This window comes from Membranihabitans marinus (assembly GCF_021729155.1).
Classification (GTDB): domain Bacteria; phylum Bacteroidota; class Bacteroidia; order Chitinophagales; family Saprospiraceae; genus Membranihabitans; species Membranihabitans marinus.
Window position 1 is genome coordinate 1 of sequence record NZ_JAJQYA010000033.1, and the last position, 57,671, is coordinate 57,671.

Genomic DNA, 57,671 nt, shown 5'->3' on the forward strand with positions numbered 1-57,671 from the left:
TTGATTTGGCGGACTTTTTGCCAAATGAGAATTAGTTGACCATACTATCTACTGACAATATCACCAACCTTTTTATAATATCTGATTGCAAAAAGTGTGACAAATCCAAGCTCATCTCTATTTATACAATCCATATCAGTCATAAATTCTAATAAAGGGTATGGATGTTTCTTTACTATAGGAAAGAATTCCTTCGTCCTTACAGGACGGGATCGTTCATTTAACTGAGTCTTTGTTTAAAAATAATATTATTCTATTTCCCACTTTTGGAAAGTAAGATTTGGTTCTAGAAGGAGGTCTTAGGCCGACACTAACTCTAACTATGGATCTGTCTTGATTTACTTTTATTCGTGAAATCTAAATTCCTAAAGAAGTCAGATAAAGATCAATCGTACCTGTTAAAGTTACAGTATCTTTCAAATCTTCGGTTACAATCGGCCCATTAAGGTTAGCCTGCATCCGGATTAGCGGATTATCTTTATATCTCTGGGGCAGACAATCCGGTGTTTCCTCAGTTATTATGACTTCGTTAACTTGTAGACCAGTCCTGTCTTGAAGAAAATGGTACTCCATCTTGTCTTTTTTATACTCCGGATCCCAGGAGTTAGAATATACTTTATCTTCATATGCTACTCGAGTGATTAATTTTACTTCCTGACTACCTTTGTTAATTTGATCTTGGAATAAAACTATTTTATCTAGTAAGGAAGTGTAATCAGGTCCTTGTTCATATGGATAATCCAAATTCTCTACATATATCTTCAGTACCATTGGAGAGAGGTCTCCCATCTTGCTAAAGATGGGAACTTTTATAAGGTTAGTTTCATGGTCTCCAATAAAAGTACTGGACGTTGGAAGAATGTCACACGGATTGTCATTTAGTGAATATCTATGGTTCCCATCCAATGAAAGAGATATTTCACTACTACCTTTAAATTCATTATTAGGGTCCGGATTTCGGGGTTTTTCACAACCAATAAAAACCATAACTAAACCCACAGAAATTGTCGATAAGAAGATATTAGCCTTTCTCATATTAGTTATTAAGCTTATAAGATTCCATCGATGTAAATAATTCAATGGTCTCCGTAGAATGTACGGTCCTACTTAAAACAGTTTACAGGCTTCTCGGAGAACAATTTAATGTTCTTTCAGAAATCGATTTATTTTCATCACTGATCTTATGCCCAAAAAACAGACAGTAGATTAAGATAAAAAAAACATCTTAAATTTACAATTATGACAAGAAGAAAATTTACATCAAAATTCAAGACTAAGGTAGGAATTCGTAGAATAGATTGTTGAGTCGATACATTTCATCTAAAGTGTTATCTAATACAAAATCGATGTTGGGAACGCGTTGAATATGTTTTTTTAATTCTAGTCCCAAATGCTTATTTTGCATAGTCTAACTTTATTTGTCTACCTCTAAATGGACTATATTTGAAATTAAGTCTTAAAACGGAGGATTAATTGGAGGTATTGTTCTTTTCAAATATCAAATATCTTAATATTTATTTAAGTTTGGGCATGGATTCTCATATAAATGGTAAGCTTCTGTTTCAGATTTTAGATATGGGAGGTCACATAGAAAAAGGATTTGAGTTATGGTAAGGGGGGGCGATATAATTGATTGTTGAGGATAATAGTTATTTTTGCCCCATATAAAAAAAAGTGTTGATTTGTTATTACCAAATACATTTTTAAAAAGAAAGATCGAGTATGTAAAGGGAATTGGTCCAGCCAAGGCCGTTTTATTACAGAAGGAAATAAACTGTTCTACCGTTGAGGATCTTTTACTCGATTTTCCTATTCGGTATCAAGATCGTACGGCCATCACTAATATTCGAGATATTAAGATGGATAAGGAATGGGTTCAACTTAGAGGGATTTTACAGGATTATAGAATTATTGGATCTGGTAGGGGGCAACGATTGGCGGCATTGCTGACCGATGATACTGGTCAGATAGAATTGGTGTGGTTTAAGAGTTTGGATTGGGTAAAGAAAAATTTTATCAAGGGCCAAGAATTTGTAGTTCACGGAAAGGTCAATCAATTTCGCAATAGTTTTAATATAGCTCATCCAGAAATGGAACTGGCCAAGACAAAAGACCTACAATCATTTAAGAGTTTTATTCCTATCTATAGCAGTACAGAAAAATTGACAAAGAGGGGATTGGATTCCAAAGGTAGAATGAAGATTATGAGGAGTTTGGTTAGTTCGTTGTCGCGAAACGATTTTTATGAATACCTGCCTTCTGAAATGATAGAGAAATTTAGATTTTTACCGATTTTCGAAACCATTCAAAACATACACTTTCCGTCCTCGGCCTTAGAATTAAAGAAAGCTGAGAATCGCATAATATTTGAAGAGTTTTTCTTTTTACAACTGAGATTAATCAAGCAGTATTTGGTGAAAAAGAAAAATCTAAAAGGTTTGGTATTTGATAAAGTGGGAGATTTGTTTTTAGATTTTTATCACAATCACCTTCCATTTCAATTGACCAATGCTCAAAAAAGAGTACTGCGAGAAATTAGACGCGACCTCGGTTCTGGAGTCCAAATGAATCGCTTGCTTCAGGGAGATGTGGGAAGTGGCAAAACCATAGTGGGCTTTATGACGGCTTTGTTGGCCAAAGATTGCGGGTATCAATCTTGTCTAATGGCTCCCACTGAGATCTTGGCTCAACAACATTTTCAATCGATCTCAAAACTGGCCAAAGAAATGAAATTTCAAGTGGGGATCTTGACCGGGACGGTGAAGGGCAAACAGCGCAAAGAGTTGTTGCGATTGCTCAAACTAGGAGGTATCGATTTACTCGTAGGGACTCATGCCCTTATCGAAGATCCAGTTATTTTTGACAATTTGGGGTTGGCTATTATCGATGAACAGCATCGATTTGGAGTGGCACAACGGGCTAAGTTGTGGGCAAAAGGCAAGACTCTGCCCCCTCATGTATTGATAATGACGGCTACTCCAATTCCTAGAACACTTCATATGACGACTTATGGTGACTTGGATGTCAGTGTAATCAATGAATTGCCACCAGGCCGAAAGGAGATAAAAACCATGCATAAGACGGAGTTTTATCGCCCAGACATTATAAAATTTATGAAGGTACAGATAGCGGAAGGCAGGCAGGTATATGTGGTCTATCCCCTGATAGAAGAGTCTGAAAATATGGATTTGGAGGATTTAAATAATGGGTATGAAAAACTATTGAATTATTTGCCTCGTCCCAAATATCAGATAGGAGTGGTACACGGTAGAATGAAGCCCGAGGAGAAGGATGCTGAAATGCAGCGATTTGCTGCTGGTACAACCCATGTTCTGGTGTCGACTACGGTGATAGAGGTTGGTGTCAATGTTCCCAATGCTTCGGTGATGGTCATAGAAAATGCCAATAGATTCGGATTGGCTCAATTGCATCAGCTCAGAGGACGGGTAGGTCGTGGAGCGGCTCAGAGTTATTGCATTTTAATGACGGGGAATAAATTAAGTGAGGAGGCCAAGTTGAGATTGGATACCATGGTCCGCACCAACGACGGATTTGAAATCGCAGAGGTTGACTTGGCGCTGAGAGGTCCAGGAAATATTCAGGGTAAGGAGCAAAGTGGAAAATTGGTCTTTAAAAAGGCGGACTTGATAGAGCATAAAAATATTTTGAAAGCATCGAGAGAAGTCGCTCAGGAGATTTTGGAACAAGACCCCGAATTGTTGGCACCTGAAAATAAAGGTCTTAGAAAATACTTGGAGGAGCGCCACGGCAATGCTGCTTTGTGGGCACGTATAAGCTAGGTTTTTGGCTTTTTTGGACAATGTGAATGGAGGTTTTGTGATATTCAGCCAAGTAAATTTTGAAGTAATTGGATGATTATAAATGAAAACTGAGTTGAAATTCGTAATTTGTGAATTATTATCAAACTTGCAAATGAATGGCAAAACGATATAGAGCTACAGGATGTGCAAAATTATTTATTGTACTCCTTATCATCACACCCATCGCCTTTTTTGTAGCGTCCTACGTAAATGGCAAGGATCCTATAAAATTTATCAAAGGCATTTTTGAGAAGACGGAGACCACCGAAATAGTGACTGATTCGGCCAGTCCGCCTCTGAATGACAAAGATCAAAAAATCCAAAAATTGGAAAAGGATGTTGAATTCTACCGATTGGAAGCAGAAAATCTTCAGAAACAACTGGATGACTGCAAAAATGCTTCGAATTGATCTGTGAAAAATCTTTTATTTTAATAATTCTTATCTATAAATAGAAACTAAAATGATTAAAATTTTGGCTAACGATGGCATTGATGCCATAGGTGAAAAAATGCTTCGAGAAGCAGGTTTTGAACTACAACTCGAAAAGATTGCTCAAGAAGATTTGGCAGAACAGCTGAATCAATTTGATGTGATTACGGTGCGAAGTGCCACAAAAATTCGTAAGGAATTGATCGATCAAGCACCCAATCTCAAAGTGATTGCTAGAGGAGGTGTTGGATTGGACAATATCGATGTCGAATATGCGAAAAGCAAAGGAATTGCCGTAATCAATACCCCTGCTGCCAGTTCTTTATCGGTTGCAGAATTGGTTTTTGGGCATATTTTTTCAATTGCAAGATTTTTAAATAATTCCCATCTTGAAATGCCTTCGAAAGGGAATACAGAATTTAAAAAGTTGAAAAAAGACTTTGCAGGTGGTTTTGAACTAAGAGGAAAAACCCTAGGTGTCATAGGGTTGGGACGTATTGGTCAAGAAACGGCAAAAATTGGTTTGGCTTTGGGAATGAATGTAGTGGGAAGTGATCCTATGGTGGATTCAGTAACCTTAGATGTTGCATTACATCCTGCATTTGGAACCAGTGCTCAAGCGACGATTAAAACCATTTCTTTGGACGAATTGCTAGCTCAATCAGATGTTATTTCTTTACATGTACCAGGAGGTGTTATCATCAAAGCAGAAGAGATTGCTAAAGCGAAGGACGGAGTAGTCTTGGTCAATGCTTCTAGAGGTGGAGTGATTGATGAAGATGCTTTGTTGGCAGGTTTGGAATCGGGTAAAGTATTGGGTGCAGGTTTGGATGTTTTTGTAGGTGAGCCTACTCCCCGAACCGATTTGTTGACTCATCCACGAATCTCTACTTCTCCACATATTGGTGCGGCTACCAGTCAGGCACAAGCTAATATAGGTATTGAATTGGCCGAGAAAATCATTGAGATTTTAGGTTAATATTCAGACGGTTTTTATACCAAATAGGTTTATAATTGTCGGTCATATTTCAAATACTTTCAAAATCTAAACCGACATCATAAAACGAAATTGGTATTATAAGGGAAATGAGTAATCGTTTTTAGATTACGCGAGAATAATATTGCCGAGTAAAACTTTTGGGTTTTACTCGGCTTTTTCTTTCCATGTATAGGTGAAATTTTACCGATTTATATTATCAAAGATGTGGATATAGTATTAAATCTTCGCTGAGGTATCAAAGGATTACGGTGTGCGAAGAGAAGCCAACCAATGATCGCGGTATTCTTTTAAAGCTCCCTCTTTAAGCGAATATTTGGAAATGTATATCTCATCAAAGTTTCCTATGTCTAATATCCATTCAATTACTACAAAGGCATATACGGCTAAGTTCACCCTCTTTTGGGGGATAAATTCGTTTTTCATTCTCTCCTCATAGGTAGAAAATATCAATGGTCGAATAAAGCGGTACATATCTTCCAACTGAGCTATGGAACATTTGTCATCGGAATCGATATTAGAGCCCAATGCTTCGGCAATTAATTCGAAACTACCAGCAGCGCCTACCATTTTCTTGGGTTGGTGTTTTTTCAATTGTACAATCAGTCGATGACAGCTTTTGTTCAACCGACTCTTAATCTGTTGAATTTCCTGAAAATTAGCCGGATCTGAAAGTGGTATTTCATTGTTGAGGATTCCCAATCCGATGGCAATACTCTCTTGATATACCGTATTCCCTTCGCGAGTTAAGATAAATTCAATACTGCCACCGCCAATATCCATCATCAGGGCGTGTTCGCTTGCCTGAGGACAAGCCATTGCTATACCTTTTTGGATAAGACTCGCTTCGCGATCTCCATCGATGATCTCGATATCAAATTGAAATCGATTTTTTACTTCTCCAATAAAAGTTTGGGCATTGACCCCACTTCTCAAGGCGGCAGTCCCAATCGCTTTGACTTCATCTACACCGAATTCTGTAATTAAAGCTTTAAACTCGGCCAGTGCTTCCAACCCCCTATGGAGGGCTTCTTCGGCTATAGTATTGATGCCTGTTTGGGCCAAAAAGACGTACTTTCTTCGCTTGTGTAAGATAGTTGTTTGACTTTCATCTATTGTGGCAATTAATAGGTGAAAGGTATTGGACCCAAGATCGATTATGGCTATGTTTTTCTTCAAAATCTGTAATGATATTGTAGACTTAAAAAATAGGTTTTTAATGCAATGGATTCGTCTGGGACTTCTAAGAAATTCGTCATAGACCGAGTATAGGTTGCAAATATTCCATGGTTTCTATTCATCCACAATCCAAATCCTGTAAATAAACTTAAATCATTTTTTTTGACTTTTTCTACGTAGGGTAGAAAATTATTGTACTTAATTTTACTTTCAAGTATCCGACCGGGGACAATTCCAAAATCAAATTGAAATTTGGCTAAACCATTGTCCCACCAAGTAAGATAAGAAATAGATATAGGTATTTGTGCGATATTGTGTGAGATTGAGACTTGTTTTTTAAAAAAAATAGAATTTCTAGATCCAATATTGCGGTATAATAGGTTGATATTTAAGTCCCATCGACGGTGTATTCGATAACTTACTCCTAATCCACCTCCTAATCCTACTTTGTGATAACCAGCAAGTTGGTCTCCTTTAATCTGGGAAAAATTGGTTTCAATAATAATTTGACCAGAAAAAACGTTATTTTGACAAATGCTGCTATCGATAAAATAGAGTGATAGTATAGATATTAGCACATAAATTCTAAAGTAAATTTTTATTTTTACGGGAATATCACTTAGGGTTAAAGTTTTCGTTGGTTGCATTTGGCTAATTAATATGGACATAAAACTTAAATTAAAGATCGGTTATTTTCTTGTTATATTGTTTTTGTCTCCACTTTTTGTTGTAGGACAAGAGAGGATTCAATTGGACAATCCGTCTTTTGAAGATTATCCGAAAGCCAATACTCCTCCTCAGGGATGGACGGATTGCGGATTCGTAGGAGAGACCCCTCCAGATGTTCAACCCTCAGGAGCATTTGGTGTTTTCTGGCCTGCCATGGATGGCAATACCTATTTGGGCATGGTCGCTCGAGATAATGAAACCTACGAAACAGTGGCTCAAAAGCTGTCCCATAAACTGAGAGCGGGAAGCTGTTATCAAATCTCCATGTTTATCTGTAAAAGTTCTGTCTATTACAGCGCGGTCAGCGATAAATTGGAAGAAGGCACCAAAAATTTTATTTCACCGATTAAGATGCGTATTTGGGGGGGATATGATATGTGCAGTAAAAAGGAGTTAATAGGAGAAACAGAGTTGGTCAATAATATGGAATGGATGAAACAATACGTAAAACTCAGCCCCAAAGCTGGTGATTACTCAGTATTGTTCCTCGAAGCATATTACAAAACACCAGTCTTGTTTCCCTACAATGGGAATATCTTAGTCGATGACCTCTCCGATATCACCCTTTTGGATAAATGTAGCGATACTTTGGTTACAGAGGACAATGTAGAGCTGCCATTGGCTACCATCGTTGATCCCGCCGAGAAGATCGATGTCGAAAGAAGAGTTTATAGAATTAATGGAAAAGTAGAGAATGTTCATAATCGGCATAAGATCTACTTAGCTGTCAATGATTTATATATTAAGAATTATACCTTCAATGAGAAGACTGGTGGTTTTTCTGCCTTGGTAATTTTAAGTGAAGGAAAGAATGAAATAAAACTTATCGGGTCCAATGAAGCAGGAACCGATACGGATTCTACCGTTATCCATATCGGTGAACCCAAACGAGTAGTCACAAAAATCCAACCCAAGGAAGGATACGATCCGCCTCCAATGGCTTACAATAAAACCGAAGTAGTGGTAAGTAATTACGGCTTCTCGAGAAAAGAAGATAAAAAGGTTTTGAAGCCCGGAGATATTATCCAATTAGACCATTTACAGTTTAAAGCCAATAGCAGTTTCTTGAGTGATGAAGACTCAGCTGTATTGAGTAAATTGTTGAAGTTTTTGGAGGATTATCCTTCGCTTAAGGTAGAGATCGGTGGCCATACCAATGGTATTCCAGATTGGGATAGCTGTATTAAATTGAGTTCAGAACGCGCCATGGCAGTAGCCGAGTATCTGATTAAAAATGGGATTTCTCACCATAGGTTAAGAGCTGTGGGTTACGGAAAGAAATACCCCATTGCTTCTAATAAAACCCTCGATGGTCGAAAGAAAAACCAAAGAGTAGAAATTAAAATATTGGATTTAGGGGGATAATTTAGTATTGTTTCCAAGAATTGTTTTTACTTTATTTATTCTGAGATCAATACTGTATTTATTAAATCTATGAATTATATCTCCCAGAATATCACATGGTTCAAATATCTATTCATAGTCTACCTTTCTTGTCTCAGTACAATTATTGAATCTCGTCCTTTTATTCGTCCATCAGAGGCCGAACTTCAACCACATCTTATGGACTCCGTGCGACAGAACCTGCCATTTGAAGCAATGTACGACAGTGCTATGGCTTATTCAGTGGACGAATTGGGGAATTGCATCGATGAAGGATGGTTGAAAATTGTTTCTCCTGAGGGAGAAATTATATCCTTGGAAATCAAACATTTTCGGTTTGAATCCAAACTCCGGTTTAGTATGTCAGCACGCAGCGCCGATGACGGATCATCACTCTATCTCTCTGTAGTAGACGGTAGGTACAATGGTGGGGTCCAACTTCCTGAAGGTAATTTTGATATTCATTTTGTGAAAAAAGGATTGGTTGTTTTGACGCGATTGTATCGGGAATTGGGTTCTGTACCATTTCAAGATCGAATTGATAAAGATATCCCCATATTCAAACCCTCAGTTTTGTCAGAACCCGATAATGATTTACCTCAGAATCATTCCAATACGTCAATCTTGTTCTTGTATGGGTTTGAATTGGAATCCAAGAAGTCCAAATCTGAAATTAAAGCCAAGTCAATGCAAATTATCGATTATTTGCGAATGGCTCGAGATCTCAGTGGGATATCTGTCAATAGTATCGATTATACCATGGCAGGTACTGCTTATTTGCCATATAAAACCTTAGGTGTATTGCTCTGTCCAGATTATGGACCATCCGATCTGAGTTATTTGGAGGAAAACGATGAAGTCGGTCGATTGAAAGATCAATATAAAGCTGATTTACTGGTGTTTTTATCACCCAATTACGGTACGGAGTTTCCATTTTTTAGAGGAGTTGCATCTTATGAAAGTGGAATAGCCATAGTTTCATGGGACTATGCCACCAGTACAGGGATATTTACAGGTATTCACGAAATAGGGCATTTGTTCGGCGGAAAACATGAACACTGTATTGATTCTGGCAGTGAGGATTGTATATATGAAGAGGGCTTAGGACGTGGTTATGGATTTGAGTCTCGTAATAAGCAGTGGTATTCCGTAATGGCAACCAACAATAAAGAACGACAATTGGAATATTCCAATCCTAGAAAGACACATCGCAGTTTTGGAAAGGCTCAGGGAAGATTTGGCCTAGAGGATATGACTTTACAATTGACCGAAAATGCCGTGTCTGTGGCACATCGTTATGAAACAACTTCCAAGCGGGTTCAAGTGTCTAGAAGCATTGAGCTGACCCTGCCCAGGATATTTGTGAAGCCGACCTTAAATGATAATATTGTAAATTATCAGATCAGTCCCAATTATATGTCACATCACAGAATTGATAGGGTAGAGTGGACCTTCAGTAATAATGGTCAGGATTTTCAACTTTACGCCAATGATGTAGGTAATCTAATAATCGACAGCCATCATATGCCGCCTTGGTTTTTGCTTAGAGTACAGGTTTGGGATAACTTGGGGAATACGGTTTCCAATACAATAATTGTTTCCAATAACCACTGCAATAACCTTAGTTCCACAACTCGAAACTATATGAGTAAGAATGGTGCAGCTGCCTATGTCCAATCAATAGATGTCAATAAATTACTGATATTGGCGAATGATACTATTGAATATGTAGGTATCACCAATGCCAAAGGGCAAATCATTTATGAAAAAAATGAGGCCAGTGACCAAGTGATTTATGAAATGAATGAGGATTTCCCACCAATGTATTTTATTTATCTATATACCCATGGAGAATGGTTGACATTAAGAGTTCAGATCTAGTATTGTCCAGTGGAATAAAATACGAATTACATTTTATAATGACGGAAAAGATTTCGAGAGTATTTGAAGTTTGACGAGGCTAAAAACACAGGCATAGCCGTAGCTACGGCGAGTATTTTAAACAAAGTAAAACTTCTAATAAATCGAAAGATTACCGTTAATTATAAATGTAATTCGTATAAACTAACCTATGGTGATGGATAGTGATGCCAATGGCAAATATAATTGTCGGTTATTATGCATTTATTTAGGTATAGACACGACTGAATATAGTATGGATATATTATGAAATTGAGCCACTTCATTCAGTCATGCTCGGTCATATTAAGGACATTTGGAATTCTTAATAGAAAATAAAAAAGCCCTGAAAGGGCGTAGTCTAATAGCATAGAGTACATCCCTATGAATTGAATGGTTTCAAGAAAAGAAGTCCTAAAGGGACGACATAATAAATGAAGGTGGAATCCCTACATTTTACGGAACAATCAAGTCGGAGTAAAGGGATGACCGAATAAAGTTGTCCAAGAACAACTTTATTCGACCAATATAATCTTCATTTGCCATTATACGACAATAGCAATAGCGAAATAAAAATAATGGACACCAATGCATTGAATAGTAAGTGCAATCCTAGTCTACTGTGGCTATCTCAAATTCTAGTTTTTCAAAATCCTTCCAAAATTCAGGGTATGATTTTCTAACCACTAAAGGTTCTTCCACTTGGATGGGATGTAGTAAGGCTAATGGGGCAAATGCCATGGCCATACGGTGATCTTCATAGGTAGGGAAGGTAATTGTCTCAGGGAATTGAACCTGACCACTGACTAAGAAATATTCTTTGCCGGTTTGAGGGCTAAATTTTGGAGGCAGTTTGACAAAGGAAACATCCATTTTCCCCAATTCATTGCGCAGGGCGGTGATTCGGTCTGTCTCTTTGATACTCAATGTTTGCAACCCAGTAAACAATCCTTCAACACCCAAACCCGCACAGGTAACAGCAAGGGTTTGTGCAATATCGGGGCAGAGGATAAAGTCGTGTTCAAAGGTAGATTCTACTTCCGATTCTTTGGCAATCACTATGCCCGATTCGTTAAACGCCGTCTTTACTCCAAATGATTTATAAAGTTCAGATGCGATAGCATCACCTTGAAAACTATTTTCAAACAATCCCTTGAGTTCCAAATTTGCCGTTTTGGACAGTGCCACTAAAGAATAATAGTAAGATGCGGCGGACCAATCCGATTCAACCGTGAAGTCTTTGGCTATATAGGGCTGAGCAGGAACGGTGATTACCTGTCCCTCCCAAGTATATTGAATGCCAAATTGTTTCATTATATCCAAGGTCAATTCGATATAAGACCTTGAAACAATGTCCCCTTCCAACTCCAATATCAAACCTTCAGGAAGACTGGGAGCGATCAATAATAAGGCAGTGATAAATTGTGAACTGATCTGACTATTTACCTTCAATCGATTGGTCTTGTCGGTATTGGCCGGTTGAAACTTTAATGGTGGATAGCCTTCATTTTCCAGGTAGGTAATGTTGGCTCCCAATGCTCTCAATGGTTCCACTAATCCACCAATAGGACGTTTTTTCATTCGATCCGATCCGGTGAGAACACAAGTCTTATTTTGAATGGATAAAAATGCGGTTAAGAATCGAAATGTAGTTCCAGCAGCACCTACATCGTATACATCACCTTCTGATTGCAAAATATTGGATAAGGCTACAGTATCGTTGCTGGTCGAAAGGTGGTGGATATCAAATTTTTTTTCAGTCAATGCCTGAATAATCAATACTCGGTTGCTTATACTCTTGGATCCATCTAATGAGATGGTAGCTGAAATAGGACTATTATTCTTTCTTGAAATCTTAATCGTTCTGTTATCCATATTGTTTTTTCTTATTGGTCAATTGGTATTTAAAAGAAAGAGATATTACGGACTCTTTAATGTCGAGTAATATCTCTTTTCAATCAATGCCCAAAGGTAATTATTTTTTATTCTTCCTCCTTAACCTCCTTTGAATATCTAGAGTTAGGTTTGTCTTTAAATTTATTCGGTAAAAACTGTTCTTCTTCGATCCTAAAAGCCTTGATGATTTCTTTGACCAACCTGTGTCTGACCACATCTTGTTCATCGAGTTTAATAAAATCGATGCCACTGATAGGTTCTAGTATTTCAACGGCTTTAACCAAACCCGATTTTTGACTTCGAGGTAGGTCTACCTGAGACATATCACCGGTAATCATACATTTGGCAGATGGCCCTAGTCGAGTAAGAAACATCTTAATCTGAGGCAGGGTACAGTTTTGTGCTTCATCCAATATAATGAAGGCATTGTCGAGGGTTCGTCCTCTCATATAGGCTAGGGGAGCGATCTCTATGATTCTCGATTCCATGAGGAGGTTGAGTTTCTCGGCTGGTATCATATCGTCCAATGCATCGTATAGTGGACGCAGGTATGGATCTACTTTGTCTTTGAGATCGCCAGGGAGAAATCCTAGATTTTCTCCAGCTTCTACTGCCGGCCTTGTAAGAATTATTTTTTTAATGGTTTTGTGCTTCAATGCACGCACTGCGAGAGCCACTGCGGTATAGGTTTTTCCTGTTCCTGCTGGACCAATGGCAAAAACCACATCGTTTTCGTCAATGGATTCTACCATGCGTTTTTGGTTCCTTGTGCGGGCTTTGATCACCTTTCCACTCCGTCCGTGTACTATGACGGTTTTAGGATTGCCATTGGTATCGTTTTCGATAAAAACATTTTCGCCGTTTACAACATCTTTTACAGTGTGATTGTCCAATCTCTTATTGTTCTTTAAAAACCTCACCATGGTTTCTAGATTGGCCTTGGCACTTTGGCTGGATTTTTTGTCGCCATTGATTTTCAAATAATTTCCTCTCGAAACAATCTGTAGCTCCGGATAAGCATCCTTTACTATATTGAGGTGTATATTTCTTTCGCCATATAATTCGCGTAAATCAACACCATCTATAGTTAAAACGATTTCACTCAAATGATAAATTTTTGATGTTTAAATTATAATTGTATTACTTCTTCAATATACAATGAAATTGTGAAACTAATGTTTATCAAATAATTAAATACTAAATCAATAGCTTCTTTTCACTATGCAAATATAGGTAAATTGATGCTTATTTTATTGAGGAAGTTGATGAAGGTCATTACTTTGTAGGCTAATTTTAATGCCTTTCTTATTTTATTATTAATTTTTTTGTGACCAGAAGACCTCGTCAATATTTAAGTACAATAAGGAGAAAACTTGTTGGGGGATTATGAGAAAATCCTAAATAGGGGTATACATGGTGGTGAACAATACCTACATCGAGTCATAGTGTATATCATTGGAAGAGTTCATAAATTCAGTAAATTTTTCTCTTATTGTTGTTTGAGAAATTATAATATTTACTATTGACAAAATTCATATATCCCTATCGCTGATGGTGTGAAAATATAATGTATATGAATGTGGGGTCAATACTATTTTTTGATTCTGAAATTCATATAAAAATTTTATCTATATAATATATAATATGTCATGACAGAATAGCTGGAGAATGTATATGGATATATTCCAAAATTATCAAACAGAAAGTTGTCGGATAGTAAATAGAATATAGTAGTTTTGTTTGATGAGTATAGTTCGTGTCGTACATTTGTATTTCTCTGAAGACTACCTTGAAGAATTTGAGAAAGCATTTGAGAAATATAAACCCGAATTGTTACAACAGGACGGCTGTTTTGACGTTCATTTATATCGGGTACTTGGGTCAAATGGAGAAATGGCAACCCTGAGTGTATGGAGGGATGAAGCCAGTCTGGACAAGTATCGCAAGGGAACCGTATTTAGATCGATGTGGGAACGGATAAAACCCAATTTTATTAAAAAGCCGATAGCGAAAAGTTTAGAAGCTATCCACTAAAATTTTTAAAACAATAGTTGATGAAGCAGATTGCATTGCAGGATTACAGTGTTTCGATAGGAAACATGTGGGCTGGACTACAAAACGTAGTCGATTTCAATTCCGTGAGTAAATATTTTGTACTGGTAGACGCTATGACTAGAGAGTATTGTTTACCTGAATTTTTGGCCCTCAGTCGACTAGAACCCGACGCCATAATTGAGATTCAGGCTGGCGAACACTTTAAAACCATAGATACTTGTCAACATGTGTGGAACGAATTGTTTCATCATCAAGCAGATCGAAACTCATTGCTTATTAACTTGGGTGGAGGAGTAGTAGGAGATTTAGGTGGTTTTGTAGCCAGTACCTATAAGAGAGGAATTAAATTTATTCAGGTACCCACTACTTTGTTGAGTCAGTTGGATGCCAGTATTGGAGGCAAAGTAGGTATAGACTTTTTAGGATTGAAGAATGCCTTGGGTGTATTCAAAAATCCAAGTGCGGTATTTATTTATCCAGGTTTTTACAAGACATTGTCTGATAGACAGTTGAAGAGTGGATACGCTGAGGCCCTCAAGCACGCTTTGATAGCGGACAAACCGATGTGGGAGGAGATAAAAATCAACGGTGATATTCGATCTACGGATTGGATTTCTTTCTTGGAGAAGTCTTTATTGATCAAGAAAAGAATAGTGGAAATAGATCCTTTGGAAAAAGGTCCGCGAAAAGCCTTGAATTTTGGTCATACCATTGGACATGCTATTGAGAGTATCGCTTTGGATACCGATGCTACCTTGCTCCACGGAGAAGCGGTATTGTTGGGTATGATAGCCGAAAGTTATATTGCATTTACCAAAGGCTTGTTGAAAGAAGAAGAGTTGGCAGATATTACTACATCTTTGTCTACTTTTGTCGACTTTGAATTTGATATTGAAAATAGAGATTTAATATATAACCTTGTAAAAGGGGATAAGAAAAACGAAGGCAACAAGATTTTATGTACCTTGTTGAACAGTATAGGTCAATATGCGATTAATCAAGAAATAAGTCTTGAGGAAATCAATGCAGGACTGAATTATTTAGAAGAACAATTTGATTTAAAAAATGTCTGATAAGGAAAGTAATTTATCTTCAGAACCAACTGCTGAAAAAAAGTGGAAAAAGACCTTGGTTCGAGGGTTGTGGATGGCTATTTTCGGGGGCTTCTTGGCCGCCTTTTTCATCATATTTATATTTAGCCTACAAAAGCTGCCAACATTTGACGATTTAGAAAATCCTACCGATGATATTGCTACCGAAGTATACTTCAGTGACAATACCGAGATGGGACGTTTTTTTATCGAAAATCGGGTACCCATAACCTATGAAGAGATTTCTCCGAATGTCATCAATGCTTTGATATCGACTGAAGATGAACGATATTACGGTCATTCAGGTATCGATTTTATGGCCTTGGTCCGAGTGGCAGTGAAAAGTCTGATCTTGGGGCAGAAAAATTCTGGTGGGGGAAGTACTATTACCCAGCAATTGGCCAAACTCTTGTATACTGAGAAGCCCGCAGGCAGCATATTTCAAAGAGCACCACAAAAACTGAAAGAGTGGATAACCGCAGTGAAATTGGAGCGCAGCTATACCAAGGAAGAGATTATTACCATGTATTTGAATGAGTTTGATTTCTTGTACGATTCTCACGGTATTCGAGCAGCTTCGGAAACCTATTTCAATACATCTCCATCTTCGCTGACGCTCAATGAGGCTGCTACTTTGGTGGGTATGCTTAAAAATCCTACTCAATACAATCCCCGCATTTCGCCTGAAAAAGCCATTAGCAGACGAAATGTAGTCCTCGGCCAAATGGAAAAACATGACCATATAGATAAGGCTACCCTAGATTCTTTGAAGGGACTGCCCATCGATATGACAGAATTTAGTCGGACGGCCCACGATAAAGGACCAGCCCCTTATTTTAGAATGGAGCTCAAAAAACACGTCAATAAGATACTTTCTGAAAAAGCATATCTTAAACCCGATGGCAGTAAATGGCATTTGGAAAAAGATGGTTTGAAAATTTATACCACTTTGGATCGCAGAATGCAAATGCATGCTGAGAATGCTGTGGAATGGCATTTGAAAAACCTTCAACCCAAGTTGTTCAAGCACTGGGGTTATGGAGCGACCCCTTGGTCTTATGGGACGGATAAGGAATACGTAAAGTTGAAATACCGTCAATTGGACAATTTAAAAATGGAATCATCTCGATACAAAGCCATGAAGGCCGCAGAATTTGATCCATATATTAGCGAAATCGAATCGGTGTACGGCAATGTAGAATTTACTCCATATACTATGGTAGTGCTGACTAGTGCTGCAGAGGGAGACGAATATTTTCAGGCATTGATCGATGAGAAAGTCATCAGTGAGGATAGGGCAAAGTATTTGTTGAAGGTGGCCAAAAGTAAAGAATTTCAATTGGTAAAGGAGAAATGGGAAAGTTTCAATAAAAAGGCCGATAAGGTCTTTAATACTCCCATTGAAATGTCTGTTTTTGCCTATAACGAAGACCATCATGTAGATACTATAATGTCTCCTATGGACTCTATTCGGTATCATCGGATGATCCTCCAAGCTGGGGTTCTGGCTATTGAGCCGGGTACGGGATATGTAAAAGCTTGGGTTGGTGGTGCGAATTTTAAATATTTTCAGCAAGATCATATTTACACTCGTCGTCAAGTGGGATCGACTTTTAAACCTTTTATTTATTCTACCTCGATAGCCATTCAAGGGATATCGCCTTGTACCAAAGTCCAGGACATCCCCTATACCATTGTTCCAGGGGAAAGCAATTTTAACTTGATCAAAGAATGGACACCTAAAAATGCCAATGGGGAATATCTTTATGAACCCATAACCCTATATCAGGGACTGAGAGAATCCAAAAACTCTATCAGCGTATACCTCATCAAAGAATTGCGCGATGTGGCTCCTGTGATTAAACTGGTTTCCAATATGGGAATAGACCCTTCTTACTTGCCCAATGAACCATCGATATGCCTTGGGGTTCCGGATTTGTCATTGATGCAGATGACAGGTGCTTATACCACTTTTGCCAATAATGGAAATTATGTAACACCGACTTTTATCAGAATGATAACCGATGAAAACGGCAAGGTTATTTACAAATCAATTACCGAAGAACAACAAGCTCTTCAACCCGACGCCAATTACGTGATGGTGGATATGCTCAAAAATGTAGCGAGAGGAAGACCTGGAATCAACCAGTTGAAAACCGTGAACGGTGGTAAAACTGGTACAACCCAAAATCAAACCGATGGATGGTATATGGGAATTACTCCCAATCTAGTCACTGGAGTATGGGTAGGTGGAGAGGATCGATGGATAAGATTTAGATCGTTGGCCATGGGACAGGGCTCTGTTTTGGCTAGACCTATATTTTCTGAGTTTTTAAAGAACGTTGAAAATGATCCTGAATTAAATTTTGATACTCAAGCTCAATTCTTTAAACCACCCGGTGAATTGGATATAAATATTGATTGTGAACTCTACGAGCAGCAAGAGAAGAATCTAGATCATCCGGAAGACAGTCCTATTGAGGAAGAATTTTTTGAAGGCTAATATCGAAGGATAAAAATCCACCTGCGTAATGAATAGATTAATACACTTTTTTCTATTGTTCATCCTATTGAATGGATTGGTTAGTTGTGACCAAGAGGTTCAAACAGAGGAAAAAGTATTGATAACTGAGGTAAATATTGATCTCGACTCAGTAGTTTTTCAAAAATTATACAATTTTAAAGATCGTTGGCAAGTAGATTCCCTATTGATGTACTTGAAAAATGACGATCCTTCATTTCGGGCTTTGGCGGCTCAACTGTTGGCCGATTTGCCAGATGTACAATGGGTGGAACCTGTGGGCCAACTCGTAAACGACAATATAGTCGAAGTTCGTCGAGCTGCCTTGTATGCACTCGGACAGCTGCGCGATGGAAGTGCTCTGCCCTATATTATGCAAATTTTTACCAATCAAGATAGTTTAGGTGTAGATCCATTGTCCTTTAAATACGCCTTGGAGGCTGTAGGTAAATGCGGAGATAGTAGTTATTTGACTTCTCTGTCCACGATATCAACCTATCAATACGAAGATGTTTTACTGTTAGAAGGCCAATGTTTAGGCGTTTTTCAAATGGGGTTGAGAGGATACACTAACGATGAATCGACTCAGCTTATGGTAGATTATCTGGTAGATACCTTATATCCCAATTCGGTGAGAAGATTGGCTGGTCAATACATCGCATCCTATTCATCTGAAGATTTGACGAAGTTTCGAAGAGATTTACAGTCGGTTTACGAAGGAGAAACCGATGTCGAAATTAGGATGTTTTTAGCGGAAGCCATGGGCAAAACAGGGAGTTCTGCATATCAGTGGTTGGCAAAAAATCTCCGAAGTGAAAAGGATGAGAGAGTTCGAATCCAACTTTTAAAAGGTAGTTTGCATTTGCCATTATCTCAAATGCACAACATTCTAGTCATCGGTATTAGAGATAGAGATTTATCCGTCAGCAATACGGCCGCAGAATATATGTTGGAAAGAGGTTCTTCTGCATACTCAAAATCGTATACGGATTGGGCATTTGGCAATTTCCCCCCGTCAGTAAAGGCTAAAATATTTGCCTTGGTAAATAAATACAACGGCAATTCTAGATTTAAAATGATGACTCAACAACTGCTGTATCAGGAGTATGGTAGGACATCAGATTTTTATATCAAATCAGAGCTTATTAAAGCTTGCGGTTATAATGTCAATAGTCAAAACCAATTATTGAATTGGTATAATCCAGATCATAGTCCAATTGTGAAGTCCAGTATAATTGAAGCTTTGATAAATATGGGTGAACAACGTCCTTCATCTTTGATATCGAGAAGTTTGACATTTTTAGAGGAAGAATGGAGGTCAGGTGATATTGGTGCCCTCTGCTTGATTAGCCCTTTTATAGCCGATCACCCAGAATTATTTAATGAATTGGCATCCGATGAAGCCATTTGGTCTTCGACCATGAGTCAATTGCCTATGCCTTCTGGGGTAGAGGCTATGATATGTTTAAAGCAAGCCTATGCCTCATTGTTTAATCAAGAATATGATGATCAGTTTTATCAGACGGATCGATATTATACCCATCCTATAGATTGGGAAAATTACAAGGCCATACCAGATAATGTCACAGCCGAAGTGATTACAGGAAAGGGTAGTTTCAAAATAGAACTATACAAAGAGCACGCCCCGGGAACTGTGGTGAATTTTGTCGAATTGGCGGAAACTGGATATTACAACGACAAAGTATTTCATCGAGTTGTGCCCAATTTTGTGGTTCAAGGTGGGGGGAATAGAGGAGATGGCTATGGTAGTCTAGATTATACCATACGTTCAGAATTGGGACCTAAATATTTTGACCGTTCAGGATTATTGGGGATGGCATCTGCGGGCAATCATACTGAGAGTCAACAATGGTTTGTCACACTTCGACCCACACCTCACCTCAATGGCAAATACACGATATTTGGCAAGGTGATCGAAAACTTTGATCTGATTTTGAATCTGGAGCCCGGTGATAAAATTGAAAAAATAATTATAGAAAAATAAATAATAAGTGATGACAAAGTTGACCCCACTGTATGATTTTCATGTAAATCAAGGCGCAAAAATGACTGATTTTGCCGGGTATATGATGCCTATTCAATACAGCGGTATTCAGGAAGAGCATATGGCGGTAAGACAAAAAGCTGGATTGTTTGATGTATCTCACATGGGTGAGTTTATGGTGGAAGGAGAAGATGCTTTGGCCGTGCTTCAAAAGATCACTACCAACAATGTCAAATCACTTAAAATTGGCCAAGCGCAATATACTTTGATGACCAACGAAGAGGGAGGGATAATCGACGACTTAATAATATATCGTCTCGATGAACAGAAGTATTTAATGGTGGTCAATGCTTCCAATATTAAGAAGGATTGGGATTGGTTAATCGAAAATAAAACCTTGAATTGTAGAACCGAGAATGTTTCAGAACAAACTGGTCTGATTGCATTACAGGGGCCAAAGGCCATTCAGATTCTCAAGAGATTGACTGATAGCGATATAGAATCTCTCGAATACTATCACTGTATGATGGGCCAGGTGGCCGGTGCATCATCGGTTCTGATCTCTGCTACCGGTTATACTGGCAGTGGAGGATTTGAACTATATATCAATTCTGATCAACTCGTTTCAGTTTGGAACGATATTTGGGAAATAGGTCAACAGGAAGGGCTGCAGTTGGCTGGTCTGGGATGTAGAGATACGCTGCGACTGGAAATGGGTTATTGTCTGTACGGCAATGACATCGATGAAACTACAAGTCCTTTGGAGGCTGGATTGGGCTGGGTCACCAAGCTGAAAAAGACTGACTTTATAGGACAATCGGCTTTGATTAAACAAAAAGAAAAGGGAGTTGTTAGAAAGTTAATTGGTTTTAAAATGGATGGCAAAAGAGTTGCGCGATCTGGATATAATATCCTAGATGGTAAAGGCAAAGTTGTCGGCGAGGTTCGTTCTGGTACTTTTTCGCCCTGTTTACAAACACCAATTGGCTTAGGGTATATTCCCAAAGACTATGAAATAAACAATAAGAGAATCACTATATCAAATGGTCGTAAGAACTTTGATGCAGAAATAGTGAAAACTCCGTTTATTAATGTAAATGAGTATGGAAATTGATGTAACAAGTGGAATCAGAAAAGATTTTATCAAGGATTGGTCTGAAGTCGCCACGGCTTGGGGTATCAGTAAAAAAATGGCAGCTATACACGGGTATTTATTGACGGCAGAAAAACAAGTTTCTGCAGAGGAAATACAGCGAGATTTGGAAATTTCGAGGGGCTGTATCTCGACCAATCTCAGTCATCTGGAAAGCGCCGGTTTGGTTCGCAAAATTTATATTAAAGATTCGAGGAAAGAATATTACGAAGCGGAAAAAAACACTTATAAAATTCTTCAAGCTGTAATCTCAATACGAAGAGAAAAAGAATTGACGCCACTTCTCACCATGATGGAAAAATACTGTCCCACTCGAATGAATGGAGAGTTGTCTTCCGATTCTATAAATTTAATCTGTGATATGAGGCATTATGCCGTAAAGTCCGATCGTTTCTTGTCTATGTTGGAGAATAAAGATGAATCTCTATTTGTTCGATCTTTCCTCAATATGATTAAATAAAATCTATTGTTTTCTGTGGTTTAAAGATGATTTAGCCTTGTCTAACGGCTATCCCACCCGAGAGACGGAACTCTCGGTTTCTTCGCCCATTATTATATTATTACTTCAATCGTAGTTTATGCTTGTCAATCTTAAAGTAGTGTGGTCACGACACGGAGGTCGTGACTTCACTCGCCCTGGCTTCCCCACCCACGACACAGAGGTCGTGGTTCCCTCATCAAATGCCTATTTAAGGCATTTGGTTACTCTAAAGAGCAACTACATTCGGTCATATTTAGGACATCGGGTTGCCTTTTGGCAACTACATTCAGTCATTCAAAATCTTAACCGACATCATAAAACGTATTTGGTATTAATCCTGTTCAGACCACTGTGCTGCGGCGTGACTGTACCGTATGTCGATAGCGAATTTCATGGAATCTCGTCATTCTCACCGTGGCATGACCAGATTATATAATAATTTCACTGCCGATTTAATTCGTATAAATTGCTGTCACTTCGTGGCGCTGTGGTGAACGAATGAAATTGTCAATAGGACAACTTCATTCGTTCAGTATAAAATGTATTTCGTATTAGACTTTTATTGCGTATTTTTATTCTATGCAAATGGGACGAATACAGATAGATAATTGTATGATTCACGGTGATTTATGGCGTCGTGCACTATTGCATAAAGATAGAGGTTTGCCTTCTGAATTCTACCTGGTTATTCAAATGGAAGATAAGGTCAGGACTGGGAAGTCTCTTGGTTTTATAGGTATAGTTGATTATCAAAATTTATCGTCGATATGGCCTCATGAAGATACCATGGAAGCTGTGGTAGAAAAGAAAAAAATGGAGTTTTTAAAGGAGGGAAACATTGAAAAACCCATCCTAGTTATTTATCCTAGACATGCTCTAATCTATCATCATTTACAGCGAGGATTAGAAGAAGGCGGTTTGGTTTACTGTGATGATACTGAATCTTGCCAAACTCAATTATTTCTTCCACACAATCCTTCTTGGCAAAATGATTTGGAAACATTGATGCAAGAAATTGATCACGGAGTAATAGCCGATGGACATCATCGTATGGATGCTTTCAAGTCGATGTGCGTTTCTCAACCAGATATGGATATTGGTTTACCTGTAGTATGGATGGATTTTGATCAGATTACAGTTTATTCATTTTATAGAAACCTTGACATTTCACATGAATTAGCAGAGGAATTTTGGTTTTATTTATTGTCTTTGGCTGATGTGGTGGAAGGAGTTGAAAGGTGGAAGGCCGGTATATTTTATTGTCAATACAACTCAGTTGATTATTTAATGCGGTGGAAATCACATGAAAATAATCCATCTTCACAAGGATACAGGGATATATTATTCTTCCAAAATACCCTGTTGGATGGTTGGAATAAAGAATATTCTCTATATTACAATAACCCTTTTTTCAATAAAACTGGATCTAATAGTTACAGTGAATCAGCTAAGGATACGATTTTTGTATTTCAGTTTTATCCCATTTCTCCCCAAGAATTATTTCGCGCTGTAAAAGAGGATATTGTGTTACCCCCCAAATCAACTTATTTCTTGCCGAGGATATCCAAAAATATGATTAGGTGTAATCTATCATAAATTGTATAGGTTATTGGGATCTCCATAATGGCGAGTCAGGGCATATACTATCTGCTCATTTATTATATATTGAAGTTGAGGAATATAATTTTTTTAGGTAAGCTGGGAGATTGTCGGGTTGAAACCATAAGATTATATATATTGGACTTTCAAATAGACTGAAGATGTAAAGCTTAGGAGTTTTGCAACACGAATTAAACCCATCGCAATGAATAATGCAAAAAGGTATATTACCGCGGATGAAATATATCCTGTTATTGGAGACAAACTGACAGATAAGGTCTTGGTATTCGAAGGTGAGACTATCGTAGACATTATCGGTGTCAATGAAGTAGATGATTCAAAAGTTGAAAAATACCATGGTTTATTAATGCCTGGATTTGTCAATGCTCATTGTCATTTGGAATTGTCTCATATGAAGGGTAAAATTCCCACGGGCAGCGGACTCTTATCTTTTTTGTATGCCGTTGTATCCATGCGATCTTTTCCCGAGGAAGAAATTATGGAAGCCATTGCCAAAGCGGATAAAGAAATGTGGGAAAACGGTATAGTGGCGGTGGGAGATATCTGTAATACGCCTCATACTTCAGAGACAAAAAGTAAGAGCAAAATAATGTATCACTCTTTTGTGGAAATGTTTGATTTCCTGCAGGATGATCAAGCGGATCATCATTTTGATCAATACTATCCAAGTTATCTTTCAATGCCCAGCAATGGGTTTCATTCCAAATCTATCGTTCCCCATGCGCCTTATACAGTGAGTAATTCTCTGTATAATAAAATCAATAAAGCTGAGCATCAATCGGCCATTTCGAGTATTCATATGTTGGAAAGTCAGGATGAAAACTATTTTTGCAGCGGCAAAGACAGCGGATATTACGATTTTTACCGATCCCTAGGCATGGATATCCCTAGGTTCAATGGTCATGCCAACAATGCATTACATCATTATTTGTCGCAGAAAAATCAACCCGATCACGTACTCTTTGTTCACGGTACCATTATGGGCGCTGAAGATATTGCCCTTATCAAAAAACAGGTAAAAAATCCCTATTTGGTAAGTTGTCCCAACGCCAATTTATTTATTGAGAATAAATTGCCCCGATATGCCGATTGGCAGAAATCTGACATCCCTATTTGTTTGGGCACCGATAGCTATAGTTCCAATTGGCAACTCTCTATTTTTCAAGAAATGAAAACTATTGCCAAATATCAATCCCACATTTCCTTTTTGGACATGATGGCTTGGGCTACTATAAATGGTGCTGCCGCTTTGGGTAAGTCCGATATTTTGGGGTCATTGGAAATCGGAAAATCTCCTGGTTTGGTGAATTTTAAGGGCAGTGTCGAACATATTTTCGAAGACAATGAAGAAGGGATTCGAGTTCTTTAATTTTTAAAAATAATATATCAATGGTTATAGGAGTAGATTTTGATGGAACCTGTGTTACCCATGAATTTCCCAAAATAGGGCAGGATATAGGTGCTGTCCCAGTGTTAAAAGAATTAGTAGCTCAAGGGCATAAATTGATTTTGTACACCATGAGGAGTAATATGGCGCCTAAAAAACAAAATACTGATGACGATGGCAAATATTTAGATCATGCAGTGGAATGGTTCAATCAACACGAAATACCGCTATATGCCATCAACCAAAATCCAAGTCAACGCAGATGGACAAAATCTCCTAAAATATACGCTCATGTATATATCGACGATGCAGCATTGGGATGTCCATTAATAGAAGATAGTGATGTTTCCAATAGGCCATTTGTGGATTGGGAAGGAGTAAAAGATCTCCTAAGTCAGCGAGGATTATTGTAGTGAATTTCTGATGGCTTCTTCCAAAGAAGTGGCCAGACCACGGTCTGATGTGGCGGGAGAAAGATGAATTTTATCAACTTCAATTCCCTCCGATATCAAAGTGTCGTAGGTCGGTTGACCGATGGCAACACAGGATAATCTCGGCATGGGATTTTTGGATAAATAGGCTTTGGCGTTCAGGGAACTGGTGAAGAGGCCGATGTCTATGTCGTCAAATCGCTGGGTTATGGGACGGTTGTTGTAGGCTATCACATCTGTGCAGTGGCGGTATACCTTCATTAATTTACAGAGACTGTTGGCCGATCGTTGAGCCCTAAAAAATAATACCTCTTCTGAGGGTTCACATATTTCAAGAAAGGAGTCTAGAGAAGTGTTGGCCGTACCGCTTCCAGTAAAATCACAGGGCAGTCCGTGATTTCTCATATGAAGGGCTGTCCCCGGACCAATAGCTCCGTATTTAACTCCATGGGATACGGAATGTAAACCCGACCTTAGGTAACTATTGACGCCGTTTTTGCTATAGAAAAAATGCCAGTCGGCCCTTGGTATTTCCAGAATATCTATGTATCCTATGTCGATCAGAGATTGCTGTACTAAGGTGCAATTATATTTTTTAATTACCTCCTGAATAGGACTGGAATCATCAATGGTCCGACTGATAAACACTTTCATTAAAACAAGTCGTCTAGTTGTCCTTCGCTCCACATATGGTTGAAACACTTGGTCGCCGCCATAACATCGCTTCGAGCATTATTAACACCTATATATCCCGCATCGAAACATCGCACGTGTAATTCTGTAAGTGTAGGCCACTTGTATCCTCCTTCCTTATTGATGATTTTACAAAAATAGGTAGATTCCTGCATTAGACAGTATTTTTCGGATTGATGTAGGCGATGAGACATTTCTTGTCTTAAATATTCCGCCCCGATTACATTCTCATTGTAATTGAGGTTGAAAGAAAATATATAATCCGCTTGATCGACAATTTTTTTAAATTTTTCCAAGGCCGTATTCAAATCTACACCCCTTTCTTCAAAATCTTCCAATTTTAATTTATGGTATTTTAACATGTCCTCTGGAATTTCCAAAGTATTGTTAATGAGAAGATCTTCGTCTGCAGCCAGTTGCCCCTCTTTATCATAAGCCAAATAAGAAAGATGGATCATTCGGGGCCAATTGAAAGTATCTGTATATGGGACCTTCCATTTTTTTGGTTTTCCAGCAGCACTTGTATCAAATATTAATATCATAATCTTAAGTAATTCGTTGTCTTTAGGGTGAAAATTAGATTAAAATTCGCTGCAAAATTAAGTCCTTCTTTTGAGAAAAACACCTTCGAAGCTAATTAATGTTCAATTAGTTTTGGGAAGGTGTTAAACCATAGCTTATATTTTTCTCATTGGTATTATTTCTCTACCATCACTGGTAAGGGGACAGTGACAATGTGTTTTTTCTTTAAATATTTGATTTTTAATTTTATATGATTCTCATCCATGGCTAGGATTTTGACTTTTGCGGGCTGGACTTCGTCTTTAGATGGCATCAACAGCCATACAAAGGTTTTGGATTTATCAATGTGGCTATTATAGATAGCTGCAGTATTGGCTTCATATGTATTGTATTTGGAACTATACCAACCTTGAATCTCTGGACTGCTTTGCCCTTTAACCAAGTCAACAGTCCAATCTTTGGATTGGATGGGGATGATTTGTAAATTGCCGACCTGGTTTTGGGAAGATACCACATTGTTTTTCCCTAAATCTACTTCACAGTCCGGATGCCAGTGCCAGAAGGTGGTTATATCTCGTGGTCTATCGGTTTGTATTTGATCGACGACGACCCAAAATGCATCCCGTTCGTATTGGACGGTACGGGTATGGCTGGCATTGCCATTTATGCCAGGGTAATGATCCATCGATGACCAAGCCCAGTCTCTTTCATCGTCTATAGAATAGTGAGAGGAAGGAAGAGGCTCTTCAGTTAATTTGGGGCCGGGTCCTTGACCTTTTTGGTCGATGATTACGGTATTGTGGCTTTGACTGCCCTTGGCATAGGATCTAAATTTATCTGCAATTTCTCCTCGGTAGGCAAATCTCCCGCCGTCCACTATTAGGTCGCGACCATAGGCGGTAATGGATAAATGGAGTTTGTCGTTGTGTTGATGACCGGTTCCCCAAGGACCAATGTCAAAAAATGACCAATGGGCCATTTCGTCATAATCACTTCTTGATATTAGTTGGCCAGCCCAAGGATAGATTACCGAAGGAGGACCGGAGGGACGTTCCCCTATCTCGCCATTGGAAACAATATATTGCCAATCCCTTCTGTCGTATTTTTCGCTGTATTTCATGACTAGGTCTCTGTTGTAGTCCAAATCGGAATCGTTGTTTAATATGCCATATCCAGTAGGTCGAATCGAGGTGGCATGGTAATTCCACATATCTTCTACCGATTCTGTGAAAAAACTAGGGAGACTGATGTTGTTGGCCTGACAGATGTTTTCAAATAAAACAAAATTTGAACGGGCTGTTTTGTGGTAATGGGATGAGAGCTCGGTTTGCACTCCATCTGGATAGAGTTGAGCTTTTAAACTTTCCGTCATGGTGGCGATAGAATACTCGAGCCATTCCTTTGATTTTTGATATTCAGGCCATGTAGTGGCTACAGTAGCGAGACCAGATATTTCCATGGTCAGCCAATTGTTTTGATTATGAAAGGAACGGCTGTAGTGGGCATGGTCTGGAATACTGGCCAAAATCAACAATTTGGTGGCTGGGCTAATTAAGTCAGAATTGGCAAAATAGGTAAAAACCTTAGACCAAGCTTTGGCTCTAAAACTCACTTCTAATCCCCTCCACATAGCAGTATTACTTTTTTTGGCAGGGTAGGGCCAACTCTGAAAGATCCAATCTTTAATGAATTGATCCATGTAATCGGCATATTTGATATTGCCAGTTTTTTGGAAGCTGGTCAAAACACCGAGAAGTGGAAAATGTCTATTGAGAGCCCAAGCCCACTCTATATCATTGTCTGGACCTTCATAGTCCCATTGCAATCGATTCTTGGCGTCTCGGGGTACTTCATCTTTAATGGTATAAAATACAAAAATATCCTTAATTAAATCTTCTCCGGAATCAGTGGTTTCAGAACTTGGTTGGGTGGGAAAGTCTTGAGCCTGAGGATACTTGGTTTTGTAATGTGCCAATAAAGCAGTACATGCTGATACGATGTCATTGTTGTCCACATTTTTTTTAACCTCTGCCAATTCAGGAAGACTTAGATCGAATTGATTTAGCATTTCCTTCATTTTGTCTGGATAGGCCAGACAAACATCTTTTACAGATTTGATTTCCTCCCACTGATTTTGACCCTGAGTTGTGGTCAGACTATAGGTCATAAGTAATACCATTATGAAATATCTCATGTTGCGCTACGATTTTTAGGTGTTTGTTCAACTACGATGATATAGTTGAATTCTAATAATTCTCCCAAAAATAAAAATTGTTATATAATAAGGACGATATTCAGTATAAAATAATTAAATATTGATAGTGCAGGTTGTTTTCAATATTTAATAGTTTTATTCGGCGTAATTATATTTTGAAAATTTTAATTTATGTTGGGGGTTAATACCAAACGAGGATATATTGTTATTATCTATTGATTTATAAAGCACATCGGTAATTTCCTAGCACTTTATAAATCAATAAATAACATAAAACACGGTAGTTCAAATATTAGGAAGGGGAGTTGTCAATTTTACTCTTGAGTTGATTGACTACGGTTTCGGCCAATTCAAATTTTGTGTTCGAAGAATATTGCACAAAATTCAGTGGAGATCGCCAATCTTCTCCATAACATGCCCAAACGTGATAATTGCCCAATGGATCTTTTTGACAGAAGGCGCCAATGGGAAGATGGCAGCCACCTTCTAATAATTTAAGTATACTTCGTTCGATATTGGTGGTTTCGGCCAAAGATTTATCCGTTATTTCGGCCAAAGTTTTTCTTATTTCTGTCTCAGAAGAACGAGTCTGAAAAGCTACTACTCCTTGTCCAGGTGCCGACACATATTCTTTGGGATTGAGAGGAATGACTTTGAGTCCAGAGACATCGGCCTCTATTCTATCGAGACCGGCTTGTGCTAAAACTATGGCATCGAAATGGCCATCTCTGAGCTTTTGGATCCTAGTGGGGACATTCCCCCTTATGTCAACGAGTTCTATATCAGGTCGATAGTGGTGTAAGAGGGCTTTTCTTCGCTGAGACGAAGTACCTACTTTGCAGTGGTCTTTAAGTCGAAAAGATTTATTGGCGTCATAGGCTGTTTCTTGAATCAACAATGTGTCACAAGGATTGGCTCTGTCCGATAAACCAGCGATAACCAGTCCATGACTATTTTCCGTAGGTAAGTCTTTGAGAGAGTGTACGGCGATGTCAATTTTTTCCGATAGTAAAGCTTCTTCAATTTCCTTTGTGAAAAATCCTTTCTCCTCTATTTTGTCGAAACTTAGGTTTTGGGCAAGGTCGCCTTTGGTCTTAATTACAATTATTTCGCTCTTTATATCTTGTTCAGTTAGAATATCTTGAAAGTAGTTTGCCTGCCACAATGCCAATTTACTTCCCCTAGTTCCAATTTTTATCATTACTATTTATTATTTTTGAAAAAAAAGATGGAGGTAAAGATACATCAAATTGCGGAGCTAATTAAAGCTAAAGTGGAGGGAAATGCTGATGTAGTAATTACCCATCCTGCTAAGATAGAACATGCAGGGCCGGGATCAATTACTTTTTTTTCAAATCCGAGGTATGAAAAGTACCTATACAATACCAAGGCCAGTGCAGTAATTCTCGACAATGATTTTATTCTGAAGGAACCTGTCATGGCAACTGTTCTACGTGTAGAGAATGTATATCTAGCACTCTCGTTACTTTTTGAATTTTTAGAGAAATCAAAAAAAGTACCACAAGTAGTCTCTGATCTAGCCTATGTCGACCCGACGGCTCAAGTACCCAGTAGCTGCTCTGTTGGCCCGTTTACTTATATCGACAAGGGTACGGTATTGGGTGAAAACTGTCGAATAGGTAGTCATGTTCATATCGGGAGTAATGTAGTGTTGGGTAATGATACCGTTATCAATTCTGGGGTGAAGATTTACAGAGATTGTCAAATCGGTGAATCAGTAATCATACATTCCAATGCGGTAATTGGCAGTGATGGTTTTGGATTTGTTAAAGATGATATGGGGCACTACAAAAAAATTCCTCAAATAGGGAATGTAATTATCGGCAATGATGTAGAGATCGGAGCGAACACCGTCATCGATCGGGCTTCTATGGGATCGACTGAGATTAAATCTGGTGTAAAGTTGGACAATTTGATTCAAGTAGGACACAATGTAGTCATTGGTTCCCATACCGTAATAGCTGCTCTGACCGGTGTAGCGGGCAGTGTGAAGATCGGTGAAGACAATCAAATCGGAGGTCAAGTTGGCATTGCTGGTCATACCACCATAGGATCCAAAAATGGCATTGCAGGGGGAACCGGTATTGTAAAGAATGTAGGCGATGGCGAACTCCTCATGGGCTATCCCGCAGTGAAAGTTAAACAGTTTTTCAAAAGCCATATTTATATTCAAAAATTAGGGGAGATGGAGAGAAGAATTAAACAATTGGAAGCTAAATTAAATTCAGACACTTAATATTTCGATTAAACCATCATTAAATTCGATTATCGTACGGTATTTTATCCTGTATTTATTAAGAAAACTTTATCTTTGGGCGAGTTTTATAAAATCAAATAATGCGTAAAACGCTTTCAAGAGATATTTTAGTAGAAGGGGTGGGGATTCATACCGGCGAAGACTGTAAGATTATCGTCAAACCTTCTATGGCAGGAAAAGGTATTTTCTTTTCCTATAATGACAATGAAGACCAAAAAGGCTACATACCTTGTTTTATTGCCAATGTTGTATCGACCAATCGATGCACGATATTGGGCAATGGCAAGGTAACCATTTCTACGGTTGAACATTTGCTGTCTGCGCTCAATGCCTTTGAGGTTACCGATGCCGAATTATTTATAGAACGCGGGTCGGAAGTTCCTATCCTCGATGGTGGTGGTAAGTATTTTTCTGAGCAATTGGCAGATCAAGAATTGGTAGAAGTCGATGAACAAGATGTCACAACCATAGTCATCGACGAAGATATGGTATATACTTGTCCTGACAGTGGAGCCGAATACCAATTGAGTCCCAGCGATGAATTGAATTACGAGGCAGTGGTCAAATACGACAACGAAATTCTCGGTCATGTGGTAGCCACTTGGACATGGGGGCAGGATTACGCCAGTAATATCGCACCGGCTCGAACCTTTAGTATGTATTCCGAGGTATTGGGATTGATGAAAAGGGGATTGATTAAAGGGGGAGACTTGAGCAATGCCGTGGTATTGGTAGACAATGGCGCCAGTGAAGAAGAAGTAAAAAATACTATATATAAACACATTCCCGATGTTTCGGACGTTACCATTATGCAAAATGTAATTAATGGTCCGATGTATTTTGAGAATGAACCAGCTCGGCATAAAATATTGGATATGATCGGTGACTTTTCTTTGTTAAATGCCACAATAAAAGGAACAATTCGAGCGGTGAGACCCGGTCATACCGGAAACATTAATTTAGTAAGGCATTTAATAGATTTATTTTATGGATAATAAAAAAGTAAGTGATATCCCTCGGTATAATCCAAATCTACCACCTGTCAAGGACACGTTAGAGATTATGGAGATGTTGCCGCATAGATTTCCATTCTTAATGATTGATAAAGTTATTGAGCTGAATGAACGTCGAGTGGTCGGGGTTAAAAATTTGACCTATAACGAGCATTGTTTTCAAGGACACTTTCCCGGAAATCCAGTTTTTCCAGGAGTGTTACAAGTGGAGGCATTTGCTCAAACTGGTGGGATATTGGCACTATCACAGATGAATCAAGATGTGAAATGGGATACCTATTTTTTAAAAATTGATAATACACGATTTCGAAAAATGGTAGGACCTGGAGATACCTTAATTTTACAGATGGAGTTAATTAGTCCAATAAGAAGGGGTATTTGTCATATGCGAGGCACTGCTTATGTGGGCGACGAATTGGTTTCTGAAGGTGATTTTACCGCTAAAATTGTAAAGAGAAAAAACTCATGATAGTGAATGATAATGCGTTTATTCATCCAGCTGCTAAGTTAGGGAGTAATGTCAAAGTAGAACCTTTTACTACTATAGCAGGAGATGTGGAAGTAGGAGAGGGAACATGGATCGGGCCACATGTAACTATTATGGATGGTGTGCGAATCGGTAAGAATTGTAAGATTTTTCCAGGAGCCGTGCTAGGAGCAATTCCTCAAGATTTGAAATACAAAGGTGAAAATACTATGCTTATTCTCGGTGACAATGTCATCATTAGAGAATACTGTACTTTAAATAAGGGAACTTCGGCAAATACTTCTACCACCATAGGGAACAATTGTTTGTTGATGGCCTACGTCCACGTTGCACACGACTGTGTATTGGAGAACAATTGTATCTTGGCCAATAATGTCAATCTCGCCGGACATATCCATTTGGAAGAATATGTACAACTCGGAGGATTGACCGCTGTACATCAATTTGTAAAAGTGGGTAAACACTCCTTTGTAGGTGGTGGATCACTGGTTAGAAAAGATGTACCTCCTTTTATTAAGGCCGCAAGAGAGCCATTGGCTTTTGCCGGTGTCAATACCATTGGCCTGCGTCGAAGAGGATTTTCCTCTGACGATGTATTATTGATAGAAGATCTATACAGAACCCTTTTTGTTAAGGGAAATAATGTAAGGCAAGGAGTAGATAAGATAATGAGAGATGCTCCAGATTCACCTTTTAAGACCATTATTTTGGACTTTATTGAAAAAAGTAATCGAGGTTTGATTCGAGGTTACAAAAGCCGCTAGTGGAAACTTAATGAACCATGTTCATAGAAATTGAATCCCTTACTAAGGAGTATAATTACTCAACTATATTTGAAAATATATCCGATACCTTTTCTCCCAATCACAGAATTGCTGTTTTGGGAGAAAATGGCAGCGGGAAGTCGACTTTTCTAAAAGTCCTCTGCGGTATGGTCGATGCCACACAGGGGAAAATTCGATGGCGTAACGATGATCGGACTTTTCAGAAACATCAGTGGTTTCAATATTTCTCATTTAGTTCACCCCAGTTGTTTTTTGGAGATCAAATGACGGTGGAAGAAGTCTTCCATTATTTTATGCGCTTGAAATCCTTTCAAAAAGATATCGATCCACAAAAGGCATTGGATATTTTGTCCTTCGAAGTCCATAGAGATAAACCATTAAAACGCCTCAGCAGCGGTATGTATCAACGGATTAGATTGGTATTGACCATATGCACCGATGCGCCAGTTTTGTTTTTGGATGAGCCTTGTAGTAATTTGGATAAGAAAGGGGTGGATTTATATCATCAGTTGATAGATGAGTACGGGCAAAATCGAATGATTTTTGTTGCTTCCAATGATGAGAGGGAGTATGATTTTTGCGACAGAATGTTATCTATTACAGATTACAAGTGATTGCGCAATTTCGTCATGTTCTTTTTTATTTTTTTTAGGTCGCTAATAATGCTTTCTACTTTTGCGTCCTTCTCTTCTCTAATTTTATAGGCCGATTTGGCCCCATCAATCGTAAAACCCTCTTCTTTTAACAATACGTATATCCGCTTAATTTTTTGAATGTCTTTCTTGGTATATCTTCGGTCGCCTTTGTTGTTTTTGCCGGGACTAATCTGTGTAAATTCTGACTCCCAATATCGCAACAAAGACGTAGATACATCAAACATTTTCGCTACTTCACCAATAGTGTAGTACAGTTTCGACAGATTTTGAATATCAACCATTACGTGTATTTAATATTTCCATGAGTTCTTTTTTAGCCTCTTTGGGATTGCTTTTTCCTTTGGTGGCCTTCATGATTTCTCCCATAAAAAATCCAAAAAGGTTTTTCTTTCCGTTTTGGTATTTTTTTAACTCATCGGGATTTTGGTCTAATATATCTAAAATAATTGATTTTAATGCAGTTAGGTCAAAATCCTGGGCTAAATCCATTTCTTCCATTACCTGTTTGGCAGTTTTGTGTGGTTGTTCCAAAAGGTGAGGTAAGAGGTTTTGATAAGCAGAAGATACGGTGATTTTCTTACTTTCTATCAGGGTCAAAAATTCTAAGATGCCTTCCTGAGATAGGGGATATTCCAAAAGATCATCTGTCCCTGTCTTTACATCTGGCAAATATTTATTGACAATAAAATTGGCTATTGACTTGGGATCTATATTTGATTCCTGAATTAGGGAAAGAGTCAGATCAGCAATATCTTTGTATTCTATAAGAATAGTGGCATCGTATTCACTTAAATCGTATTCCGTTGTCAATTGATGAAAATAAGATTGCGGAAGTCTGCCCATATTGGATTTTACCGATTCGATCCAGTCGTCGGAAATGATGATGGGAGGTAGGTCGGGCTCTGGAAAATATCGATAATCATGGGCATTTTCTTTCACCCTTATGACGGTTAACTTCTGTGTCTTGAGATTGAAGTCCAGAGTCGATTGCTTTATTTCTTCTCCTTTCTTAAGGAGTTTTAACTGTCTTTTGAATTCCTGTTCCACTGCTTTCTTTGCGTTGGAAGCAGAATTTATATTCTTTATTTCACATCTGGTATTGAGGACATCACTTCCCTTTTCCCGCAAGGACAAATTGACATCACATCTCATCGAACCCTCTTGCATCACTCCATCGGATACGTCGAGGTATCGAACCAATCTGCGCAAGGTGTTGATAAATTCTTCCACTTCGTCTCCATTCCTGAAATCGGGCTCTGTAACCATCTCCAACAGGGGTACACCAGCTCTATTGTAATCCAGCATAGAATAATCTGGAGAGATATCGTGTACCGATTTTCCGGCATCTTCCTCCATATGGATATGATGAAGTCTGATGGTTTTGCCATTTTCTAGAGTAAACTTTCCACCCAGACAGACAGGATCACTGTCTTGAGTGATTTGATACCCCTTTGGTAGATCGGCGTAAAAATAATTTTTACGATCAAAATAATTTCGTTGATTAATCTCACAGTCCAAAGCCAAACCCAGTCGAATGGCTTTTTCTATCTGCATTTTATTCATGACGGGAAGGGTGCCCGGCAATGCTAAACTGACTGGACTAATATGTTGGTTGGGTATATTGGTGTATTTCGCGGATTCAGGAGCAAATGCTTTGGCTTCTGTATTGAGCTGTATATGTACTTCCAGGCCAATAACGGCTTCTAAATTGGTTAAATCCATAGGTGTATAATAATGTTATTTTGCACGAAAGATACAAAAAATCAAACATCATTTTGACTACCTAAATACTTTTATCTGGCAAACAATGACAAAGAAAGCTCTTGAGTCTAACTTTCTTTGTGGTTATCGCTTTTTTTTGGATTTATATTAATCCAATGACTTGTTGGATTCTGAAGCCATTTTAACCAATTGATCGTATTCTTCAGGACTCAAACCGTCCATTACAAATTGAATTGGATTCACTGCCTTGTCTTTGTATCTCACTTCGTAATGGAGATGAGGTGCAGTGGAAGAACCAGTGTCTCCGATCAATCCAAGCAATTCTCCTTTCTTCACCTTCTGACCTTTTTTGACATAGATCTCTTTCATGTGAGCATATAGGGTCTTGTAGTCGTATCCGTGGTCTATCATTACGTTGTAACCGTATCCAGTAGATCTTTTCTCTACCCTGATGACCGTACCATTTCCAGTGGCCTGGATTTTGGTGCCCGATGGTGCTGTGAAATCAATGCCTTCATGCATTTTGGCTATCTTGTGAATGGGGTGAAGTCTCATCCCAAATCCAGATAGATATTTTACTTTTCGCTTTAGTTTGTCCTCTTGTACTGGTTTGATAGAAGGTAGTGAATTGAGCATTTCTTCACGTTCTATGGTCTTTTTTTCCAAATCGTCCAACTCCTTGGATTGCAATGTCAATTTTCTCGAAAGTTGATCTGCCTTATTTAAGGTTTCAATCAGGAGGTCTTTTGAGTTAAAATTAATTAATTCATTGTATTGCTGGTGTCCCCCAATACCTCCATTCCATACGTTGGCGTCCAAAGGTTCGGTACCAAATACAATTTCCTGAATATTGGAATTGCGTTGGTGTAAGTTTTCTAAAACCGAACTCATTTTGCCCAATTGAGAATTTAATAGCTTGAATTTTATCTCCATTTGGGTCAGCTCTTTTTTTAATTCCTTTTCCTTAAAGTTAAGACTTGGAATAGAAGAACTCAAAAAGAAGAATGTGGCAAAGCCCAACACTATTGCCGATAATAGGAAACCAAGTGCTATGAAAATTTTTCGACTAAATGGTACTTTTACTTTCTCGTATCGCAGTGTATGCGGGTTAAAAACGAATTTCTCTTTACTCATTTGTGTACGTAATTTGGAATATAATAGTACATTTGAACCGCGAAGGTACAAAATTTTAATTTATCATTAAGCCTTTGGTAAACTTACGAAATAAATATTTATTTTTTTAAATATAAATTTTACATTTTATGCGATCTGTAGAAATACGGCAAAAATTTTTCGATTTTTTTAGTGACAAAGGTCATAAAATAGTTGCTTCGGCCCCCATTGTAAACAATAGTGATCCCACTTTGATGTTTACCAATGCTGGAATGAACCAATTTAAGGATAATTTTTTAGGAACTAAAGAAATTATCCATTCTAGAGTAGCGGATACTCAAAAGTGTTTGCGGGTTTCTGGTAAACACAACGATTTGGAAGAAGTTGGCCTCGATAGTTACCACCATACCATGTTTGAAATGTTGGGTAATTGGTCCTTTGGCGATTATTTTAAAAGTGAAGCCATAGATTGGGCTTGGGAATTGCTGACCAAAGTCTATGGATTAGATGGAAATCGATTGTACGCCACTATTTTCGAAGGAGCTAGTGAAGATGCATTGGAGAGAGATGTAGAAGCCTTTGATCTATGGAAAAAACATTTGCCTGAGGATCGCATATTGAATGGTTCTAAAAAAGATAATTTCTGGGAAATGGGTGAGTCTGGTCCCTGTGGCCCCTGTTCAGAAATTCATATCGATTTGCGAAGTGAGGAGGAAAGAGCCGCCATCTCCGGTGCCGACTTGGTCAATCAAGATCACCCCCTAGTGATTGAAGTTTGGAATCTAGTCTTTATTCAATTCAATCGACTACTGTCTGGTCAACTCGAACCATTGCCGCAAAATCATGTGGATACCGGTATGGGATTTGAGCGATTGTGTATGGCTATTCAGGGAAAAAAATCAAATTATGAAACCGATGTATTTACTCCATTTATTCATGAAATAGAGAAAATTACTGGTTTTACATATTCAAATCAATACAGTGAGGAGGCTAAAGTAGATACGAGTTTTCGAGTAGTTGTCGATCACATTAGAGCGGTTGCATTTACGATAGCCGATGGTCAGATCCCTGGCAATACTGGAGCTGGCTATGTGATTAGACGTATTTTGAGAAGAGCGGTTCGGTATTATTATACTTTTTTAAATTGGCAACAGCCATTGATGTATCAATTGATTCCGATGTTGGCTGATTATTTCGCCGATGTTTTCCCCGAATTGCAAGCCCAGAAAGACTTTGTGGCTAAGGTGATTTTGGAAGAAGAAAAGGGTTTTTTAAGAACACTGGAAGAGGGAATTCAGCGCTTCAATTTGTTAACTATTGAAAATAATCAAGTCGCCGGCGAGGATGCATTTACCCTATATGATACCTTTGGTTTTCCAATTGACTTAACGGCCCTTATGGCCAAAGAAAAGGGGTATACCGTTGATCTCGATGGTTTCAATACCGCACTCAGCCAGCAAAAAGAGCGGTCTAGGAAGGACGCCGTCCAACAGGTAGGAGATTGGAATATCGTATCCGATGTCAAATCTACGGTATTTAAGGGCTATGACCATGATTCTCTCGAAGGAGTAAAAGTGACCAGAATGAGGTCTGTTGCCAAAAAAGATAAAGAGATTCTCCAATTGGTATTGGACCAAACTCCTTTCTATGCAGAAGGTGGAGGTCAAATCGGAGATAGAGGACGATTGACTTCGGCTAATGGCGAAGTGATTGCGGTTTTGAATACTTTGAGGGAAAATGAATTGATCGTACATATCGTAGATCGGTTTCCTTCAGACGTACACGGAAGTTTAAAAGCCGAAATCGATGTCACTCGACGAAAAAGTATAGAAAATAATCACTCTGCCACTCACTTATTGCATGCGGCTTTGAGACAAGTATTGGGTAGCCATGTACAGCAAAAAGGATCTTTGGTTACCGATAAATATCTGCGATTTGATTTTAGTCACTACGAAAAATTGTCGACTGAAGAATTGGCTCAGATAGAATCCATAGTTCAAGAAAAAATAACGGCCAACATCCCCCTTCAAGAAGATCGCAGTATACCTATTGCTGAGGCTCAGGCAAAAGGAGCTATGATGTTGTTTGGCGAGAAATACGGGGATACCGTTCGAATGATAACTTTTGAGGAAGATTATTCAAGAGAATTGTGCGGAGGGTGTCACGTTGATGCTACCGGGAATTTGCAACTCTTTAGAATTACCTCTGAATCTGCTATTGCTGCAGGGATTCGAAGAATAGAAGCGGTGACTGGGAGTGGAGCTATCCAATATGTAAATAATGAAATTGAGGAATTGAATAGTATTCGCGCCCTGTTTAAAAATACTGTCGGCCTTCCCGGTCAAATTCAAAAATTGCAAGAGGAAAACAAAGGACTTCAAAAGTCGTTAGAAGAGCTAAAGTTGGAAGGCAGTAAACAGCTTAAAACAGAATTGGTCAACAAATTGGAAGCCCATAATGACGTAATGTTATTGGCCGAGTGCACCGATGGAATGGACGGTAAAATATTGAAAAACATGGTTTTTGAAATAGCCCAACTTCATCCATCATCCATTATTGTAATGGGAGATCGCTCTGAAACTTCGGCTCAAATATTAATTTATATAGATAAAGAATTGGTTTCTAAGTACGAACTCAACGCTGGATCTTTGATTCGATCTATTTCATCCTATATTAAGGGTGGAGGCGGAGGACAAGCCTTTTTCGCTACAGCTGGAGGAAAAAATCCAGATGGTGTAGCAGAGGCTGTTCAACATATTAAAGATGATATTTTGACTAAAATAAAAGCGGTTTAAGATATGGCGTTTTCATATTTTTATACCATCGTTTTCTTAGTGGCCTGTCTGGTCTTCTTGAATATAATCAATCGGATAATATTTATGCGTTTCGTAAAACTCCTGCCCGATACCGGTCGAAAGTGGACGGTAAAGGATGTTATTCAAGACGATATTTTTAATAATTTGGTTAAGTCATTGAATGCGGAATCCAAGAAAAAAGCTACTGCCTTGAGACAGCGATTAAAACAAGTCATTATTGCTTCTTTTTTTGTTATTTTACTTTTGATTGTGGTAGCCATTCTTTCATTTATTAAGTGATTATGAAAATAGGAATAATTGGTGTAGGTCATTTGGGCAAGATTCATATTAAGTGCATCCAACAAATAGAAGCTTTCTCTATAGTAGGGGTGTACGATAACGATACTTCGTTGTTGGAGCGCGTATCTGATGATTTCAAGGTAAATGCCTTTGATTCTTTGCAAGATTTGCTATCCGCAGTGGAGGTGGTAAGCATTGTGACACCGACCCAAACCCATTTTGACATTGCTGTAGAAGCGATTCGTCATGGCAAACACGTATTCATTGAAAAACCAGTAACCCCATCGTCTCAAGAAGCGAAAGAATTGATGACCTTGGCCGAAAAACATAAAGTAAGGGTACAAGTCGGCCATGTTGAGCGATTTAATCCTGCCTTATTGGCTTTGAAAGATGAAATCATTCGACCCGCTTTTATCGAAGTGCATCGATTGGCCAATTTTAATCCGAGAAGTACCGATGTATCTGTAGTGCAGGATTTGATGATTCACGATATCGATATAATGTTGCATTTTGTTCAATCAAAGGTCAGAGATGTCAGGGCCAATGGGGTGAAAATCATCAGTGATCACCCTGATATATGCAACGCCAGAATTGAGTTTGAAAACGGTGCTGTTGCCAATTTGACAGCTTCTAGAATGTCAATTAACAATATGCGTAAAATGCGTATGTTCCAACCCGATGCTTATATATCACTGGATTTTTTGGAGAAAAAATCTCAGGTTATTCGCATAGGTGATGAGGAATCAGAGAATGCTATGCCTTTGGAATTTAACGATCAAAAGAAATGGATAACTATTCGCGATGTAGCTGGACCTCAAATCAATGCCATTAAACAAGAATTTGAATCCTTTTATGATGCGATAGCACATAATCAGTCCGTTCTTGTGTCTCTTGCCGATGGAATGAGAGCTGTTGAAGTGGCAGAGAAAATTGAGGCCGCGGTAAAGGCCCAGGGAGACATTAAAGAATTTGTGATCTAATTTCAAACCATTCAATGCATATACGCGCTCGTAAAAAATCACTATACCTCTACATTTTGGGAGACTTTCTCGCTGCTTCCATCGTTTGGTTGTGTTTTAATTCTCGATTTTTTACTGAGGCTGGATACGATGTGAATTCAAGTCCACTGGCAGAAATTCAAAATTATCTGGAACTCTTGTATATTCCCGTGTTTTGGATTTTATTTTATTTGTTTTTTGATGAATACCAAGACCCCTATCGCAAGTCTAGGTTTCTGACCTTATCCCGCACTTTTCTTCATACCATACTCGGTGTGGCTTTACTGTATTGGTCTAAATCGTTTTCCGAAATCTTGGTTCATGACAATGTTTTATATTATTATTTTATTTTCCATTTTATAGCCATTGCTTTTATTCGAATTTTGCATTTGACCCTAACTCATGATCAAGTTCAGCGCGGAGATGTGGCCTTTAATACCCTATTGATCGGCAGCAACCAAAAAGCATTTGCCCTGTATCAAGAGATTACCAATCGGAAAGAAAAATTGGGTTACAATATTTTGGGCTATGTGGGTATAAACGGGAGTGAGAGTGTAGAATTGACCTCTGTTCTGAATAAAATAGGAAAGATAGAGAATGTTGAATCCATAATTCAAGAATACGAGATTGAGGAAGTCTTGATAGCCATCGAAGAGGAAGAACACCCCCAATTGCGAAAGGTGATGAATGGGCTTTTTGATCTCAAGCGCAAACTATTTATTAAGATTATTCCCGATCTATATGATATATTATTGGGCAAGGTTAAGATGAATTTTGTATACGGGGCCATCCTCATCGAGATTGAGCGAGAAATTATGCCGCGCTGGCAAAGGATATTGAAGAGACTTTTTGATATTTTGGTTTCATTTCTTTTTATAACGGTATTTTGGTGGTTGTATTTATATATTGCCATCCGGGTAAAATTGTCTTCTCCTGGTCCTATCTTTTATCAGCAGGAGAGAATCGGATTATTGGGCAAACCATTTATAATATTCAAATTTAGATCGATGTATGTCGATGCCGAAAAAGACGGTCCCAAATTATCCTATGAGGGAGATGATCGATGCACCAAATGGGGGGCTATAATGCGAAAGTGGCGGATAGATGAATTGCCTCAGTTTTGGAATGTGATCAAAGGGGAGATGTCATTGGTTGGTCCTCGCCCTGAGCGGGCCTATTTTATAGAAAAAATTACTGAAGTGGCTCCTCATTATCGGCACTTATTGCGTATTAAACCTGGGATTACTTCATGGGGCCAGGTAAAATACGGATATGCATCTACAGTGGAAGAAATGACCCAGCGTTTAAAGTACGATATATTATATGTAGAGAATCGATCCTTTGCTTTGGACTTGAAGATTTTGTTTTATACCCTATTGGTTTTAATAAAAGGATCAGGCAAATAGTGACATTATAGTAAAAAGTAATATATTAGTGTTTTAAAGGGTTTCAAAATACTCTAATACCGGTTAAAAGAAAACAATGAAAGCTGCAAAGGATGTTCTGCTTCTTCTAATTCCCATGTTGATTTTTCAAATTACTTTCGCTCAAAATCAACCCTATTCAAGAATTATCGTCAATAATTTAGATGTTTTTCCCTACCAGAATCAACTGTCTATGGATCATATGCATAGCCATGGGGATTCCACGATATTGGAACTTTCTCAAACTGACATCGATAAGTTAATACAATATCAGGTTCCATTTTCGGTATTGGTTTCCGATTTGGAGGCATATTATCAAAACCAGAATCAAGAATTAAATCCCCGTTCTTTGGAGACCTATTGCGAAAATCTAGCAGATGCACCTAAGAATTTTAAATTGGGCTCTATGGGTGGTTATTTAACCTATGAGGAAATTCAATCTGAGTTGAGGTCGATGCGCAGTAAATATCCCCATTTAATATCAGAAATAAAATCGATAAATCAATTTAAAACCTATGAGGGCAACACCATCGATTATGTGGTCATAGGAAATGGTCAGGTTTCTAACTCCAATAAACCCAATCTATTGTATACGGCGCTTCATCATGCACGCGAACCCCTGAGTATGCAGCAGATGATTTACTATATGTGGTATTTGTTGGAGAATTATGAAAATGATGACAAGGTGGGGCAGATCATCGATTACTCCAATTTGTATTTTATCCCTTGTGTCAATCCCGATGGCTATATATACAACCAGTCCGTAGCTCCAGCAGGTGGAGGTATGTGGAGAAAAAATAGACGACCAATATCGAGTCAACATATCGGAGTAGACCTCAATAGAAATTATGGATATGAGTGGGGATATGACAACGATGGCTCGTCTGGCGATCCCGGTTCTGAAATATATAGAGGGCCTTCGCCTTTTTCCGAAGTAGAAACACAGGCGATTAAATGGTTTTGTGAAAATATAGATTTCGATCTCGCACTAAATTATCACGGATTTGGAGATTTTTTAATCTATCCGTGGGGATATAATGGTCAATCTAGTGCATCGAGTACTACCTATAAGTCATTGGCCAAGGCCTTGACCTTTAATAAGCGAATCCTATATGGAACTTCGAACGAAACCGTGTTGTACAATACCAATGGAGATAGTGATGACTGGATGTATGGTGAGACCCAAACCAAACAAAGGATAATGTCAATGACTCCAGAAGTGGGGCCCGCTCATTTTGGTTTTTGGCCTCCGAAGAATATGATTGTGGAGTTGTGTAAAAGAGAGTTGGATCAAAACATGTCTTTGGCTATAGCGGCCCAACGTTTTGTGATCATCGAACAGACCAGTGAGCCCATCGTTACAGAGAATCATTTTAAACACACTTTTTATATGTATTTGTTAGGGGTGGACAATGCGGCAGTACAAAGCATTATTACTCCAATATCAGATAATATTGTCAATTATCAGGAGTCCATTTATATTGTAGGTAAGACTTCTTCGGAAGAATATGAAATTGATTTCACTCTAGACAACCATCTTCAAAATGGAGAAATTATACAATTTGCACTCTCGATGACCAATGGAGTAATGTCCCAGGTGGATACCGTAACTTATATATACAGCAGTCAAGCTGATCCCATCTTGGTTTTGGAAGACAATTTGGATTTCACGAATTGGACGAGGTCGGGTAAAAATCAATGGGGAGAAATCAGTTCCGAATACTTTACGGCCCCTTCAAGTATTACCGACTCTCCCAATGGCAATTATTTTCCCAATACCATCAATACCTTGGAAAGTGAGCAAGCATTTGATATCCCCAATGAAGACGAAGTGTATTTGACCTATAGAATCAAATGGGATATTGTGTCTAATATAGATTATGCGAGGTTGTTGATCAGCACAGATAAGATCAATTATCAACCATTATGTGGTCGATATACTACTGGGTTTTATGAGTACGGTAGTGACTTATTTCCCGCTTATACTGGGGAGCAAAATGAATGGTTAAATGAATATATATCGCTTAAGGAATACCAAGGGCAAAAAGTATATTTTAAATGGGAATTGGTCTCAAATTCTGGGATTACTGCAGATGGAATATATGTAGATGATATGAAAATCAATTATTCTTCTACCTTGACAGCCCAGTCTCCAGAGATAATAGAGACGGTAGCCGTTCATGCTTATCCCAATCCGGCATCTTCTCAGTCCAATGTGACCATTACTTTCGATAGAAAGGGAATGGACTACGATTTTGATCGATATGTCGTTAGAGATATTTTGGGAAGAGAAATAATGTCTCAAAAATATGAGGGAGGATTGGGACAGGATGAATTTACTATTCCCAGCCAGAATTGGTCAGCCGGACTTTATTTTTTCTATTTCGAATCCAATCGAACAATGAGTCAGCCAATAAAAATAGTCATAGCCGAATAATGAAATATATATCAGTATCCCAAAGTGATCAATCTCTATCCATAGAAAAATGCCCTAAACCGAAGTTGAAACCAGAACAAGTTTTGGTTGAGGTTCGAGCATTTGGAATCAATCGCGCTGATATACTACAACGTGCAGGAAAGTATCCGCCCCCTGTTGGGGCATCTCCGATTATGGGACTGGAATGTAGCGGGGTCATCGTAGCCCTGGGAAGCGAAGTGGTTCATTGGCAAATCGGTGATGAGGTTATGGGTTTAGTCGATGGTGGAGGATATGCTGAGTTTTGTGCAATGGATGGCGGAATGATATGGCAAAAACCTCAATATTTGAGTTTTGAAGAAGCCGCAGCTATACCCGAGGTATTTCTGACCGCGTATCAGGCCCTGTATGCTTTATCGTCTATTCAATCGGGACATAAATTGCTTATTCATGCAGCGGCATCGAGTGTGGGCCAAGCACTTTTGCAATTGGCAGAAGCCCAAGGAGGAATTACAACCTTTGGTACAGCTTCGGCAGGGAAGGTCTTATTTTGTAGAGATCTTGGATATCATCATGTGATTAATTATCAGGAAGAGGATTTTCAAGTTGTGGTTGAAGAGATTACCTCTGGCCAAGGGGTTGATATTATTATCGATTTTGTGGGTAGTGATTACTTTGTAAAAAATATAAATTCCTTAGCCGTCGATGGAACTTTGATCTTGTTGGGCGTACTCAGTGGGGTGAAAGTGGATGGTTTTTCATTGTGGCCACTTTTAAGCAAAAGACTGAAGATTCAAGGCAGTACCTTGAGGGGAAGGTCAACGGATTATAAACGGCAATTGATCGCTGATTTTTTAGAAAAATTTTCACCTCATTTAAATCGATCCGTTTTAAAACCTCATATATATGCCATCTATCCTTGGACGGAGATCGAGGAAGCACATCAAGTGATGAAGAGTAATAAAAATCATGGCAAAATTGTAGTATCCATCCCATAGTAATTCATCTATTTCCACCAGTCGAAATATAAAGTTAACTTAATCTTCATTTTTATAGGGTGGTGAAAAAGATTATTCTGTTCTACCTTTCGCGCGTATTGAGTTTTCGCATGAAAATGGAATACCATTTTCAATTCGTAGATGTTGTAATAGCTAGTAAATCATGGTAAAGAAGGATGTTTTAGTTGTAGGTGGAGGAGTTTTGGGTAGTTTTCACGCCTATTGGGCACTTAAGCAGGGCAAATCGGTAGGGTTGTTGGAAAAAGATATGGAGCCGAGAGGTTCAACGGTTCAAAATTTTGGACAAGTAGTCCCTTCGGGATTTGGTTCCAAATGGCAGAAATTCGGTCGTGAGAGTCTGAATACATATAGGGATATACAAGGATGTCACGATATTGGGATTCAAGAAAATGGATCGATATATTTGGCGTCCAACGATGAAGAGCAAACCCTGTTAGAAGAACTTCATATCATTAATCAACAGAATGAGTATCCATCTTTTTTGTGGTCAAAGTCAGAATGTCTAAAGAAATATCCCGGTTTGAAGAGGGATTATGTCAAAGGGGGATTGTTTTTTCCATTGGAGATTTCTATCAACGCCAGACAAATGATCCATGAACTAAGATCATTTCTTGTGGAAAAAATGGGTTTGGAATATTATGGGAATACCTTGGTACAGCAATGCGAAAAGAAAAATGGCAGCATAGAGTTGGTCGATAGTAGAGGAAATGTCTATTGCGGGGACAAGGTCGTTATATGTAATGGAAGCGATTATCAGAATTTATATCCAGATTGCTTTTCTAAGTCCGATATTGAAATTTCACAGTTGCAGATGATGCAAACATTTGCACAAGACCCCGGATTTGAAATCAAGGGAAATATACTGACGGGGTGGTCGATACGTCGGTATGAAGCTTTTGCGGAGTGTCCCTCATATGCCGGTATTGTGGCTTTGGAGGATGAGAAGAGTTTTCAAGCTCAACACGGTATCCATATTTTGTTTAAGCAACTGCCTTCAGGTGAGGTTATTATTGGAGATTCACATCATTATGCATCTATTGATCAATGCCATAAACTCAAGGATAGAATTGATATGGATATCGATAATTTTATGTTGGCTGAAGCGCGAAAAATATTTTCCTTGCCAACTTTTGGGATTAAGCATAGATGGTTGGGGAAATACTCACAGTGCAAAACCAAGGATGTTTTTCAGAAAACCATAGACGATGATATTCACATAGTCACAGCCATTGGGGGCAAAGGAATGACGGCAAGTGCCGGATTTGCTAAGTATAATATGGACCTCATATTGGCATAACTTCATTTTGTTAAATCTCAATGGTGGGCGCAACCGTTCTGAAATACCCACTGCATTTATAACCGTTAATTATAAATGTATTTCGTATAAAATGTATTTCGTATAAAAACCACTTAATGATTATTATAATAAAGGACTAGCCTTCGTCGAGAATATTCATAATGGTTCGAAAGGATACGTATTGATCTTTAAAGTTTCGATCGACATCTGCCCTTAGTTTATCGGCATAGGATTCCGTATAGAGCTTAAGACTTTGATGACTCTTGGCGATGTATTGTACACTAAAGGTGTGGCCATCTTCTGTGGGAATATTGGTTAATTGCATAAAACGAAAAGATTCAAAGCAATCGGTTTTCATGACCTCGTTGATATGGTGATCCATCATCCATCGATACCAATCTTTGGCTGCTTCATGACTTATTTTCGTAGTTACGTTGTAGGCTATTTTCATTATTAATTTGAATTCTTTAAAGGTTGGGCTTCCATTGGGTTGACTTCCTCTTCTGTTTGGGGTATCTTGTCTTCTTCTATCAATGCCTTTATTTCTCTATATCTCTTACGCGCAAATACCGCAAGGGAACTATTGGAATAGTCTAGGAATAACTTTTCATAATATTTTTGGGCTTTTAACAAATCTCCCAGTTTGACATCATAGATGATGGCAGATTCATAAATGGCATCGTCGGCGCGAATATCATCGGCATAATCATCGATAATGACTTGGAATTTTTTTAATGCATTGTCATAGTCCTGTGCTTCTACATACATTTTGGCTTCAAGGTATAGGATGTCGTCTTGTAGGTTGTGATCTTGTGCTATACCACCGCGCAAACTGTCGAGTACCTTAAAGGCCTGATTGTCGATATTTTGAAAGTGGTAAAAATCAGCCTTTGCATATGCTTTTAAGTATTGATCTGTTGAATCCAATCCCATATTGTCAATAATAAATACACTCATGTCAATGGCGTCGTTGGCTATCAACCTCGATGTAGCTACTTTCAGTATATCAAACTGTTTTTGTGCCCATTCAAAGTCTCCCATATAATAGGAGAGTTTTGCATTTCGATATCTGGCCAATTGGCCCATGATGTTTTCTTTTTGATCTTTGTCTACTTGTGAATACAATAATGTAGCCTCCCAACGATCTCCAGTTGAAAGATAGATGTCGGCAAGTAATATTTTCGCTTCACTTCTCAAATTGCCAGATAGGCCATTGATGGTCACTAATTTTTCTAAGGTGGTTATTGCTTCGGGATAATTGTGCAATTCAAAGGCTTGAGCTTTTGCAATATCCTTGATTAAGGGGGCTGAAAAACTGGAATAGCCCAAGCTGTCTACTATATTTATGAGTCGATCCGTAATGGATTCAATACTGGCGATATCTTCTCCTTTTAATCGAGCTTGTGCTATCTTAGATTCCAATAAACCCTGATAGGCGGAATAAAAGAAAGGGGATTCTGCTCCTTTGGTTTGAACGATATATTCCAATATTCTATCTGCAGCTTGGTACTCGTCTGCATCCAAGGCTTGTTTCCCCAAATTATAGAGTCGATTGCCATTTTCTCTTTTTCTTTGATCGATGGCCCGGATTTGTCGATAAGCCATATTGAAATCATTGCGTTGAATATAGGTCCATGCCAACACTTCGTTCAGCCCTTCAGAAGAGGATTCCTGTAATTTGGCAATTACTTTTTCCTCGAGAAGGTTAAGGTAATCATCGGGTAAATAGCGTTGGAAATAGTTTAATACAAAACTCGAACTTTGGGGGCGAAGTTCCATAGCCTCCAAATATCGATCGATCATTTCATCGTATTGACCCAAGCGATAATGCAGTGAAGCCATGGGGAATAAAAAGTTTGATTTGGACCTTTCATTGTCGATGACTTCTTTATAGGTATCTAAGGCGTATTGAAATTTTCCTCTTTCTTGGAAGCCTTGGGCCAATTGATTTACCATCTCTGGCTGCTGAGAAGATTTTTTGATGGCTTCTCTATATCTACTGTCGGCTTGGTCGTCGTCTCCTTTCAATTCTAAAATATTGCCAGAAAGAAAAATGCTAATAATGTCATTGGGGTTTTGGTTGATTTTTTGTTGGACCAATTCCAAACTTTTGTCGTATTCTCGAAGTTGGTTGTAGCAATCGACCAATCGTTCAAAAAATATTGACTGTCTGGGTTGTTTGACCATTAGTTCTTGAAAAATTGTGGCGGCTTTTTCATATTCTCCTCGACTGTAATAATGCATGGCCAACTGGGGGTTTTGACTATAGATCGGTAGTGATATAGTCCATAATATGAAAGAGAATATCGATATTTTGATGTAATTATTCATATTGTTTTTTTCAATCTTCAAGAATATTATTATTTAGTGGATGCAGAACCATTTTCAACCCATTTGCAATCATTATTTTAGAACGATTTAATGGAATTATAATTTTCTAATTATTAATGCTGATGCTCCGCCACCACCATTACAGATAGCGGAACAACCGAGGTCAGTTTTGGTTGCTCCCAATGCATTAATTAATGTGGTCACAATTCTAGCTCCCGATGCACCAAGTGGGTGACCCATGGCTACCGCACCGCCGTGAATATTTATTTTTTGACTGTGGATGCCCTGTTCTTTGCCGAACACCATAGGTACTACGGCGAAGGCTTCATTGACTTCAAATAAGTCGATATCGTCGTTTTTCAGTCCTGCTCGTTCCAAGGCTTTTTGTGCGGCGGGAATGGGACTGGTCGTAAACCATTCTGGAGCTTGAGAAGCATCGGCATAGGAAAGGATTTCGGCTATTGGCGTGAGGCCATGACTGCGGACGAAGGATTCACTTGCCAGGACTAGGGCCGATGCACCGTCGTTGATGGTAGAAGCATTGGCTGCCGTCACCGTTCCATCTTTTGAAAAGGCCGCACGCAGTTGAGGTATTTTATCGTATCGCACGCGTTTGAACTCTTCATCTTCATCGATAACCAATTCGGGACCTTTGCGTTGAGGAACTTTGACAGGGGTGATCTCCTCTTTGAATATTCCAGCCTGTGTGGTTTGGTCTACTTTTTGGTAGCTAGCTATGGCAAAGTCATCTTGTTCTGCTCTAGAAATTTTATATTTTTCAGCGGTATTATCTGCAAATACCCCCATGGCATTCTGATTGTAAGCATCTTGAAGTCCGTCTTTTTCCAATCCGTCAACAAATTGATTACTTCCGAATTTATACCCAAATCTAGCCTGAGGCACGTAGTATGGGGCGCTAGACATATTTTCCATTCCACCAGCTACGGCCACATGGTTTTGGCCCAATTGTATACTTTGGGCGGCTAACATAATGGATTTAATACCAGATGCACAGACTTTATTGACCAATGTACAAGGCACGGAATGAGGAATACCTGCTTTTAGGGCAGCTTGTTTGGCGGGGGCTTGTCCTAGATTGGCAGAAAGTACATTGCCCATAAATACCTCTTCGACTGAAGTATGAGAAATAAGGGCTTGAGAAATTGCGCCTTCGATGGCGATTCCTCCCAGTTGAACGGCAGAAATATCTTTGAATACTCCACCAAAACTACCAATAGCTGTCCGTGTTGCTGATAAAATATATACTTTTTCCATGTGTTCTTTTTTATTAAAACGGATTATACAACATTTTAAATATATTACCTAACCATTCTTATTCTTTTCGATCTTGGTAATACATTACCAATTTACAATTGACGGTTATTTTCCGAATGATTTGTGTCCAAAATAAGAAAAAGGTTCTTATGTGAATAAGGTTTAGAATTGATAAGTGAACCCACTCAGGACGCAGTTGCCGTCTTCCTTCAATGCTATTATTATTGAAAAATGTAATTTAATACTTATCAATTTTAATGCAGTCTCGTCGCAGTGTAGAGACACAAAGCTTTGCGTCTCAGTTGACAATTTTGGGAGACGCAAGGCATTGCGTCTCTACGGTGCAAGCACTTTGGTCGTTCACACCCGAAGCCAGTGGCTTCGGTTCCCTCGCCAAATGTCCATTAAGGACATTTGGTTGCTCTAAGGAGCAACTTTGCTCGGTCATCTTCGTCAAATGCCGATTTACGGCATTTGGTTTCCTGTGAGGAAACTACACTCAGTCAAATTCAGTTATATTCGGTCATGTCTCTACGTTAAGGCGTGATTAAAATTTAAATCTATAGAATTTCACTTATTAATAATATTATATCGTCCCTTCAGGACTTCTTAATTGGGTGGATGATCTTTCATAGGGTTTCACCCTATGCTGACATATTTCGTCCTTATAGGACTTTTTTAAGCTTGAATGGCTTGATCTCATCGTAATTCGACAGCGAATTTCATAGATTCTAGTCATGCCACGGTGGCGTACCCACTCAGGACGCAGTTGCCGTCTTCCTTCAATGCTATTATTATTGAAAAATGTAATTTAATACTTGTCAATTTAAATGCAGTGTCGTCGCAGCGTAGAGACACAAAGCTTTGCGTCTCAGTTGACAATTTTGGGAGACGCAAGGCATTGCGTCTCTACGGTGCAAGCACTTTGCTCGTTCACACCTGGAGACAGTGGCACCGGTTCACTCATCAAATGCCTATTTAAGGCATTTGGTTGCTCTAAAGAGCAACTACATTCAGTCATATTAAGGACATTAGATACTACGTATTTTGCTCGTTCACATTTAGTTCATCTGGTTGCTCTTTGAGCAACTTTATTCAGTCGTGTACTTCATTCGTTCATGCTCCAGCGTGACTGCAACGTTGGTAGTAGAGACGCAATGCCTTGCGTCTCAAATGGTTGGTTTTGAGAGACGCAAGGCCAACCCACCCTTAGCATGTCAACGAATCCCATGAAATCTCGTCATACACAGAAGCATGACGAGATTACGTAATCAATAAAGAAGGTTTCTATTTTATTGTTATTTAAAAATAGAAAAATTTAAGGATGGATGGGGTGTATATCTTTTTTATTGTAGATAAATGTAATTATTAAAGGCCGTCCTTTGTCGGATTTTACTGAAATCGACGATTGGCGAAGCTTGTATTGTTATAGTGTGAGTTATTGTATTGTAAATGAGTCTTTTGTAGATGTGGATTTCATTGTTTTTCCATGTTTTTGAAGGACGATAATGTTAAAGTCTTGATCCGATATCGGTCATATGTTAAATTCCAAATAATATCTTAAATTTCATTGATCAATATCTTCATTATTGTGTTTTATTTTGGTAAATTTAATTTTATCTATTTTAAAGTTTATTGGATATGGCTGAGAAGAAAAAAATTGTAATCATCGGTGGCGGTTTTGCTGGTCTTAAATTGGCTCGAGAATTAAAGGGGTCTGGTTTTAGGGTAGTATTAATCGATAAGCATAATTATCACCAATTTCAGCCATTAATGTACCAAGTGGCAACTTCTCGGTTAGAGCCATCTAGTATAGCATTCCCCTTGAGAAAAGTTTTTCAATATGAAAAAGATATTCATATTCGATTAGCAGAAGTGGAGCGTATCGATACAGATTTAAAAAAAGTGTATACCGATCAATTTATAATGGATTATGACAAACTCGTTGTAGCAGTTGGAGCCACGACGAATTATTATGGTAACGAAGAGTTGAAAAAGTTTGCCATGCCCATGAAATCGGTACAAGAATCTATGGCGCTGCGCAATCGTATATTAATGACATTTGAACGGGCCATCTGCATGAGCGAAGATGAGTCCTTGCCTTTGATGAATTTTGTCGTTGTGGGCGGAGGGCCAACCGGTGTTGAGTTGGCTGGAGCCTTGGCGGAAATGAGAAAATATATTTTACCTAAGGATTATCCAGATCGCGATTTTAGTATGATGAAAATCTATCTTTTAGAAGGCGCTCAGGCCACCTTGGGAAGTATGAGTAAGAATGCACAAAAGTATTCTCAGTTGTATTTAGAGGAATTGGGAGTGATCGTTAAAACAAATACTATCGTAGAGTCTTATGATGGTACCGAAGTTGTCTTTAAGGGAGGAGGGAGTATATTGACCAAAAATCTCATCTGGGCTGCTGGGGTAAAAGGGAATACCTTACCTGGATTACCCAAGGACAGTATTGTGCGTGGAGGAAGATATAAGGTGGATCGATATCAAGCCGTTGCAGGTTTGAAAGATGTATATGCCATAGGGGATATTGCCTATATGGAAACAGAGAAATATCCTCATGGTCATCCACAATTGGCCAATGTGGCCATTAGCCAAGCTCAAAACCTCGCTCAGAATTTAATGAATGAGGAGAAAGGTGGGGTCCTAAATGCTTTTGAATATAAGGACAAAGGGTCGATGGCCACCGTTGGTAAGCGTCGTGCAGTGGTGGATTTGCCCAATGTGAAGTTTCAAGGTTGGTTTGCTTGGTTGACTTGGATGGCCGTCCATTTTTGGTTGATATTGAGTGTGAAAAATAAATTGACGATATTTATTAATTGGATGATGAGTTATTTCAATAACGATTCGACTTTGCGAATAATATTGAGAGCCAATCGATCCAAAGTTACTGATACCATGCCTAAGCCCAGTTTGGAAGAAGTGTCGTAGCGGGGAAGGGGCAATGGTTAATGGTTAGTTGTTAATGGTTAATTGTTAATGGTTAATTGTTAATGGTTAGTTGTTAATGATTAATGGTTAATGGCTGTAAGCGAACAAGCATGACCGAATATGACTGAATGTAGTTTCATCAAAAGTCGATTTGCGAGCCACCCCATCCACGACACGGTGGTCGTCTTCCTTTCGTCACTTTTTAATTATTTCTGTAAAACTAGTTGATTTTGTCAATCTTAAAGCAGTGTCGTCCCGACGCTGAGGTCGTGACTGTGGATATCGTATAAAACTTAACACTATTAGTTAAACTACAAATGTTAACTTTATAATTATGAAAAAGAAAAGAAGAAAATATGATTCAGAATATAAGGAGATGATAATCTCTTTAGTTAAGGAGGGGAAAAATTGTGCCCAAGTTGGAAGGGAGTATGGTATAAGTAGAAGTATGGTTAGTCGCTGGGTAAAAGAATATGACAACCCGGACAAACCAAGCTTTACAGGCAATGGGAATCAACGGTTAACCGAACAGGAAAAGAAGATTAAGGATCTTGAAAAAGCTTATTTAGACATGAAAATGGAACGAGATATCTTAAAAAAGGCAGCAGACTTCTTCTCCAAGAGGGACACAAAAAAAAATACGAATTTATAGAAGGTCATAAAGATCTCTATAGTGTTGAGAAGATGTGTAAGGTTTTTAAAGTGAGTCGAAGTGCTTATTTTTCATTTATACGTAGAGCTAAAAAGTCAAAATTAATCTTGAAAGAAAAAGAGGTTTTAAAATAGACAGATAAACGAAGTATTTGAATCGAGCATGGGGCGTTACAGAAGCTTAAAAGTCTATCATCAGTTTAAAAAAATGGGGATTAATTACTCACATAGTTGGAATACTAAATTGATGAAAGAAGTGGGCTTAAAAAGTATAGTTATGCGTAAATATCTTGTAGCTAACATTTTCGCAGCCTTCCGGTGTGATTACATTAAAATACCTCTAGTGATAATCCATGGATTTTCAGTAGTAGATACTCTGAGCGAAAATCATGACAATTCGGGGAAGGTTATTGATAAAGTTGAACCGTCTATGGTTTTTCTTTTTCTATATTAGAGAATTATTGAATAATTCAATCTAAATCTAGATATGAAATCAGCGATCAGACCCTATGTATTACTTGAAACCAATTGGAAAGAAGTTAAAAACACTGAATACAGTGTAGCTGTTTTACCTTGGGGAGCCACAGAAGCTCATAATTTTCATTTGCCCTATGGCACTGATCATTTTTTGGCGGAACATCTGGCCATTTCTGCCGCTGCAAAAGCATGGAATAGGGGGAGTAAAGTAATTGTGCTACCTGGTATTCCTTTTGGGGTCAATACTGGACAGATCGATATCCCCCTTTGTATAAATATGAATCCCAGCACTCAGTTGGCTGTATTGCGGGATGTAGTAGAGGTGGTTAAAGCTGCTGGAATCCATAAATTAATTATTCTCAATGCCCACGGTGGCAATCATTTTAAACAAATGATCAGAGAGTTATACCTAATCTTTCCCGAGGTATTTATCGCCGCCATTAATTGGTGGCAATCTGTGGATCCCAAACCATACTTTGAGGAAGTAGGAGACCATGCCGGAGAATTGGAAACCTCTGCTATGATGGCCATTCAGCCCCAGTTGGTATTGCCATTGGATGAGGCTGGCAGCGGTCGATCCTATGAATTTACCTTGGAAGGTTTGCGTGAAGGATGGGTACAAACTCAACGACTCTGGACCAAAGCTACAGCTGATACTGGAGTGGGCAATCCCATTCACTCTACTCCAGAAAAAGGGGAACGATATATCGCATCTTGTTCCGAAGCTATCTCCCAGTTTCTTACCCAATTGGCCGCTATTGATTTGAAAGATTTATACGAAAAGCAAGAATAGTAGTATCTTGTAATACGAGATGTTGACGGATAAGGCCATTTCTTTCGCGTTGAAAATAAATAAGTTGCAAATTCTATTGCCCACCCTTCGGTAAAATGTTAAAATTCAAAGAAGGTGGTCTTGGAATTCTAATGAAATTTTAATTACATTGCGTTGACTAATAATTGTTTTTTATTACAAATAGATAACTATATATAAATAAATATTATGGCAAAAATTACATTAAAAGGGAATCCTATCCATACGGTTGGAGAACTGCCCGCTGTTGGTAGTCATGTGTCTGATTTTAATTTGGTGAAGACGGATTTGTCATCGGCCAGCCTAAGTGATTTTAAAGGGAATAATTTGATCTTAAATATATTTCCAAGTATTGATACCGGTACTTGTGCTACTTCGGTACGCACTTTTAATCAAAAGGCCAGCGAGTTGAAAAACACCAAGGTGCTTTGTATAAGTAGAGATCTTCCATTTGCTCAAGCTCGATTTTGTGGTGCAGAAGGCATTGAAAACGTGGTGATGTTGTCAGATTTTAACACGGGGCAGTTTGGTAAGGATTATGGATTACAGATCGCCGATGGTCCTTTACAGGGTTTGCTTTCGCGATCAATTGTTATTGTAAACTCTGAAGGAGAGGTAGTGTATACCGAACAAGTTGCTGAAACAGTTGATGAGCCCAATTATGAAGCAGCCTTAAAGAATCTATAAACTTTAGCAAAGGTGTTAAATAGGTTTTAAAAATATTTTTAATCTAGTATTTACCTATAAATTAGAACTCATTGTGATAAGTGTTGCGATAGGATGTTTGGAAATCGCTATTGACAACAAAATGAACGGAATAGAATTATTGAGGTAATATAGTTGATCTGTATTGCCAGGAGTTCTTTGTGCTAAGAAATTAATAAAGTAGACCCCCTCGATGAAATTCAATTTTATATTTGGCTTGTTATTATTGGCCATCGGTTGTCAGAATGGTGACAAACAAAATTATGGTAAAGATATAAGTAGTGATGCATTGATGATCTCCCAAGGACAGAAAATCTTTGTGCGACAGTGCAGTTCATGTCACGACTTTAAGCAGAAAGGTATTGGTCCCAATTTAAGTGGGGTAACGCGCAGTGTCAGCAGTGCTTGGTTAAAAGGTTTTATTGCTGACCCAGCCAAAGTGATTAAGGACAATGATGCGAGAGCGGTGGCTTTATATGAGGAATTTAAGGCTGTTATGCCTGGATTTTCCAGTCTTACCGATGTAGAGATGGAATCCCTATTGAGTTATATGCATACCTATGAAAAGACAGTAACCGAAGTCCTCGATACTGTTCCATCTATTCTAAATCCTTATGCTGATACAGCTTCTTTTGCCGATGTGTCGATTGATCTTGAATTTATAACCCAAGTTCCAGCTTCCCACACTGAAGCCCCATTGGCTAGAATCAATAAATTGGAATGCGTAGGTGATCGAACATTGGTCTGTGATTTAAGAGGTCGTATGTATGAGTTGAAAAATGGTAAGACAGAGTTGTTCTTTTCCATGGAAGACGAAATAAAAGATTTTGTATCGGAACCCGGATTGGCCAGCGGATTGGGCAGTTTTGTATTTCATCCTGATTTTGCGACCAATGGCCTTTGGTATACCGTCCATACAGAACCTGGCAATACCAGGCCGGCTGATTTTCAATATGAAGATAGTATTGCGGTAATGTTGCAAGGTGTGGTTACGGAGTGGAAGATGGATGATGTAAATGACAAAGTTTTTTCCGGTAAAAAGAGAGAGTTATTAAGGGTAGATTACGTAACGGGTATACACGGAATGCAAGAATTAAACTTTAATCCGACGGCCAAAAAAGGCGATGCCGATTATGGGATGCTTTATATTGGAATGGGGGATGGGGGTAGTACTCATAAAGGGTATTCTCATATATGTAACCATCGCGGGCAGAGGATTTGGAGTAGTGTGATTCGAATAGATCCTCAAGGGAACAACAGCGATAATGGCAAATACGGTATACCTGTGGACAATCCCTACGTTGGCGAAGAGGCAAGGTGTCAAGAAATTTATGCCTATGGATTTAGAAATCCCAATCGAATTACTTGGGACAATAGGGGGCGAATGATTGTTTCCGATATTGGTCAGGCTCATATAGAGGAAATTAATATTGTGAGACCGGGTGGTTTTTATGGTTGGCCGATCAGAGAGGGGGAATTCACTCTTAATCCTTATGGAAATCAGAATAAAATATATCCTCTACCCGAAAATGATGACGATTATCAGGTGGTTTATCCCATAACAGCATATGACCACGACGATGGATTGGCTATAAGTGGAGGGTTTATTATGGAGAATGGTGATCGATTAAAGGGTAAATATGTTTTTGGAGACATTACCAGTGGTAAG

At 38.6% G+C, this 57,671-nt stretch carries 47 protein-coding genes (1 of these 47 running past the window's edge); 31 read left to right on the plus strand and 16 right to left on the minus strand.

What is annotated here, in order from left to right; all coding sequences use genetic code 11:
* Positions 1-357 precede the first annotated feature (357 nt).
* Both LVD51_RS16335 and LVD51_RS20045 read right to left on the minus strand, forming a co-directional pair.
* Complete coding sequence (locus LVD51_RS16335; RefSeq protein ID WP_236972433.1) at positions 358-1,035, minus strand: hypothetical protein; 678 nt, start codon at positions 1,033-1,035, stop codon at positions 358-360.
* A gap of 238 nt (positions 1,036-1,273) precedes the next feature.
* Positions 1,274-1,405, minus strand: a complete 132-nt coding sequence (locus tag LVD51_RS20045) for a hypothetical protein (protein ID WP_262912798.1) — start codon at positions 1,403-1,405, stop codon at positions 1,274-1,276.
* 277 nt (positions 1,406-1,682) lie between these two features.
* On the opposite strand from LVD51_RS20045, the gene recG reads away from it, so the two are divergent.
* The 3 genes from recG to LVD51_RS16350 all read left to right on the plus strand — a co-directional run bounded on the left by recG (position 1,683) and on the right by LVD51_RS16350 (position 5,231).
* Positions 1,683-3,800: an ATP-dependent DNA helicase RecG gene (gene recG, locus LVD51_RS16340; protein WP_236972434.1), complete on the plus strand. Its 2,118-nt coding sequence runs from the start codon at positions 1,683-1,685 to the stop codon at positions 3,798-3,800.
* A 137-nt stretch (positions 3,801-3,937) separates the two neighbouring features.
* Positions 3,938-4,231: a hypothetical protein gene (locus tag LVD51_RS16345; protein ID WP_236972435.1), complete on the plus strand. Its 294-nt coding sequence runs from the start codon at positions 3,938-3,940 to the stop codon at positions 4,229-4,231.
* Between the two features lie 52 nt (positions 4,232-4,283).
* Positions 4,284-5,231 (plus strand): D-2-hydroxyacid dehydrogenase, encoded by a 948-nt coding sequence (locus LVD51_RS16350; protein ID WP_236972436.1) that lies wholly within the window; start codon positions 4,284-4,286, stop codon positions 5,229-5,231.
* A gap of 264 nt (positions 5,232-5,495) precedes the next feature.
* Here the strand turns inward: LVD51_RS16350 and LVD51_RS16355 are convergent, their stop codons facing one another.
* Together LVD51_RS16355 and LVD51_RS16360 are read right to left on the minus strand one after the other, a co-directional pair.
* Positions 5,496-6,428 carry a Ppx/GppA phosphatase family protein gene (locus LVD51_RS16355; protein WP_236972437.1) on the minus strand — a complete coding sequence of 311 codons (933 nt, stop codon included), beginning with the start codon at positions 6,426-6,428 and terminating at the stop codon, positions 5,496-5,498.
* On the minus strand, positions 6,425-7,075 hold the full coding sequence (locus tag LVD51_RS16360; RefSeq protein ID WP_236972438.1) for a hypothetical protein: 651 nt from the start codon (positions 7,073-7,075) through the stop codon (positions 6,425-6,427). The genes LVD51_RS16355 and LVD51_RS16360 overlap by 4 nt, the downstream gene beginning before the upstream one ends.
* Positions 7,076-7,088: 13 nt before the next feature.
* Between LVD51_RS16360 and LVD51_RS16365 the strand changes: the two genes are divergently transcribed.
* Complete coding sequence (locus LVD51_RS16365) at positions 7,089-8,522, plus strand: OmpA family protein (RefSeq protein ID WP_236972439.1); 1,434 nt, start codon at positions 7,089-7,091, stop codon at positions 8,520-8,522.
* 69 nt (positions 8,523-8,591) lie between these two features.
* The gene (locus tag LVD51_RS16370; RefSeq protein ID WP_236972440.1) at positions 8,592-10,421 is read left to right on the plus strand and encodes a M12 family metallo-peptidase; all 1,830 of its coding nucleotides are present in this window, start codon (positions 8,592-8,594) and stop codon (positions 10,419-10,421) included.
* 630 nt (positions 10,422-11,051) lie between these two features.
* On the opposite strand, the gene LVD51_RS16375 is transcribed toward LVD51_RS16370, so the two are convergent.
* Both LVD51_RS16375 and LVD51_RS16380 read right to left on the minus strand, forming a co-directional pair.
* Positions 11,052-12,314, minus strand: coding sequence for a 3-phosphoshikimate 1-carboxyvinyltransferase (locus tag LVD51_RS16375; RefSeq protein WP_236972441.1), 1,263 nt, complete (start codon positions 12,312-12,314; stop codon positions 11,052-11,054).
* A 107-nt stretch (positions 12,315-12,421) separates the two neighbouring features.
* Positions 12,422-13,441 (minus strand): PhoH family protein, encoded by a 1,020-nt coding sequence (locus LVD51_RS16380; RefSeq protein ID WP_236972442.1) that lies wholly within the window; start codon positions 13,439-13,441, stop codon positions 12,422-12,424.
* Between the two features lie 637 nt (positions 13,442-14,078).
* On the opposite strand from LVD51_RS16380, the gene LVD51_RS16385 reads away from it, so the two are divergent.
* From LVD51_RS16385 to LVD51_RS16425, 9 genes are all read left to right on the plus strand, one after another.
* Positions 14,079-14,369 (plus strand): putative quinol monooxygenase, encoded by a 291-nt coding sequence (locus LVD51_RS16385; protein ID WP_236972443.1) that lies wholly within the window; start codon positions 14,079-14,081, stop codon positions 14,367-14,369.
* A 20-nt stretch (positions 14,370-14,389) separates the two neighbouring features.
* On the plus strand, positions 14,390-15,463 hold the full coding sequence (gene aroB / locus LVD51_RS16390) for a 3-dehydroquinate synthase (RefSeq protein ID WP_236972444.1): 1,074 nt from the start codon (positions 14,390-14,392) through the stop codon (positions 15,461-15,463).
* Positions 15,456-17,984, plus strand: a complete 2,529-nt coding sequence (locus LVD51_RS16395) for a transglycosylase domain-containing protein (RefSeq protein WP_236972445.1) — start codon at positions 15,456-15,458, stop codon at positions 17,982-17,984. Before aroB ends, LVD51_RS16395 begins: the two co-directional genes overlap by 8 nt.
* A gap of 28 nt (positions 17,985-18,012) precedes the next feature.
* On the plus strand, positions 18,013-20,007 hold the full coding sequence (locus LVD51_RS16400; RefSeq protein WP_236972446.1) for a peptidylprolyl isomerase: 1,995 nt from the start codon (positions 18,013-18,015) through the stop codon (positions 20,005-20,007).
* 10 nt (positions 20,008-20,017) lie between these two features.
* Positions 20,018-21,121 (plus strand): glycine cleavage system aminomethyltransferase GcvT, encoded by a 1,104-nt coding sequence (gene gcvT / locus LVD51_RS16405; RefSeq protein WP_236972447.1) that lies wholly within the window; start codon positions 20,018-20,020, stop codon positions 21,119-21,121.
* Positions 21,111-21,620: a GbsR/MarR family transcriptional regulator gene (locus LVD51_RS16410; RefSeq protein ID WP_236972448.1), complete on the plus strand. Its 510-nt coding sequence runs from the start codon at positions 21,111-21,113 to the stop codon at positions 21,618-21,620. Before gcvT ends, LVD51_RS16410 begins: the two co-directional genes overlap by 11 nt.
* Positions 21,621-22,226: 606 nt before the next feature.
* Positions 22,227-23,237 (plus strand): DUF1015 family protein, encoded by a 1,011-nt coding sequence (locus tag LVD51_RS16415; RefSeq protein WP_236972449.1) that lies wholly within the window; start codon positions 22,227-22,229, stop codon positions 23,235-23,237.
* Between the two features lie 208 nt (positions 23,238-23,445).
* Complete coding sequence (locus LVD51_RS16420) at positions 23,446-24,630, plus strand: amidohydrolase family protein (protein WP_236972450.1); 1,185 nt, start codon at positions 23,446-23,448, stop codon at positions 24,628-24,630.
* Positions 24,631-24,650: 20 nt separating this feature from the next.
* Positions 24,651-25,061: a hypothetical protein gene (locus tag LVD51_RS16425; RefSeq protein ID WP_236972451.1), complete on the plus strand. Its 411-nt coding sequence runs from the start codon at positions 24,651-24,653 to the stop codon at positions 25,059-25,061.
* Here LVD51_RS16425 and LVD51_RS16430 read toward each other — a convergent pair.
* The 4 genes from LVD51_RS16430 to hemC all read right to left on the minus strand — a co-directional run bounded on the left by LVD51_RS16430 (position 25,053) and on the right by hemC (position 29,710).
* A complete protein-coding gene (locus tag LVD51_RS16430; RefSeq protein ID WP_236972452.1) occupies positions 25,053-25,733 on the minus strand; it encodes a uroporphyrinogen-III synthase in 681 nt (226 codons plus the stop codon). The genes LVD51_RS16425 and LVD51_RS16430 overlap by 9 nt on opposite strands.
* Positions 25,733-26,314 carry a hypothetical protein gene (locus LVD51_RS16435; RefSeq protein WP_236972453.1) on the minus strand — a complete coding sequence of 194 codons (582 nt, stop codon included), beginning with the start codon at positions 26,312-26,314 and terminating at the stop codon, positions 25,733-25,735. Before LVD51_RS16435 ends, LVD51_RS16430 begins: the two co-directional genes overlap by 1 nt.
* A 155-nt stretch (positions 26,315-26,469) precedes the next feature.
* Positions 26,470-28,488, minus strand: coding sequence for an alginate lyase family protein (locus LVD51_RS16440; protein WP_236972454.1), 2,019 nt, complete (start codon positions 28,486-28,488; stop codon positions 26,470-26,472).
* Between the two features lie 313 nt (positions 28,489-28,801).
* Positions 28,802-29,710 (minus strand): hydroxymethylbilane synthase, encoded by a 909-nt coding sequence (gene hemC, locus LVD51_RS16445; RefSeq protein ID WP_236972455.1) that lies wholly within the window; start codon positions 29,708-29,710, stop codon positions 28,802-28,804.
* Between the two features lie 27 nt (positions 29,711-29,737).
* Here hemC and lpxD point away from each other — a divergent pair, with 27 nt between their 5' ends.
* The 5 genes from lpxD (at position 29,738) to LVD51_RS16470 (ending at position 33,686) form a co-directional block, all read left to right on the plus strand.
* The gene (gene lpxD / locus LVD51_RS16450; RefSeq protein WP_236972456.1) at positions 29,738-30,766 is read left to right on the plus strand and encodes a UDP-3-O-(3-hydroxymyristoyl)glucosamine N-acyltransferase; all 1,029 of its coding nucleotides are present in this window, start codon (positions 29,738-29,740) and stop codon (positions 30,764-30,766) included.
* A gap of 101 nt (positions 30,767-30,867) precedes the next feature.
* Positions 30,868-31,782 (plus strand): UDP-3-O-acyl-N-acetylglucosamine deacetylase, encoded by a 915-nt coding sequence (locus tag LVD51_RS16455; protein WP_236972457.1) that lies wholly within the window; start codon positions 30,868-30,870, stop codon positions 31,780-31,782.
* Positions 31,775-32,269, plus strand: a complete 495-nt coding sequence (gene fabZ / locus LVD51_RS16460) for a 3-hydroxyacyl-ACP dehydratase FabZ (RefSeq protein ID WP_236972458.1) — start codon at positions 31,775-31,777, stop codon at positions 32,267-32,269. Before LVD51_RS16455 ends, fabZ begins: the two co-directional genes overlap by 8 nt.
* Positions 32,266-33,051 (plus strand): acyl-ACP--UDP-N-acetylglucosamine O-acyltransferase, encoded by a 786-nt coding sequence (gene lpxA, locus LVD51_RS16465; protein ID WP_236972459.1) that lies wholly within the window; start codon positions 32,266-32,268, stop codon positions 33,049-33,051. Before fabZ ends, lpxA begins: the two co-directional genes overlap by 4 nt.
* A 17-nt stretch (positions 33,052-33,068) precedes the next feature.
* Entirely contained in the window at positions 33,069-33,686 is a 618-nt protein-coding gene (locus LVD51_RS16470; protein ID WP_236972460.1) for an ABC transporter ATP-binding protein, read from the plus strand.
* Here LVD51_RS16470 and LVD51_RS16475 read toward each other — a convergent pair.
* The 3 genes from LVD51_RS16475 to LVD51_RS16485 form a co-directional block, all read right to left on the minus strand.
* Positions 33,677-34,009, minus strand: coding sequence for a MerR family transcriptional regulator (locus LVD51_RS16475; protein ID WP_236972461.1), 333 nt, complete (start codon positions 34,007-34,009; stop codon positions 33,677-33,679). The genes LVD51_RS16470 and LVD51_RS16475 overlap by 10 nt on opposite strands.
* Positions 34,002-35,450 (minus strand): Asp-tRNA(Asn)/Glu-tRNA(Gln) amidotransferase subunit GatB, encoded by a 1,449-nt coding sequence (gene gatB, locus LVD51_RS16480; protein ID WP_236972462.1) that lies wholly within the window; start codon positions 35,448-35,450, stop codon positions 34,002-34,004. Before gatB ends, LVD51_RS16475 begins: the two co-directional genes overlap by 8 nt.
* 147 nt (positions 35,451-35,597) lie before the next feature.
* Positions 35,598-36,584 carry a M23 family metallopeptidase gene (locus LVD51_RS16485; protein ID WP_236972463.1) on the minus strand — a complete coding sequence of 329 codons (987 nt, stop codon included), beginning with the start codon at positions 36,582-36,584 and terminating at the stop codon, positions 35,598-35,600.
* A gap of 128 nt (positions 36,585-36,712) precedes the next feature.
* Here LVD51_RS16485 and alaS point away from each other — a divergent pair, with 128 nt between their 5' ends.
* From alaS to LVD51_RS16520, 7 genes are all read left to right on the plus strand, one after another.
* Positions 36,713-39,358, plus strand: a complete 2,646-nt coding sequence (gene alaS / locus LVD51_RS16490) for an alanine--tRNA ligase (protein ID WP_236972464.1) — start codon at positions 36,713-36,715, stop codon at positions 39,356-39,358.
* A gap of 84 nt (positions 39,359-39,442) precedes the next feature.
* Positions 39,443-39,658 carry a hypothetical protein gene (locus tag LVD51_RS16495; protein WP_236972465.1) on the plus strand — a complete coding sequence of 72 codons (216 nt, stop codon included), beginning with the start codon at positions 39,443-39,445 and terminating at the stop codon, positions 39,656-39,658.
* Between the two features lie 2 nt (positions 39,659-39,660).
* A complete protein-coding gene (locus LVD51_RS16500) occupies positions 39,661-40,638 on the plus strand; it encodes a Gfo/Idh/MocA family protein (RefSeq protein ID WP_236972466.1) in 978 nt (325 codons plus the stop codon).
* Between the two features lie 14 nt (positions 40,639-40,652).
* The gene (locus tag LVD51_RS16505) at positions 40,653-42,062 is read left to right on the plus strand and encodes a sugar transferase (RefSeq protein WP_236972467.1); all 1,410 of its coding nucleotides are present in this window, start codon (positions 40,653-40,655) and stop codon (positions 42,060-42,062) included.
* Positions 42,063-42,138: 76 nt separating this feature from the next.
* On the plus strand, positions 42,139-44,517 hold the full coding sequence (locus tag LVD51_RS16510; protein ID WP_236972468.1) for a M14 family metallopeptidase: 2,379 nt from the start codon (positions 42,139-42,141) through the stop codon (positions 44,515-44,517).
* On the plus strand, positions 44,517-45,494 hold the full coding sequence (locus LVD51_RS16515; RefSeq protein ID WP_236972469.1) for an NAD(P)H-quinone oxidoreductase: 978 nt from the start codon (positions 44,517-44,519) through the stop codon (positions 45,492-45,494). Before LVD51_RS16510 ends, LVD51_RS16515 begins: the two co-directional genes overlap by 1 nt.
* Before the next feature lie 163 nt (positions 45,495-45,657).
* Positions 45,658-46,812: a TIGR03364 family FAD-dependent oxidoreductase gene (locus LVD51_RS16520; protein ID WP_236972470.1), complete on the plus strand. Its 1,155-nt coding sequence runs from the start codon at positions 45,658-45,660 to the stop codon at positions 46,810-46,812.
* A 136-nt stretch (positions 46,813-46,948) separates the two neighbouring features.
* Here the strand turns inward: LVD51_RS16520 and LVD51_RS16525 are convergent, their stop codons facing one another.
* The 3 genes from LVD51_RS16525 to LVD51_RS16535 form a co-directional block, all read right to left on the minus strand.
* Complete coding sequence (locus tag LVD51_RS16525; protein WP_236972471.1) at positions 46,949-47,263, minus strand: DUF4286 family protein; 315 nt, start codon at positions 47,261-47,263, stop codon at positions 46,949-46,951.
* Between the two features lie 2 nt (positions 47,264-47,265).
* On the minus strand, positions 47,266-49,143 hold the full coding sequence (locus tag LVD51_RS16530; protein ID WP_236972472.1) for a tetratricopeptide repeat protein: 1,878 nt from the start codon (positions 49,141-49,143) through the stop codon (positions 47,266-47,268).
* A gap of 96 nt (positions 49,144-49,239) precedes the next feature.
* Positions 49,240-50,418, minus strand: a complete 1,179-nt coding sequence (locus LVD51_RS16535; RefSeq protein WP_236972473.1) for a thiolase family protein — start codon at positions 50,416-50,418, stop codon at positions 49,240-49,242.
* 1,641 nt (positions 50,419-52,059) lie between these two features.
* On the opposite strand from LVD51_RS16535, the gene LVD51_RS16540 reads away from it, so the two are divergent.
* From LVD51_RS16540 to LVD51_RS16560, 5 genes are all read left to right on the plus strand, one after another.
* The gene (locus tag LVD51_RS16540; protein WP_236972474.1) at positions 52,060-53,358 is read left to right on the plus strand and encodes an NAD(P)/FAD-dependent oxidoreductase; all 1,299 of its coding nucleotides are present in this window, start codon (positions 52,060-52,062) and stop codon (positions 53,356-53,358) included.
* A gap of 334 nt (positions 53,359-53,692) precedes the next feature.
* Positions 53,693-54,010, plus strand: coding sequence for a transposase (locus tag LVD51_RS16545; RefSeq protein ID WP_236972475.1), 318 nt, complete (start codon positions 53,693-53,695; stop codon positions 54,008-54,010).
* Positions 54,011-54,496: 486 nt separating this feature from the next.
* Positions 54,497-55,279 carry a creatininase family protein gene (locus LVD51_RS16550; RefSeq protein WP_236972476.1) on the plus strand — a complete coding sequence of 261 codons (783 nt, stop codon included), beginning with the start codon at positions 54,497-54,499 and terminating at the stop codon, positions 55,277-55,279.
* A gap of 207 nt (positions 55,280-55,486) precedes the next feature.
* The gene (gene tpx / locus LVD51_RS16555; protein ID WP_236972477.1) at positions 55,487-55,984 is read left to right on the plus strand and encodes a thiol peroxidase; all 498 of its coding nucleotides are present in this window, start codon (positions 55,487-55,489) and stop codon (positions 55,982-55,984) included.
* 211 nt (positions 55,985-56,195) lie between these two features.
* Positions 56,196-57,671 carry the 5' portion of a PQQ-dependent sugar dehydrogenase gene (locus LVD51_RS16560; protein WP_236972478.1) on the plus strand. The gene runs 201 nt beyond the window's last position, so the window shows 1,476 of its 1,677 coding nt (coding positions 1-1,476); the start codon lies at positions 56,196-56,198; the stop codon falls past the right edge of the window.

Excerpts from the sequence above, each read along its gene's own strand:
- tpx (WP_236972477.1), top strand. The coding sequence starts at position 55,487 with ATGGCAAAAATTACATTAAAAGGGAATCCTATCCATACGGTTGGAGAA.
- LVD51_RS16385 (WP_236972443.1), top strand. The coding sequence starts at position 14,079 with ATGAGTATAGTTCGTGTCGTACATTTGTATTTCTCTGAAGACTACCTT.
- lpxA (WP_236972459.1), top strand. The coding sequence starts at position 32,266 with ATGATAGTGAATGATAATGCGTTTATTCATCCAGCTGCTAAGTTAGGG.
- LVD51_RS16435 (WP_236972453.1), bottom strand. The coding sequence starts at position 26,314 with ATGATATTAATATTTGATACAAGTGCTGCTGGAAAACCAAAAAAATGG.
- LVD51_RS16395 (WP_236972445.1), top strand. The coding sequence starts at position 15,456 with ATGTCTGATAAGGAAAGTAATTTATCTTCAGAACCAACTGCTGAAAAA.
- lpxD (WP_236972456.1), top strand. The coding sequence starts at position 29,738 with ATGGAGGTAAAGATACATCAAATTGCGGAGCTAATTAAAGCTAAAGTG.
- LVD51_RS20045 (WP_262912798.1), bottom strand. The coding sequence starts at position 1,405 with ATGCAAAATAAGCATTTGGGACTAGAATTAAAAAAACATATTCAACGC.
- gcvT (WP_236972447.1), top strand. The coding sequence starts at position 20,018 with ATGACAAAGTTGACCCCACTGTATGATTTTCATGTAAATCAAGGCGCA.
- LVD51_RS16415 (WP_236972449.1), top strand. The coding sequence starts at position 22,227 with ATGGGACGAATACAGATAGATAATTGTATGATTCACGGTGATTTATGG.
- LVD51_RS16335 (WP_236972433.1), bottom strand. The coding sequence starts at position 1,035 with ATGAGAAAGGCTAATATCTTCTTATCGACAATTTCTGTGGGTTTAGTT.
- alaS (WP_236972464.1), top strand. The coding sequence starts at position 36,713 with ATGCGATCTGTAGAAATACGGCAAAAATTTTTCGATTTTTTTAGTGAC.
- LVD51_RS16370 (WP_236972440.1), top strand. The coding sequence starts at position 8,592 with ATGAATTATATCTCCCAGAATATCACATGGTTCAAATATCTATTCATA.
- LVD51_RS16440 (WP_236972454.1), bottom strand. The coding sequence starts at position 28,488 with ATGAGATATTTCATAATGGTATTACTTATGACCTATAGTCTGACCACA.
- LVD51_RS16515 (WP_236972469.1), top strand. The coding sequence starts at position 44,517 with ATGAAATATATATCAGTATCCCAAAGTGATCAATCTCTATCCATAGAA.
- LVD51_RS16495 (WP_236972465.1), top strand. The coding sequence starts at position 39,443 with ATGCGTTTCGTAAAACTCCTGCCCGATACCGGTCGAAAGTGGACGGTA.
- LVD51_RS16425 (WP_236972451.1), top strand. The coding sequence starts at position 24,651 with ATGGTTATAGGAGTAGATTTTGATGGAACCTGTGTTACCCATGAATTT.
- LVD51_RS16420 (WP_236972450.1), top strand. The coding sequence starts at position 23,446 with ATGAATAATGCAAAAAGGTATATTACCGCGGATGAAATATATCCTGTT.
- LVD51_RS16345 (WP_236972435.1), top strand. The coding sequence starts at position 3,938 with ATGGCAAAACGATATAGAGCTACAGGATGTGCAAAATTATTTATTGTA.
- LVD51_RS16410 (WP_236972448.1), top strand. The coding sequence starts at position 21,111 with ATGGAAATTGATGTAACAAGTGGAATCAGAAAAGATTTTATCAAGGAT.
- aroB (WP_236972444.1), top strand. The coding sequence starts at position 14,390 with ATGAAGCAGATTGCATTGCAGGATTACAGTGTTTCGATAGGAAACATG.
- LVD51_RS16375 (WP_236972441.1), bottom strand. The coding sequence starts at position 12,314 with ATGGATAACAGAACGATTAAGATTTCAAGAAAGAATAATAGTCCTATT.
- LVD51_RS16510 (WP_236972468.1), top strand. The coding sequence starts at position 42,139 with ATGAAAGCTGCAAAGGATGTTCTGCTTCTTCTAATTCCCATGTTGATT.
- LVD51_RS16475 (WP_236972461.1), bottom strand. The coding sequence starts at position 34,009 with ATGGTTGATATTCAAAATCTGTCGAAACTGTACTACACTATTGGTGAA.
- LVD51_RS16500 (WP_236972466.1), top strand. The coding sequence starts at position 39,661 with ATGAAAATAGGAATAATTGGTGTAGGTCATTTGGGCAAGATTCATATT.
- LVD51_RS16470 (WP_236972460.1), top strand. The coding sequence starts at position 33,069 with ATGTTCATAGAAATTGAATCCCTTACTAAGGAGTATAATTACTCAACT.
- LVD51_RS16365 (WP_236972439.1), top strand. The coding sequence starts at position 7,089 with ATGGACATAAAACTTAAATTAAAGATCGGTTATTTTCTTGTTATATTG.
- LVD51_RS16430 (WP_236972452.1), bottom strand. The coding sequence starts at position 25,733 with ATGAAAGTGTTTATCAGTCGGACCATTGATGATTCCAGTCCTATTCAG.
- LVD51_RS16540 (WP_236972474.1), top strand. The coding sequence starts at position 52,060 with ATGGCTGAGAAGAAAAAAATTGTAATCATCGGTGGCGGTTTTGCTGGT.
- gatB (WP_236972462.1), bottom strand. The coding sequence starts at position 35,450 with ATGGATTTAACCAATTTAGAAGCCGTTATTGGCCTGGAAGTACATATA.
- LVD51_RS16455 (WP_236972457.1), top strand. The coding sequence starts at position 30,868 with ATGCGTAAAACGCTTTCAAGAGATATTTTAGTAGAAGGGGTGGGGATT.
- LVD51_RS16535 (WP_236972473.1), bottom strand. The coding sequence starts at position 50,418 with ATGGAAAAAGTATATATTTTATCAGCAACACGGACAGCTATTGGTAGT.
- LVD51_RS16550 (WP_236972476.1), top strand. The coding sequence starts at position 54,497 with ATGAAATCAGCGATCAGACCCTATGTATTACTTGAAACCAATTGGAAA.
- LVD51_RS16485 (WP_236972463.1), bottom strand. The coding sequence starts at position 36,584 with ATGAGTAAAGAGAAATTCGTTTTTAACCCGCATACACTGCGATACGAG.
- LVD51_RS16520 (WP_236972470.1), top strand. The coding sequence starts at position 45,658 with ATGGTAAAGAAGGATGTTTTAGTTGTAGGTGGAGGAGTTTTGGGTAGT.
- fabZ (WP_236972458.1), top strand. The coding sequence starts at position 31,775 with ATGGATAATAAAAAAGTAAGTGATATCCCTCGGTATAATCCAAATCTA.
- LVD51_RS16360 (WP_236972438.1), bottom strand. The coding sequence starts at position 7,075 with ATGCAACCAACGAAAACTTTAACCCTAAGTGATATTCCCGTAAAAATA.
- LVD51_RS16545 (WP_236972475.1), top strand. The coding sequence starts at position 53,693 with ATGAAAAAGAAAAGAAGAAAATATGATTCAGAATATAAGGAGATGATA.
- LVD51_RS16530 (WP_236972472.1), bottom strand. The coding sequence starts at position 49,143 with ATGAATAATTACATCAAAATATCGATATTCTCTTTCATATTATGGACT.
- LVD51_RS16505 (WP_236972467.1), top strand. The coding sequence starts at position 40,653 with ATGCATATACGCGCTCGTAAAAAATCACTATACCTCTACATTTTGGGA.
- LVD51_RS16400 (WP_236972446.1), top strand. The coding sequence starts at position 18,013 with ATGAATAGATTAATACACTTTTTTCTATTGTTCATCCTATTGAATGGA.
- LVD51_RS16525 (WP_236972471.1), bottom strand. The coding sequence starts at position 47,263 with ATGAAAATAGCCTACAACGTAACTACGAAAATAAGTCATGAAGCAGCC.
- hemC (WP_236972455.1), bottom strand. The coding sequence starts at position 29,710 with ATGATAAAAATTGGAACTAGGGGAAGTAAATTGGCATTGTGGCAGGCA.
- LVD51_RS16350 (WP_236972436.1), top strand. The coding sequence starts at position 4,284 with ATGATTAAAATTTTGGCTAACGATGGCATTGATGCCATAGGTGAAAAA.